This window comes from Spirosoma agri, assembly GCF_010747415.1.
GTDB classification, from domain to species: domain Bacteria; phylum Bacteroidota; class Bacteroidia; order Cytophagales; family Spirosomataceae; genus Spirosoma; species Spirosoma agri.
On the sequence record NZ_JAAGNZ010000001.1, the window covers coordinates 2,191,510 to 2,249,180 of the forward strand.

The window sequence follows — 57,671 nt, forward strand, 5'->3', positions numbered from 1 at the left end:
GCTGAAAATCACCGACGGCATTCGTAGCGAGGTGTCACTCAACCCAAACACTTCCATCCAGAGCCACAGTACGCCATAGTAAGCCGGACTGTTACCGATATCACCCCGAATGTTAGCTTCAATAAAATCGTTGAACGTCTTGGGTTTCCAGAATTCGGCGGGGGTAAAATAGGGTTTACTGAAAACGTCCTGCTGATTGAACCCTTCCAGGCAGACGCCCTGACTGATCAGTAGTGTGGATTTTTCGTCGAAATAGATGCCGTATGTACCCACACGGTATAGACGAAGGCACAGCGCCATGACAAGCAGGGCACTCAATAAAAATAGTGTAGTACGCGACGATGGGGTAAACATTGCGGCAAAGCTAGCGCAAAATAGTAGTTCTTACAGCTTGAGAATCGTGAATTCTACCCTTCGGTTCTGTTTGCGCTTCTCTTCGGTTTCGTTACTGGCGATCGGTTTGCTGGGTCCCCAGGCTTTTGTCTGGATGCGCGACTCGCTGATCCCCTTGCTAAGCAGGTACTCTTTCACCACCCGAACGCGGTCGGCGGAGAGTTTCATGTTCGGCTCCCAGTCGCCCTGATTGTCCGTGTGTCCCTCCACCAGAATTTCCATGGCCGGGTATTGCGTCATCATCTCCGCCATGCGATCCAGTTCACTGTCGGCACCGGCCAGCAACTTGAACTGACTCTGCTCAAACAAGACCTCCCGCATGGTTATCTTCTGACCCGATTCGATCTTAACCAGCAAAAGGTTACGTTTGATGTCACGGAATCGCTTGTCCTTGCTCAGGTCGATCGTTTCCGTTGCCGGGAAGTACCCTTCTTTTATCGCTTTGAGGGTATATACTTTCTGCGTTGGTAAAATCAGTTTGTATTCGCCGGTTTCCGGGTCGTAGTCGGCCTTCGCCATTTCTTTGGCGTCGTCGAGTAACCCCGCAACGACCTCCGAGGCTACAGGCTTTCTGGTTTTCGCGTCCAGTACCTGCCCCGATATGATGGCCACCGGATCAGGCTTGATAGCCGGAAATAATTTGAGCCGAAAGATATCATCTTCCCCCATCGAGCCCGCCCGCGAGCTTAGGTAAGCGAAGTCGCCGGAAGCCGGAATCGTAAAATAACCATCCCACTCGGCAGTGTTGATCGCCGACCCCAGGTTTTCGGGTTCACTCCAGTTTCCCCACGAATCGTCGAGTCGGCGCGATACGAAAATGTCGCCATTACCGTAACCGGGATGGCCACCCGACGTAAAGTAGAGCGTCCGGTTGTCGGCCGCCAGAAAAGGAGAACTTTCGAAATCAGCACTGTTAATGACCGAACCCAGCGAAACCGGTTCCGACCAGTTTTTGTCCGCCTGTTGCAACGATACATACAGGTCGCGATTACCCCGGGTATCTTTTCGCTGTACGGCCAGAATAATCGCTTTCCCATCGGGCGAGACGCAGAATTCCAGCTGGTTTTTCTCGTGCAGATTGTAGTTGTTGGCGATTTTACACTCAACGGGCGGTGACCAGTTCTGCCGGGTCTTTGTCGATTTCGATATGCCGAAAGCCAGCCCACCATCGGGCCGATAGACATTGATGAGGTAGGCCGTACGTCCGTCGGGCGAGAGACCACTGATGGCGTTATCGCCCGTGTTGTTGATGGGTGGACCAATGTTCACGGCTTCGCTCCACCCCGCCGGATTACCCGTAGAGCCGGATTCGAGCGTTGAAAACCAGACGTCCTGCCGATCGGCACCACCCAGATTGGCTTTGTTGAAATTACGGGTAAAGTACAGCGTTCGGCCATCGGGTGCGATAACCGGTGCCACTTCCTGCCCTGGTGAATTAACGTTCTTTCCCAGATTTTCCTTGACAATTTCCTTGGGCGTGGCCTTCGACACGTTGATCTCAAACGGAATCGGTCTCGCATCCTCCGAGATAGCGATGGCGTCGATCTGGTTGAGGCCCGGCACGGCAGCCCCGTTCAGAACGACCTTGACCTGATCACCAACAATGGTCGAATCGTTCAGGATAATGCGTAGGAGTGGGTCCTGCCGTGGGCCCGGCTTCTCGTTGCGATAAACCTGATGTTCTTTCTTATGGCTATCAATGATCAGCACCTGTACAATGGCCCCCGGATTGACATTTTCGCCGATAACCAGCTGCCGGATGGCTATTGATTTGTCGAAGCCAACCTGAATCCACTCATCGGCAGCGCCATCGGCTCCTTTGGGTGCCCATGCTGCCGGACTTTCGCCGAGCTGAGGTAGTTTATTGGGTTTCCCCAGCGCCTGCGATGCTTTGTACTGATCGCCAGTGGGCTCTCCTTTCTTCTCGGATGAAAACCCGATGACACGGCTAGCCCACAGCACCTGACCGGAAGCCTGCCGCTGGGATTCGGCCTGACTGCTGGTAGGTCGCTGTGTTTCGGCCGAACGGGAACTGGTTGGTTGCGCCAGACCGACCCCACTGACCATCACTGCCAACAAGCCTGACAAGATACTCCAAACGCGCATAAACGATGAAATGGTAACAGAACACGGTTCATAGTCCGGAAGCAGTTCCGGCGAACATCAACCCTTAAACTCTAAATTACTAACTCAGATTGTGTGCAATACGTTACAAAACTTAATTGGTCAGCACTTTGTAGTCCCACGGTTTAAGCGTGAGGGACATATCCTGTTTCAATTCCATCGGCTGTCGGCTGAACACTTCCATGTACATCCCTTCGTAGCCCTGCCCCGTTAGGCGGAATGTCTGCGCCTGACCGCTCAGGTTGATCAGTACCGTTACCCGATCATTATCGCGCTGGCGGGAGAAGGCATAAATGGCTTCATCGTGATCCGTCACAATTTTCTCCGCTTTCCCCCCGGCCGTACCGTTCCAGAGGGCCCGGTTGCGGTGTTTGAGTGTAAGCAGCGTTTTAAAGAAATCGCTCTTGGCATACGTCCCCCAGGCTATGGTGTCTTTCTCGAAGAAAGCCAGTCGCTTGTTCAGATTGGATTCCATACCATTATACACAAGTGGCATCCCTTCCAGCGTGCTGCTCAGGACAATAAACGCATCCGCCGATGGACCAAATGATTCCTCCAGGGTGCCATGTTGCGTGTTCTCATCGTGATTCTGCGTGAAAAGCATCTGATAATACCACGGTGGATATAGCTTCTGGTTACTGGCCCGGAGCGTATCGAGGCTGGTGACTGGTAGTTTTCCCTGCGCAATATTTTTCATCATCGCGAAAATGGCCCAGCCGTAATTCATGTTGAAACCGCTCTTGAACTGATTAGGATCGCTCTCCCATTCGGCCAGCATAAACACCGTCTTGATCGAATCCAGCTTGGGGCGCAGTTCAGCCCAGAAGTCATCGGGCACATAGCCCGCCACATCACAGCGGTAGCCATCGATGTCACATTCTTTCACCCAATACTGCATCGCGTCGATCATGCCTTTTCGCATGGCCGGGTTGCCGTAGTCCAGATCCGCTACATCGGTCCAGTCGGTGGGTTTGCCCGTCTTCGGGTCAACGGGTACTGTCATCTTGCCGTTCACCAGCGTGTACCAGTCCGGATGTTCCTTTACCCAGGTATGATCCCAGCCGGTGTGGTTGGGTACCCAGTCCAGAATGACCCGCAGACCAAGCGCATGAGCACGGGTTACCAATGATTTAAATTCGTCCATTGTCCCGAATTCAGGATTCACCGACCTGTAATCGGCCACCGCGTAGGGACTGCCCAGCGAGCCTTTCTTATTTTTTTGACTGATTGGGAAAATAGGCATCATCCAGACAATGTCGACGCCTAGCTCTTTCAGCCGGGGTAATTGTTCCTCAACGGCTTTAAACGTGCCCGCTTTCGAAAATTGACGGGTGTTGACTTCATAAATCGTGGCGTTTTTAGCCCAATCGGGGGCCGATGGGTCAGCAACGCTGATCGAGTCAGTTGGATTGGTCGCTTCCGTTTGCGATTTTTTGGTATCGCGGCAGGCCATTGTCAACAGCAGCGTGCTGAGTGAGATGGCCATATATAATTTCTTCATGGATACAAGTTTGTGCGGTACGTGTCGGTTAAAGTAGGGGAGTACCTCTGGTCAGGCAATAGACGGTTGCTGGCAGTCTTTCAATTGTTGAATGGCCTTCATGGGATCACTCGCGCCAAAAACCGAACTACCCGCCACCAGTATATCGGCACCGGCACCGACCAACGCAGACGCATTCGTAAGGCCGACACCACCGTCGATCTCGATCAGAGCCGATGAACGGCTGGCAACCAGCAGCTGTTTCAATTTAGCCACTTTCTGAAGGGTATGCGGTATGAACGACTGACCACCGAACCCTGGGTTGACGGACATGATCAGCACGACATCGATTTGCTCCAGCACGTCCTCCAAGCCGTCAACGGGCGTATGTGGGTTCAGGGCTACGCCCGCCCGACATCCCATTTCCCGTATACGGGTCAGCGTCCGATGCAGGTGTGTGCAGGCTTCGTAATGAACATGAATGACTGATGCACCCCCATCGGCGAAAGCGTCGATATACCGATCGGGCTGGGCAATCATCAGGTGAACGTCCACCGGTTTCTGGCAGTACTTACGAACGACTTCCAGAATCGGAAAGCCGAAGGAGATATTCGGTACAAATTCGCCGTCCATCACATCGAAATGCAAATAATCGGCTTCGCTACGGTTTATTAAATCCAGATCCCGTTGCAGGTTGGCAAAGTCGGCTGCCAAGAGCGAAGGCGCAATGAAAGGCTGAGTCATAGTCATTCCGGAACAGTCAGAAACCGGTCAAATTGAAAAGAAAGGCTTGTTTCGTGGTTTTTGTAAAACTGCTCACTTTTTTATCCTGTAAAACTAAGTTTTTTTGCTTGAACGAGGAAACATACCCACTCGTGGACCTCAGTTTATTAAGGTTATTCGTTGAGCATCGTAATTTGAAACAGTGATTAACTTACGCTGTTTATCCCATTACCTTCGTGGTTTATTAGCTTGATCCATCTCGTTGACCCTATTATATGACACCTCAGGAGCGTATTAACGAATTGACCGACCGTCTAAACGCCTACAATTACCAGTACTACCAGAAGAGCGTTTCGGAAGTGGACGATTTTACGTTCGATCAGTTACTGGCCGAACTAGCCAGCCTGGAAACGCAACACCCCGACTTTCGTCGGCCCGATTCGCCAACCGCCCGCGTCGGGGGGACCATTAGTAAGGAGTTTACCACTGTCTATCACCGGTTTCCGATGCTGTCGCTGGGAAATACGTACTCGGAGGAAGACCTCGTTGAATTCGACAACCGCGTGCGTAAAGGACTAAACGGACAGGAATACGAGTACGTTTGTGAACTGAAATTCGACGGCGTTGCGCTGAGCATGACCTACGAAAATGGGGTGCTGGTGCAGGGAGCCACGCGGGGCGATGGGGTTCGGGGGGATGATATTACCAACAATATTCGCACGATCCGGACCGTGCCCCTGCGCGTGAGTGGTGACCATATTCCCCCGCTGTTTGAAGTTCGGGGCGAAGGTTTTTTACCGTTGGCCGAATTTGACCGCATTAACAAAGAGCGTGAAGATATTGGCGAACCGTTATTGGCAAATCCCAGAAACGCGGCCTCCGGTACGTTCAAGCAGCAGGACTCGGCGGCTGTCGCGAAACGGCGCCTGGATTGCTACCTTTATTCGTTCCTGTCGAACACCGATGAATTCCAGACGCATGAAGAAAGCCTAATCGCGTTGACAACCTGGGGTTTCAACGTGTCGCAGACGTGGCGTAAATGCGTTGACATCAAAGAGATAATGCTCTTCATCAATGAGTGGGAAACCCGGCGCTTCGAGCTTCCGCTCGGCACCGATGGTATCGTAATTAAAGTCAATCGATACGATCAGCAGCGCGAGTTAGGCTACACGGCTAAAAGTCCGCGCTGGGCGATTGCGTTCAAATACAAAGCTCTGGCCGCCAGTACAGTCCTGAATGACATCCGGTATCAGGTAGGACGGACGGGAGCCGTAACGCCCGTTGCCCTGCTGACCCCTGTATTGCTGGCCGGAACGGTTGTCAAACGGGCGTCACTCCACAACGCCAACGAGATCGAGCGGCTGGGTGTTATGCTACACGATACTGTGTTTGTGGAAAAAGGGGGCGAAATTATTCCGAAGATTACGGGTGTAGACACGTCGAAGCGGACCGACCAGAGCCGCCCGATCAGTTACCCGACCACGTGCCCGGCCTGCGGAACATCATTGGTTCGACGCGAAAGCGAAGCCAATTTTTATTGCCCGAACGAGCGCGGTTGCCCTCCGCAGCGGCAGGCCCGTTTTGAGCACTTCATTCAGCGTCGGGCCATGAATATCGAGAGTCTTGGTGAAGGAAAAATAGAATTGCTCATCGACCGGGGACTGGTGCAAACACCCGCCGATCTGTATCAGCTCACCAGCGAGAATCTGTTGGGGATCGAAAAGGTGTTCGAGGACGAAGAAACCGGCAAGCGTCGCGTTGTCAGTTTCCGGGAAAAGACGGTTGAGAATATTCTGACGGCTATTGAACGCTCCAAAGCGCAACCGTTCCAGAGCGTTCTATTCGCATTGGGAATTCGATACGTGGGTAACACGACCGCCGAAAAGCTGGCCGATTATTTTGGTTCGATGGATGCGATTATAAACGCCAGTCAGGAAGCCCTTCTGGCGGTTCCGGATACAGGGCCCCGTATTGCGGAGAGCGTTGTCATTTGGTTTGCCGACCCCGAAAACCGGGCTTATGTAGCGCAGTTACGGGCGGCTGGTTTACAGTTTGCGGGTGAGAAAAAAGTCGTTGAACGCGAGGGGGATACCCTGGAAGGTAAAACATTTCTCTATAGCGGAACCTTCGCCAACTTCAGCCGGGAAGAACTCGAAGCGCGCATTGCCGCTAATGGGGGTCGCGTTTTGAGCGGTATTTCCAAAAAACTGAATTACCTGATCGTTGGCGAAAATGCGGGGCCATCGAAACTGGAAAAAGCAAAAAAACTCAACGTACCCATGATCACCGAAGATGAGTTTATGGCCATGCTGGTGGTGTAAACGGTATTGATAGTGAAATCGTTACCTTTGTAGCAGGGCAAGCCCACCGAACTGTGGAAGCGACAACCAATTTTGATGATATTCACCAGATTCTGCGCGAAATAGCGAAAAGTCAGCAGGAAACAGATCGAATAACGCGGCAAAACGCCAAAATGCTTGGTGATCTGGGTAATAAATTTGGGTCATTCACGGAGGGCATGGCCTTTCCCTCGATGGAGAAAGTGCTTCGGAAACAGTTCGGACTGACAACCATCACCACAAATTACAAAACTGAATATGGGCCTGATACGTTGGAAGTAGACGTGCTGGGCATTGCCAATGGACAGATTAATACGGTTGTTTTAGTAGAAGTAAAGAGCCATCTCAAGGAGCGCGATATTGAACAGCTATTGAAAAATCTGGATCGCTTCCGGCGTTTTCATCCCGAATATGCCGGTAAGAAATTATACGGTATTCTGGCTAGTGTACAGGGCACTCGGGAAGTCAAACAGAAAGCGATGGATGCCGGCCTGTTCGTTGCGTCTATTCATGATGAGGTATTTGAACTGAAAACCCCTGCTTACTTTGTTCCGACAAACTTCTCCCTCAATTTGGACCAATAAACGCAGGACTGCCAGCCAAATTCCCGTAACTTTGTGGTAATAAACTCCTGTATCCGCTAATGGACACTAAACTTCACGGCGTCGGCGTAGCCATTGTAACACCCTTCAACGCTGACCATTCAATTGACTTCGACGGCTTCGGTCGCATTATTCGGCACATTTCCGATGGGGGCGTCCGCTACATAGTCCTACAGGGCACAACCGGCGAATCGCCAACGGTGACCAAACAGGAGAAGAAACAGTTGTTGCAGTATCTCAAGGAAAATAATCCTAAAAATCTGCCAGTCGTATTTGGGGTGGGTGGTAACGTAACGTCCGAGGTGGTAGCGGGGATGCGTGATATTGATTTCGAGGGTGTCGATGCGATTCTGTCAGTTTGTCCGTATTACAATAAGCCGGGGAAACGGGGTGTGATCGAACACTTCACGCGTATTGCCGATGCCAGCCCAGTACCTGTTATTCTGTACAATATTCCATTCCGGACCGGAATTAATATGACGGCAGAAACGATTTGCGAGCTCGCTCAGCACCCTAACATCATTGGCGTCAAAGAAGCTTCGTGCATCATCGAACAGTGCATGGAGATTGCCCGCGACAAACCCGACGATTTCCTTTTGATCTCCGGCGATGACGTGCAGGCTATCCCCATCATCAGCATCGGTGGCGTGGGTGTCATGTCGGTTATTGCCAATGCACTACCGGCCAAATTTACGGGTATGATTGAAGCCGCCTTGCAGGGTAATTTTGCCTTCGCCCAGAAAGAGCTTGGTCATTTTCTGCGGATTGATCCGCTGTTGTATGAAGAGGGTAATCCGGTTGGCGTAAAAAATATTCTGGAAATCATGGGACTGGCTTCGGCGGAAGTACGGTTGCCGCTGATGAAAGCATCCGACGATTTGAGCGAACGCCAGAAAGCGGTTCTTCAGCGAGACAGCTTACTGGAATTGGTCGCGTAGTTTACCGGGTGAACACCAATCGGTTTCTTGTCTGATTGAAGGTGAAGCTTTTCTTTCGAACGTGAACTGACACCATAGACTAGTACCCTATACCAATAAAGAAGGCCATTGACGAATCTCATCTGTGGAGAGATTCGTCAATGGCCTTCTTTATTGCACCGTTATTTGTTAAAAGAATACCCCGAACGAAAGCATTACGTTGGTATTGCGATTGCTGGTAGCAACGGTTGGCGTATCGGATTCGTTAGGAAGCTGGAACGCGGTAAAACCCGTTTTATACGTTAGGTAAGAACCAGATAGATCGGCGAAGAAACGATCATTCCGAACGCCAAGACCCGCCGACAAGAGCAATTTGTCGCGGTCACCACGAGCCACCCGATCCAGATCGATTTTATACGCGCTCGGTAAATAACCGACGCCAGCACGCAGCCGCAAAAGACCCGCCCGGATTTCAGCACCCGCCCGCAAATTGACTACGTTCTGGTAAGTGGACCGAACAACCTGCTTGACATCGTTTTTAAAATCGGTGTTATCCTGCTGAGCGTCGAAGTAGGATGTGCGTACCCGCATACCATTGTACCCGACGTATTCAGCCGTTGCCGTGATGAACCCGATCTTCCCTTTGCCCAGAAAATACGTAGCACCACCCGACGCCCGCAACGGAGTTTGCAGCGAATAATCGAAGTTATCATAAGGCGAGGTAACATTAACTGTGTTTGGACGCCTTAGCGTTATATTCGAGTTTTGCGCGAGATTGACCGCCAGTGTCTGAGCAAATGCTTCGTGCCCACTGCTGAACGTCGGGGACGTTAAGGTAGCACCAACCTGCAAATCATTGCTAAGTTTGTAGATCAACCCCAAGGTAGCATTGATGCCGTTGCCCGTTACGTCGAACCGGTTGATCTGACTGTAGTTTGCAAAATCTATACCATTTATCGGAGCTTCAAGGAATGTGTACTCCGACGAGTACCGCAACCGGGTTAGGGCGATCGACCCACCGATGTATAATTTGTCATCCAGATTCCCGGCGTAAGAAACGGTCCATTGCGAGTGCGTACCTGAACGATTCAACGTGGCCCGCTGATCTTTCGCCTTTGATGCATCACTGGCAAGGCGGGTATAAGGCGGTCCTGATCCATTGGTACCGAGGTTTGTCGGGTTGATCAGATAGAGTCCATAAGCACCCGCTTCGGTGAAGCTAACCGTATTATTTGACGGATCCCAGTCATCACTTAACGCAGCCTCACTGTAATTGCCGGCTGTCGCATTGTTGGCATACACTTGCGCAATAGACGAGTTTGGGTTCCGGTTTGTGCCGCGCGCATCGATCTTGTCGTAGAAGTTGGTCGACTGCGAATAGGTTACGCCGAAAGCCGTTCGACGCCAGCGCCGTTCGTTGCTGGAACTGCCCGCCAGAACTAGCCCTAGCTGCCCGACGTTCAGCTTGCCGCCGTTGCTGCTCGTTTGGGTTCCCAGAAACGTATTTTGATTATTGACCAGATTGAACGACGGGCTGATGCTCAATTCGGAGCGGTTATAGAACGCCAGACCAGCCGGGTTGCCGAACAGGTTGCTGGCATCACCACCGAGCGCCGTCTGATTACCACCCAAACCCCGAAAACGGGCCGTACCACTTTGCGAGAAATCGGAGAAACGGAAGGCATCATCGGCATAGTCGGCAGCCGGCCCCTGCCCGAAGGCCAGCCCCGCGCAACTCACCAAAAAGGCTGAGAGAAGAAACTTTGTATTCATGTGCATATGCGATTAAACCAGCGAAATCCACTTTTGTTGTTAGAGTGACGTCCCTGTAAAACGTTTAACCAAATTGATCAAAAAGTAGTGGTTAAAACGTAAACATAACAACGAAAAATCCCGCTGATAAGCTATCAGCGGGATCTAAATTTTTTCGATTTAAGACTAGTTTAACGGGGTCCACGACCACCGCCCCCACCACCACGACTGGCACCACCACCGGAGAATCCACCACCGCCACCACTAGGCGCACTGAACGTACGGCTTGGGGCACTGTTGTAGCTTGGCTGTGATTGCTGATAGCTTGGTTGCGACTGCTGATAGCTGCCACGGCTTTGACTTTGGTAAGAAGGCTGTTGGTAGCTCTGCTGCGACTGCGACTGATAACTACTGCGACCTCCACCCGAATTTGAGCCCGAAGGTGTATAGCTGCCCCGGCTGTTGGTGCGGGGACGAGCGTAGTAATCGTTACCACTGCTGTAAGCAGGAGCCGTGTTTGTTGCGTTGCCTGCATTGTTGCTGCCTACACGACCATTACCACTCGCACTATTGTCGTAGTAATAGCTGCCCCGGCTGTTGTTGCTTGGACGTGCATAATAGTTGCCATTACCTGACGACCGGTTCGACGAACTGGCCGATCCGCTGCGAGCACCGTTTGGATTGTAGCTCCGTGGCGAATTGTCGAAACCAGACACGTAGTTACCCGACGAGCGGGCTCCACTCCGAACGTACGTCCGGTTGGTCCGGTATGGATCAGCACCCGTTACAACAACGGCTGGGTACCCCCCGTAATAACCGCCATAGCCACCACCATATCCGTAACCGAATGGCGAGTAGAAGGAATTGTAGCCACCGTACCCATACGGGCTGTAGAACGGATCACCGAAGCCACCGTATCCGCCATAACCAAACGGCGAATAGAATGGGCTGTAAGCAAATGAGCCACCGTACCCACCATAGCCAAACGGCGAGTAGAATGGACTACCGAAGCCATAGCCAAATGAGCCTATGCCCATGCCAAGACCCAAACCGCTATAAAATCCTGTATTGTTGAATCCCCAGCGATTCCAGCTATATGCTGAGGTCGACGCAGCATTGTAGCCGTTGACGAAACCAGAGTTATAACTATTGCTGCTGTTGTCAGTCCAACCCGGATCGGGCGATATGCCCCGATTTAGTTTACGGGTACTCAGATCAGCGTAGTATTCGTCGGTGTTGTTGTTCAACCCCTGCTGTTCGTCGTTATAGTCAGGGTTGGCGTTCCGGAGCGAGCGTTGTTGCTGCCGTTGCTGACGCGAGCTCAGCGGAGCAACCGACGACGCGTCGGATGAGTTGCTGGCGTATACAGCGGCATTGCCGGAGTTGCCATACAAATCGTCCACTTCACCGGCATTTTGGGCGGTCCGTTGGCTGGTTGAGCAGCTCCAGATCCCCAGTAGCGCGGCCAGCGACAGGTATCGGTACATTTGTTGCGTTATCATTTGGCCAGGGAATTAAAAAGTAATAAAGGCTCTTCGGTACATGGTACTAAACCTATAACAAAGGATTGACTCGTTTGATTACAAAAATAGAGCAAAAACCTATCTTTGCAAGTTTTCAATATATTAGATTCCATTTTATTCATCAAGGTTTAATCACGTTGGAAAAAAAGAGTCAAAATGCAGGCTGATCGGCGTAGTAAAAAGAAACGAATGGTAGCTAAATTTCTCATTCACAGGATTTTTGCTGCTCTCCGCTCAGTCGTAAATTATCTTCTTTTTTTTCACAGCTCATCATGGCAAAAGCAATTCCGTCCCGTAGTGAAAACTACTCCGAGTGGTATAATGAGTTAGTTAAGAGGGCCGATCTGGCCGAAAACTCAGCCGTTCGTGGCTGTATGGTTATCAAACCCTATGGTTTTTCGATCTGGGAAAAAATGCAGCGGGCACTGGACGATATGTTCAAGGAAACGGGCCACTCCAATGCGTATTTTCCGCTCTTTATTCCTAAATCGTTCCTGAGCAAAGAAGCCTCACACGTAGAAGGATTCGCCAAAGAATGTGCCGTTGTCACCCATTACCGGCTCAAAAACGCGGAAGACGGTTCGGGCGTGATCGTCGATCCGGAAGCCAAACTCGAAGAAGAACTGATCGTACGGCCAACCTCCGAAACGGTGATCTGGAGCACGTATAAAAACTGGATTCAGTCGTACCGCGATTTGCCGCTGCTGGTGAACCAGTGGGCTAACGTCGTTCGGTGGGAAATGCGGACGCGTATTTTTCTGCGTACATCCGAATTTCTGTGGCAGGAAGGGCACACCGCCCACGCTACGTCCGAGGAAGCACAGGCCGAAACGCGCCAGATGCTCGACGTGTACGCTACGTTTGCCGAAGAGTGGATGGCAATGCCCGTTGTTCGCGGCACTAAAACGGCAAACGAACGTTTCGCCGGCGCTGACGATACGCTGTGTATCGAAGCCATGATGCAGGATGGTAAGGCACTTCAGGCCGGAACGTCGCACTTTTTAGGGCAAAATTTTGCGAAAGCCTTCGAGGTGCAATTTCTTAATAAACAGAACCAACTGGATTACGTGTGGGGTACGTCGTGGGGCGTTTCCACGCGGTTGATGGGCGCGCTGATTATGGCGCACTCCGACGATGACGGCCTGGTGCTACCGCCGAAACTGGCTCCGATACAGGTCGTTATCGTGCCTATTTATCGGACTGATGAACAGCTTGAACAGCTTTCGGCTAAAATTAAACCGCTGGTGCAGGAGTTGCGGAAGGCGGGCGTTTCAGTTAAATACGATGACTCGGATGCGAACAAACCCGGCTGGAAATTTGCGGAATATGAACTTCGGGGCGTTCCGGTTCGGTTGGCGATGGGTGGTCGTGATCTCGAAAACGGTACCGTTGAAATTGCCCGTCGTGATCTGAAAACCAAAGAGACCGTACCGTTCGATGGCCTGACCGAGCGCATCAAAACGTTGCTCGACGACATTCAGCAGACGATCTATAACAAGGCACTTGCGTTCCGTACGGACAACACATTCAAGGTCGATACGTTCGGGCAGTTTCAGGAACAACTCGAAAAAGGGGGATTCCTGCTGGCGCACTGGGACGGGACATCTGAAACCGAAGAAGCGATTAAGGAAGCGACCAAAGCCACGATTCGCTGTATTCCGTTCGATCAGGAGCCAGAAGAGGGTGTTGATATCTTTTCGGGTAAACCGTCGAAAGGGCGGGTTGTGTTTGCCCGCGCTTATTAAGCAATGAACGTCGAAATCATTCCAGCTCCGCCCGGCAACGAAGGGGAGCTGGAATGATTTCGTTTTGACAATCCGTTAACCGTATCGATGCCTGAAACGATAGGTACAAATACGGTTAGTAGTATTCGCTGAAGGGTAAATCGTTTGTCTTTAATGCGGACTGTGATGATCCGTTGCGTCAACGGATCATGCAACATGAATAGGAAGTAGTCGTGTTTCAGGCGTGATTGGTAAGCGTTTTCCGTATCGGTAATGCCTGTTGCCGTTCGTAGTGCGTATACCAGTTGACAACAACGTATGTTACGCCACACAAACCGACCAGCCATACGGCACCCCACGGACTCAGGTAGGACCAGGTCCGGTGACTTAGGCCATCCATGATGGCCATCAGCATCATAAACAGACTGATGGTCATGATGAAGGCATTGCGAAGGGTAGACCGATAGGCGCGTCGAAGATCGTAGGCACCGTAGGACTTGTTGCGAAATTCAAACACGATATCATCCAGACTGGCCTCACGAAGCTGTTCGTCGGTCATGGCCAGCTCGGTTGAATAGGTGTCGCGCAGGTGCCGGACCGCTTTCAGATTCGCCTGTTCCAGAACGGTTTTCAATGCGGTATCGAACGGTAAGCCAATCCACATATAGTGTTCTACTTCGCAGGCAAGGTGGTCGATCAATTCGTTGATCAGAACGTCGGTAGAACCAGTATGGATCAGGTGATTGTGCAACGTTGCCAGTTGTTGCGGGCTGAGTTTTTCCATGACACTGTCTTCGGTTATTGGTTAAATTGATGTAGGCGTTGATCAGTGGCCTGTAGCCAGATTGGGTAACGGAGAAAGCAGGACGCGCATGGCTTCCATAAACCGTTCAAAATCAGATACTTTTTGGGCGGCTGCCTGGGTGCCCGTTGGTGTGAGGGAATAGTACTTACGAAGGCGGCCCTCCACTTCTTCGGTATCCGTTACCAGAAAGCCTTCCTGTTCCAGTTTATGCAATACGGGATAGAGCGCGCCAAACGTCAGCGTTATTTCACCCTTCGTTCGTTCCTTAACGGCCTGCGTAATCTCATAGCCATACATTCTGCCCTGGCCCGCTGGCAATTGTTCAGCCAGTAACTTCAGGACGATTGTTTTAAGCGTACCCCGAAGAAATTCATTGCCTGTTGCATCCATAGTACTAACCCGAAAAACGTGATTTATTTAGCTGTAAATATATGTAAGAAACCAATATATACAAGAAATGCCGAAATTAATTCGCGAAACACTACTTGTTCGCTTACGCGTGGCGAACGAAACGGATTGGGCTACATGTTGCGAGGGTGATACGGAACCATTTACTTATGTCAACACAATCGTCAATCATCACACCGGAGCTACTGGCTTCGGCTTATACGTATGAGCAATATGTTGCTCTTTCCAATGAACTGCTGGCGCAGAGTCGCACAACATCGGAAGCGCCCAGCTACAACACGCCCGAAATTCTGGGCTATGCCAAACTGAATATTCACCGGATGAACCGGTTAGATAAATTGACGGCGCTCACGACGGAATTAAAGGCTGCACTGGCCGGGATAGCTGAACCCTGGACCTGGCTCGTTCTGACTGAATCGTGGTGTGGCGATGCTGCTCAATCGATTCCGGTGCTGCATCATATGGCCGAGCAATCGCCACAGGTGTCGATTCGTTTCCTATTGCGGGACAAAAACCCTGATCTTATCAATGCCTACCTGACAAACGGTGGCAAATCAATTCCCAAGCTTATCTGTGTACGCACGACCGATCTGAAAGAGCTGGGTTCGTGGGGACCGCGCCCGGCCCAGTTGCAGGTGTTATTCACGGAGTGGCAAAACAAGATGCCTTTCCCTGAACTGGCCGAAAAGCTCCAGCGGTGGTATAATGATGACCGCACTCAAGCGATACAGCGCGAATTTCTGGAACTCATAACGGCATGGCGGGCTATCCGGTAAGTGCGCTGATTTGTTCGTCGATGAAACTTCGTTGATCAGCTGGTTTCCCATCAACGTGATCATGAGCAGGAACGAAACGGCAGAACGTATTGTGTGAAGGAGAGGAAGATGACAAAACGGGCAATTACGAAACAACCCTGCCTATTTGTTGTTCTTTTGGGGTATGGAGTGGAGCAGGAAGCGGCTTAGAAAAACTGGGCGGCTTCAGCTACCGGTAGTTAAAACACCGTTCACTCCGATTATACATGTTGACACGAACCGTTCTGTAATGGTTCTGTACTTTTGGATTAGTATTCACTAAACAGTAGTGTAATTATGGCACAGGCAAAATCCGGCGATACCGTTCAGGTGCATTATACCGGCACTCTACCCGATGGAACCGTATTTGATTCATCGGAGGGCCGCACCCCTCTGGAGTTTACCGTTGGTAGTGGTCAGGTCATCAAAGGCTTCGACGAAGGCGTAGCCGGGATGAACCAGGGCGAACGAAAAACCATCAATATTCCGGTGGAAGACGCTTATGGCCCCGCGAACGAAGAGATGATCTTCACCTTGAACCGCTCCGATATTCCAAACGATATTCCGCTTGAAGTAGGCATGACGCTGAACATGCACGAAGATGGTAATCCACGGCCCATTCCGGTGATTGTTCGTGACCTGACAGAAACGAACGTAACACTGGATGCCAACCATCCGTTGGCCGGTCAGGAACTGGTGTTCGATGTCGAACTGGTCGGTGTAAAGTCGCCGTCTGGCTTGATTCTGTAATTGAGTAAGTAGTCGATTGGGTAAACAAGTGATCGCGTAACGGGTGAGTCCACCTTGTAACCAATCACCTGTTTACCCAATTTTAGTTATCCATGCGTCTCTACTCGTTCCCAAGCTGAATCGTCTCAGTCTTCTTTATCCATTGCCAGTAAGTCGCCAAGCTCTCGAAGCGCCGTTTGGATACCCCGCAGATTGGCCCGGGCTACGTAAGCAGCCAGCGCAACGGTTATCGCACCGACGTTGAGCGCTATCGTCAGGTTTCGGATGTGCCGAAGGCCTGATTTTGCATCATCCGTTGCCCGCCGAATGGCCATAGCCATTTCGCTGGCTTGATTAAAGGCTGGACGAACCGCCTGTGTCTGTAAATCCTGCGCCCGGTTAAGCAGGCTATTCTGGTAGGCATTCAGGTCAAGCTGTTGCTCGTGCGTAAACGCTGGCCAATGCATCACCTGAAATTCGTTCAGGGTGCGGGCCATCAATCGATAGCCATTTGCAATGCTGACGATTTGTTCAGGAGTGAAATCTTCCATAAACGGTATCTGTGTGGCTCCGAATTAGTTTGGAGCAAGTTATACGTTCTATTTCAGGTACGCCTTTCCGCTAGTCTATGATGCATCACGAGCGAGCCTGTGACGGTTTGATATAGACCGGGTAACGGGAGTGAGGCTTTTTTTTACGTTTTAGAAGAAGTTAGTGAGCTGACTGGTACTAGGAATGTTAGGTGCAACGCTGGATAGTGGTACTGAATTCACTGGGTGCTAATTGAATGGTGGTAGATCGGGTTTAACGGGGTGACCTGCTGTGCACCCGTTTTCGTTGGATGGGATAAAGCGTGTAGCCTGTTTTCGTGGATTGTCACGTGCTGTAGCGGACTTGGTACTCAAGGATTATCGGTGATCCGTGAAGTGTAACCGAACCGGTTACGAACAGAATCAAAAGGTCAGGTATTGACAGCGTTTTTTCATGCGAGTGAACTAAACTATGTTGTAATTTAAAAAGACGTCAGGGTATTGTCACTATAAACGGCTGACTTTTGTACGAACGGTCGTAATTGAAAACCTGCCAACGGTATTTATGGTTTAAGCGCCATGAATCAGACAACACTCAACGTTGGTTATGCCTGCATTAATCTGAGCCTGCAAGCCGAAAAGGTGACGACCAATCGGGGAATGATCAAAAAGACATTTACCGAAAAAGGTATTGTGTATGCCTCGGAACTGGCTCAGAAAAATGTGCAGGATCTACTGAAAATCGTAGACTGGAACCTTAAGAATGGCTTCCGGCTGTTTCGAATCTCGTCCGATTTATTCCCGTGGGCATCAGAATACCAGATTTCGCAGCTACCCGACTACCCGGAAATCCGCGAAACGCTGGAGGAGATCGGTAGTCGACCCATTCGGCTGACGTTTCATCCGGGCCCGTTTAATCACCTGGCCGGTCAGGGAAACGTGCTCGCCAATACTATTAAAGACCTTGAATACCAGTCGTCAGTGTTCGATCTGATGGGTCTACCGCCATCACACTGGAATAAGATCAACATCCACGCGGGTGGAACGTACGGCGATAAATCAGCTACGCTGGCTCGATTCATCAAAAACTTTGCGTTACTGTCCGAGAATTTGCGCGCCCGCCTGACGGTGGAGAACGATGACCGCGTAAGCCTATATACTGTCACCGATCTGGTTCCGGTTTACGAAGCGATCGGCACGCCCATTGTTTTCGACTATTTTCACCACTCCCTGAATCCCGGCGAGCAAACGGAAGAGGAAGCGTTCCTGACGGCGTATAGCACGTGGGACGTACGACCTGTTTTTCACTACTCTGATTCGCGACAGGAGCGGGAAGACCCAAAAGCCCGGCGCGAAGCCCACGCCGACTGGCTTTATTCGGCGGTGAACACCTACGGAAAAGAGGTTGATATTGTCTATGAATCCAAAATGAAGGAGCTTGCTATCCTTCGACTCAGGGGATTGCTAGCCTAAGTGAGGAAGAACTCCACCACGACTGCCGTGAACGTTTCATACAAAAAAGCCCGCTGCGTTCGTGAGAGCACAGCGGGCCTGTAGAATCGGGTGCAACCGAACTTGTCCGAAAAGTTTGGTCACTTGAGGTATACAAAGCGTACTAACTAAACCGAATGCTAATCGCGCTGCCAGTCAGCCGTTTAGTGTTTGATGGCAACACGTGTCGAAAACTGCTTCTGATTGGGACCAACCACGAATGTGTAGGCACCGTCGGGTAGACCCGATAAGTCGAACCGACGAGCCGTACCTTTGAACGAATCGGTTTGAACCAGCACATTCTGCGCATCGTAGATAGCGACGTTCGCTTCCTCTACGTTCTTCGCCGGCAGATTCACTTCAAACTTGTTCTTTTCGTAAGCCAATACCGTAGGCTCCATAACCTGTTGCAGCTTGCTTTCGTCGATGTTCAGGGCATTGCCTTTGATCGTTAAGCCCTGCGACAACCACCAGGCATTGTTACCCGCCGTCAGGAAATACTGACCATCGGGGAGGCCGTTCAGGTTGAACGAAGTCGATCCCTGTTTATTCCTGGAAATAACTCCACGGTAGAGCATATTGCCGTCGGCGTCTATAATTGCCACGTCAATCGGCGTTGCCGTCTGTGTATAAAAGCGTACTTTCTTTTGTTCGGACTTCTCAATTTTCACCCCATTCGCTCCTGCACCATTGTCGGCTTTAGCATCTCCCATGCCTGCCAGACTCCATACTGAAAGTAGTACAGCAATAGATAAACGGAACTGTTTCATTTGGTTTGAAATTTATGTTTTACCGCAACAAAGGTGTGCGCCTAATGACATCATGTGCAAGAGAAGTAGGGCTGATTACCAGAGATTTAAGAAAACTTCATCTAAAAAGTCAATTCGTTATTGACATAGTCAGGCATTTGTTGGAATAGTACAATAAGTCCCTGTAAATTGCGTATGAGTTGTATTTTTCTAATAATTCTAATTTTTAGGATTCTCTTTTTTTTTACACCTAGTTTTCATGCGCAAAGTGCAATTGGGTCGAAAAACGACCGTCGGGCCTGACACTGGAACCGATAGCTGCTTAGGCTATTCGTAAGCTGTAGTTGACTGGCCAAAGGACGTTTTCGAACTGGGTTTGTCTCATTAGACCACGACTTTGCCGGCAGCGAATCATGGCAAGAGGGTATAAGTTACAGTGAGTGTATCGGCCTGGTATCGATGATTCGCGTTCGGTAGGCTTGTCATCGGTACATAGTCGACAGAATTCCCCAAACGGGTCTCCACTTGTATCGCCCACGGTTTTTATTGTGTTGGCCGTTCGGATTACAAAAGCACGATGAGGAGTTGGTAGGCAGCCAGCAAAGAAAACGGGCAGAAAAGCGTCGAATAGACGATAAATAGAAGAACAGCCCGTCAGGTGAAGGGAAAAACAATGTGGAATGGAACGCGTTTGGTTGTAAACATGAGTCGGTAGGATGAGGTTAAACAAGCGAAGGTTGCTTAATGAGCCCTCTAAACTAGTAGGAAAATGGGCAATAGAATGAAAACAGCCCCCGGCTCAGCATCATCATCTAAACTTTCTAGTTTGCTGATAACAAAATCGATCTATTTCTCATGGAAAGCGTACTTAAAGGACAGATTGCCTTAATTACTGGTGCGAGTAGTGGCATTGGCGCGGGTGTTGCCAAATCACTGGCAGGTGCCGGCGCTACCGTTATAATCAATTATCCCGTTGACGCGACCAAGCCAGCCGCTGAGGCCGTATTGAAAGAAATTACGGATGCAGGTGGTCAGGGTCGTGTTGCGCAATGCGATGTAAGTCAGGAAGATCAGGTAACCAGCATGTTTGCCGATGTGATCGCTCAGTACGGAACCATCGATATTCTGGTCAACAATGCCGGACTCCAGCGTGATGCGAAATTTGAAGACCTGACGCTGGAGCAATGGAACACCGTGATCAATGTCAACCTAACAGGCCAGTTCCTGTGCGCCCGTGCCGCTATCCGTGAATTTCTGCGTCGGGGACCACGTCCGGAGGTGTCGGCTGCCACAGGAAAAATTATCTGCATGAGTTCTGTGCATGAAACGATTCCGTGGGCGGGCCATGCCAACTACGCGGCCTCCAAAGGAGGGGTCAAGCTGCTGATGCAGACGCTGGCCCAGGAATACGGTGATCGTAAGATTCGGGTCAACAGCATTTGTCCGGGTGCTATCCAAACCTCCATCAATAAGGGAGCCTGGGAAACACCACAAGCCCTGAACAGCCTGATGACCTTGATTCCGTACAACCGGATTGGTCAGCCGCAGGACATTGGCAATCTGGCAGTATTCCTCGCATCCGACCTGTCTGATTACATTACGGGAGCCAGTATTTTTATCGATGGCGGTATGACCGTACTGGAAGGATTTTCCGACGGGGGATAAACAATAGGCCTGCATTACCACTCATCCATCCTATAGCTTTCATCCGTTGACCACCGAACAACAACGTTTAGAGGACCCCGCCTGGCGACAGTGGGGTCCCTATATTTCTGACCGCCAGTGGGGTACTGTTCGGGAAGATTACAGTGCCAATGGCGATGCCTGGAACTACACCACCCATGACATGGCCCGCAGCTACACTTATCGGTGGGGTGAAGAGGGCATTGCTGGCTTTTGTGATGACAAACAGCAGCTTTGTCTGGCGCTGGCACTCTGGAACGGAAAAGACCCTATCCTGAAAGAGCGATACTTCGGCCTGACCAACGCCGAAGGGAATCACGGGGAAGATGTCAAAGAACTGTATTACTACCTCGATAATACACCGACGCATTCGTACCAGCGGATGCTGTACAAGTATCCCCAGGTCGCGTATCCCTACGAGCGGCTGCTTGCCGAAAATCGAAATCGCACGCGCCAGGACCCGGAATTTGAACTGCTGGATACGGGTCTGTTTGATGAGGATCGCTACTTCGATGTGGTGGTCGAATACGCCAAAGCGGGTCCGCAGGATGTGCTCATGACCGTAACCATTAACAATCGAGGGCCCGAAGCGGCTGATCTGCACGTTTTGCCCACGCTGTGGTTCCGCAATACATGGATCTGGGGTGACGACTCCGACGGTGTGCCGAGCCTACATCCTCGGCTGTCTCTTCAGCCCGACGGTTCGGTCCTGGCTGAGCAGTCGCAGTTGGGTCGGTACGTGCTCCACGCTGAAGGGCAACCCGATTGGTTGTTTTGCGACAACGAAAGTAACCTGGCTCGGCTCTACAACACCCATACTGGGGCGCGTTATCCAAAAGATGGCATCAATGATCACGTTCTGTACGGATCGGATACCGTCAATCCGGAAAAAGTGGGCACAAAAGCGGCTGCTCACTACACCGTTTCGATTGAAGCGGGCGGGTCAACAACGATTCGGCTCCGCCTGGAAGCGGCTGGCGTGAGCGATCCATTCGCTGAGCATGACGCAACGCTGGCGCAACGCAAAACCGAAGCCGATGCATTTTACGAACAAATCCATCCCGATCAGGCAACGGATGATGAAAAGCTCGTGCAGCGACAGGCATTTGCCGGGATGCTCTGGAGTAAGCAATATTATTACTACGATGTGACGCGGTGGCTGTCCGGCGATCCCAACAGTCCGCCACCGCCCCCCGAACGAGCGAGAGGACGCAATCACACCTGGCTACAACTGATCAACGCGGGTGTTATTTCGATGCCCGACAAATGGGAATATCCGTGGTATGCGGCCTGGGACTGGGCGTTTCACTGCGTTACGTTCGCCATTATCGACCCGGGTTTTGCCAAGCAGCAGCTCATGATGCTCACCAACGAGTGGTACATGCACCCGAACGGCCAGCTTCCTGCTTACGAGTGGTCCTTTAGTGACGTAAATCCACCCGTTCATGCCTGGGCCGCGTGGCGACTCTACCACATAGAGCTGGAACGAAAACCACCCGGTGAAGAAGACATTCGGTTCCTGCGGGGCATTTTCCATAAGCTGATGCTCAATTTTACGTGGTGGGTAAACCGCAAGGACGAATCCGGGAACAACATTTTCGAGGGGGGCTTTCTGGGTCTGGATAACATCGGCGTCTTCGATCGTAATGCCATCCTGCCCGATGGGAGTCATCTGGAGCAGGCCGACGGGACAAGCTGGATGGCGATGTATGCTCTCAATATGATGCGTATTGCGCTCGAACTAGCTCAGCATGACCCGGTTTATGACGAACTGGCGACCAAGTTTTTCGATCACTTTTTGTACATAGCCGGGGCTATGACCAACATCGGTGAAGGAAGTATGGGGCTGTGGGACGAACAGGACGGCTTTTTCTACGACCAGATACGCATGTCGGATGGAAACGTCAAACGAATGCGGGTTCGGACAATGGTGGGGCTGATTCCCATGTTTGCGGTCGAAATCCTGGACGATAAAACCCTGCGGACTCGACCGGCCTTTCTGGAGCGTATGGAGTGGTTTCAGAACCACCGGCCCGATTTATATAGTCAGGTGTCGCGGTATACTGAAACCGGGAAAAGTGAAAAACGGCTGCTGAGCTTACTCCGGGGCTTTCGCCTGAAATCGCTGCTCAGTAAGGTGCTGGACGAAACCGAATTTCTGAGCCCGCACGGTGTCCGGGCCGTGTCCAAGATTTACAAAGATCAGCCGTACGAGTTTACGCTGGAGAATACAATCTTCCGGCTGACGTACACACCCGCCGAAAGTGACAGCGGTATGTTTGGTGGTAATAGTAACTGGCGAGGACCGGTCTGGATGCCCTTGAACTACCTGATGATCGAATCCATCGATCGGTTCTACGATTATTTTGGCGATGACTTTACCGTCGAATATCCCATTGGGTCCGGAAAACAGATTACGATGAAGGCCGTTGCCGATGAACTGACCAATCGGCTCATCAGCCTGTTCACACTGGATGAAGCCGGAAAGCGGGCGACGTTCGGGCAACATCCGAAATACCAGGACCCGCACTTCCGCGACTACGTATTATTCTACGAGTATTTCGATGGTGATAACGGACGGGGGGTAGGGGCCAGTCATCAAACGGGCTGGACGGGACTGGTCGCCGAATTGATCGACCGAAAATATAATAAGTAGCTTATGATGAGTACGCTTTGGTGCGTCTGCTGGTCTTACGATCGTAGGCTACAGAGACCGCTAAAAAGCTAGCGGGCCCCTTGTTGCTCACGAAAAAGAGATTTACGGTTTGTTAGCGAGCCAATAGGACGAACGCAAGCGCGATGATTGCCGGAAGGGCCTGTACAAAAAAGATGGAACGTTGTGCGGTCAATGCGCCATACACCCCCGCCACAATGACGCAGCCCAGGAAGAAACAGGCGACGTTTTGGCTCCAAACCGAATCATCAATCAGTAGTGACCAGCACAGACCGGCGGCCAAAAACCCGTTGTAAAGGCCCTGATTAGCGGCCAAGGCCTTCGTCGGCTCGAACAACTCAGGCGACAGCGATTTGAACGTCTTACGGCCCCGGGTTGTCCAGGCGAACATTTCCAGCCACAAGATATACAGGTGTTCAATGGCGACAAGCGCAATCAAAAGCTGGGAGACTACGTTCATGGCTGGCGAGTTCAGGATGATCGAGCGACGTGTTTGTGCAAATGTGTCGAAAGTAAGGCTAAATCCCAGACGAATGGCTGAGTTGTCCCATAAAAAAAAGCCCTCCGATCAATCGGAGGGCTTTCACTAAACGGGTAGTGTGTCGTTATGCCCGTGCTGGCCTTAATACGGTGAAGCGTTGTTGCAGCAGGTAGTAGCCACCAAACAAAACGGTAGTAAAGAACAGGTCGCCCAGTAAGCCGTTCAGGAAGAAAGACGTACCATTATAAAACGCCATACCCGCTACATAGCAGGTCATCAGCCCCGCTGGTGTCTGCGGATAGTACATGCTACCGTACCACACGGCAAAGTTCGTGATCAGAAAAAACAGTACGGATGATGCAACCGAAGTAGCCGCTACGCGCCACGCCGACGGTTGACGAAGTGCCCACAGGCCCAACAGCCAGATTAGCGTAAAACTCCCATAAACAGCGCCCATCGTACTATGAAAGCCAATCAGCGCATCACTCAGCAGCAGGGCTGCCAGCGGAGCAACCAGGCCAAGCCACTTCCGTTCAAACGTTGCCGCGCCAAATAGCGCCAGAGCCGCAATGGGCGTAACGTTTGGCCAGTGGGGCAACAGGCGAAACAGCGCCGTAACCAGCACAATGACCGTAAGGGTAACCAAACGAATTTGCAGTGATTTCATAAAATTTATCAGCGGTTAATGTATTGAACCGTGTACGAAGAATCCGTGATTGTGAGTTTCGTCACCGCGCCATAGTCGAGATTAAGACGGTAGGCATTCTGCAAAGATAAATCCAGAAACAGACAGAGCAAAGCCCGAATCACGCCACCATGCGAAACAACGAATACGGGCTCAGACGATTGCACCTGCGCCAATGGCTGAATTTTCTCCTGCCAGAAAGCGCTAACCCGTTCGAAAACATCGCTGAAATTCTCACCGTTTGGGGTTCTGACGTTTACGAAATCAGCCATCCACGGGTCCAGCACCTCACGACCAATGTCAGCCCAGGGGGTCATTTCCCAATCGCCGAAAAAGAATTCTTTGAGTCGGTCATCGAACTGCACCGGTAGCGGATGCTCACCGACAACGGCAGTCTGACCCGGTGCGGTTTCGATCTGACTCCCAGGTGAAAACGCAGCCGCCAGATCACTGGCTAATCGCTGACAGCGGCTTAGTGGCGAAGAGAAAATAGCCGATGGACGTTGCCATGCCGGATCGTCACCGGGCAGATGAGCCAGCAGCCGATCCCGCTGTTCTTCATACGTGTCGGCAAGGTCAACGTCCGATTGTCCGTAGGCAACACGTCGCCCAACGGCAACTTCGGTATGACGAATCAGGTAAACGTCCATAAGGTAGAAGAGAATAGGTCAGACTGAGACCCAGAGTAAGGAAACAAACGACAGGTAAATAATAACTTCGGTAATTTGTTGAGTAGCACCGAGGCAATCGCCGGTGTAGCCGCCGAGCCACTTCCCGAAAAACCACACGAGCCGCCACCGAACCAAAGCCAGCGGAATCAGGAAAAGTAAATAGATCCAGAGGGTTGTATACACGACCAGTGCAATCAGGGGTAGTAAACCGAAAATAGCCGCGATGGTTAGCTGACCAGCGGTAATGCCCTGCGCAATGGGCTTTGCCTTAGCGTCGAGGTCTTCGCGGGCGTAGGGCAGAGCCCGAATAACCGTTGTGGCCGTCAACCGACTCAGGCTATGGGCTGAAATGTACTTCAGCGCGACCCCCCACCCAAACGATTCAACGGTCAGCATCGATTGCAGCGCGAAAAATTTGACCGCCAACAGTAACCCCAGACCAATGGTACCGTAGGTTCCCAGACGGCTGTCTTTCATGATGGTCAGAATTTTCTCTTTCGTCCAGCCACCGCCGAAGCCATCGCATACATCAGCGAACCCGTCTTCGTGAAAAGCGCCCGTCACCCAGACCGTAGCAATCATGCTGAACAGAATCGGTAAATAGGTTGGCGGGAACAGTAGCGTACATAGCCAGTACATACCAACCCCAATCCCGCCCACGATCCAGCCGATCAGCGGAAAAAATACCGTCGACCGATTCAAGGCCTCCGCCGAGTGATCGATCGATTTTGGCACCGGTAATCGGGTGTAAAACATGAGGGCGGTAAAGAAGAGTCTCAACTTGATAAGGTTTGTTTATGACGAATGTGGAGCCAATGTAAACGTGGCTGAGTCAAGCTCCCGCTTTGTCTTAGTGACTAAGCTGACGGGCCAAATAGCGCTTGTCCCAGCCACGAACGGGTTAAAACCCGTGATACGATTACATACCGCTTTTATAAACTGTCCATCGTGGCCATTTCATTCAGCATCCCGACGGCAGCCTGCACGATGGGGTAGGCAAGGGCACACCCAGTACCTTCGCCCAGTCGCAGATTAAGCGTGAGCAGGGGCTGCGCATTTAAAAAGTTGAGCATCAACTGATGGCCGGTCTCGTCAGATTGATGGCAGAAAATACAATGCTGTCGTACGGCAGGGTTAAGGGCATGGGCGACCAGCAGAGCCGCCGTGGCAATAAATCCGTCGATTAGGATGAGCATACCGTTTTCGGTGGCCTGTAATAAACCGCCCACAATGGCCGCAATCTCCAGACCGCCCATGGCCGTCAAAATGGCCATGGGGTCGGTTAGCTGAACGTATTGATCAGCGACTTCCCGTAGGATCGACCGTTTATGAGCCAGCCCGGAGTCCGTAAGCCCCGTCCCGCGACCAACGCATTGCTCCAGCGGCAGATTCGTCAGGCGGTGCATCAACAGCGCGGCAGAAGCGGTGTTGCCGATGCCCATTTCGCCGAAACCAATCACGTTGCAATCCCGGTATTGAACCCCATTGACCAGCGTTTTTCCGGCATCAATAGCCGCTTCGCATTCGTCGGGTGTCATGGCAGCCTCGTAGCGCATGTTACGGGTGCCCGGCCGGATCTTATATTTTACAAAGTTATCGGTGTTTTCTTCGAAGGAACCGTTGACGCCTACATCGCACACTAACAGGTTCAGCCCATTCTGCCGGCAAAACACGTTGATGGCCGCACCGCCCGCGATGAAGTTTCTGACCATGCTATAGGTAATGTCGGCTGGGTAAGCGCTGACGCCTTCAGCCGCCAGTCCATGATCGCCCGCAAAAACCAACAGGTGCGGATTGCTGAGAGCGGGTGTCTCCGTCCGTTGGATCAAGGCGATTTGAAGGGCCAGTTCTTCGAGCCGACCCAGTGCACCAAGTGGTTTCGTTTTATGATCGATGCGCTGGCGAACGGTCGTTTCTAACGTAATGAGTGATGAAGTGAGCGTCATCGGTTGATAGGGTAAAAAAAGTCAATTTTCGGTGATGCGTCGTGTACTAGTGCATCACCGAAAATGGTTATTCAGATATTCGTCAATCGACGTTTAGTATGGTTTCTAGATCGGCAGGGGAGTAGTTGATACTCTTGAGCGTTTTCTGGTCGGCGTCGCGGTAGACCAGGAATTTACCGTCTGATTCAACATAGTGGCAATCAACACCTTTCGCCTGGTACTGCGCTACGGTTGCTTCGGCCTCTTCGACGGTCAGGCAAGCTTTGCTCATGTTCGACCGTTGAACTTCTTCGAACAGGGCCTTGAATTTATCGCCCAGGCCAAATTCCAGCACCGCACCAGACAGAACATATTGTAAATCGCAGAGCGCATCGGCCACCGCGACAATGTCACCCGCGACGATGGCTTCTCTAAATTCGTCGAGTTCTTCGGCCAGCAGCGCTACCCGCAGTCCACAACGGGATTCGGATGGAATTTGGGGTGTGTCGAGAACGGGGGCATGAAAGGTGCGGTGAAATTCCGCAACCTGGGTAAGTGAATCAGGTGAATGCATATTGTTTAGAAATCAGCGATCAGGTTGGTTTTGAACAGCTTAATGGCGATTGCCAAGAGGATGATGCCGAAGATTTTACGAAGTACCGCCAGTCCACCTGATCCTAACCGGGTTTCGAGCCAGCCCGATGATTTCAGAACCGCGTAGATCAGGAACAGATTCAGTACAATACCGACGATGATGTTAACGATCTGGTATTCCGCGCGCAGGGAGATAATGGTCGTTAACGTCCCGGCACCCGCAATGAGCGGAAAAGCGATGGGTACGATGTGCGTTGCTCCGCCCGTACTGGTTTCGTCGGGTTTGAAAATGGTGCGGCCCAGAATCATCTCCAGGCCAATCAGAAAGATAATCAGGGCACCGGCTACCGCAAATGAGGCAACATCGACGCCAAATAATTTCAGTAGGCGTTCGCCAACGAACAGGAACGAGACCATAAGCGCACCCGATACCAGCGTTGCCCGTTCGGATTCGATCTTGCCGACTTTTTTGCGCAGATCAATAATAACTGGTAATGAGCCAATTACGTCGATAACGGAGAACAAGATGAGCGTAACTGAAGCAATTTCCTTTATGTTGAACATGGTGATTGTGTACCATTCTACGAGTAGTGCTGCTGGAATGACAAAAGGAATCGCTTTAAGGTTTCAATCTCACTGTCAGTAATGGCCGGGAAATTGGCAATGCGGAAGGTCGTCGTTTTCCAGTCGCCATAGCCATTGCCCAGCGTGATACCCGCCTGTTGAGCAGCCTGTTTGATCGTCTTGACATCTGCTTCGGAACCCTCGATGGCAATCACCGTATCGGATCGCTCGGCCGGATTTTTGACTAACAACCGGAAGGGCGATGATGCCATTTCCTGTTCGAAAAAGGTGTACCAGCTGGCCGCTCGTTTTCTGGTGATCGCATCGACCTCGGCAATGGGCTGTACTTGCTGCATTACGCGCATGAGCAGGTAAATGCCCAGCCCATTGGGTGTGTAAGGCGTCTGGAACTTTGCGAAGTTTTCGTGAATGAACAGCAGACTGTTATAGTGGTCGTTTTCGCCGATGGCCTGCGCCTTGCTGAGTGCCGCCGGTGAATAAATCAATACCGCCAGTCCGGCCGGTAAACCGAAGCACTTCTGCACCGACGCGAACCAGACATCGGCCAAGGTCCAGTCGAAAGCGATACCGGCCATCGATGATACCGCATCTACAGCAATCAGGGCTGAACCGTCTTTTCCGGAAAAGTCCCGTCGAAACTGCGCCAGTGTTTCCATCGTGACCTGCGTACCGTTCGAGGTTTCATTCTGTACGAGACACAGTACATCGGCCTGATTAAGTTCAACCGGTGGTTTGATGCGGTAGGCGTATTCTGCCCATTTTTTGCCAAAAGCACCTCCGTATGGATGTAGACTGGCCTGCCCCGTCAGCGACTGTGCCACAATTTCCCAACACTCCGTTGCCGACGACACGAACGCAATGTGGTAATCGGCGGGGATGGCCAGCTTGTCGTGCAATAACCTGACCGTCTCTTTGACAATAGCCATGAACCCCGCGCTACGGTGGTTCAAACTGACAACGCCTTCGCGAATGGCTTCGGCTGCGTAGTCGGCTACCTGCGGATATACTTTCGATGGACCAGGGTAAAAGGTAATCATGTCGATTAGCGATTAATGGACAATGGCCAGCGGACGTAACCGGCAGTTGATAAGCGTTTGGGGTAATTTGTCATTGAAAATGGCCGTTGATTACTCACTGATCAGGTATCGTACGGCCATCTCGTAGCCTTTGAGACCAAGACCAACGACGACACCCTTGCATTTGGCCGACAGATAACTGTGGTGACGAAACGATTCGCGGGCGTGCACGTTAGAGATATGGACCTCAACCGCCGGGGCCGTAATGGCCGAGAGCGCGTCGGCAATAGCAATGGAGGTGTGGGTATAAGCCCCTGCATTGATCACGATACCATCGATGGTAAAGCCAAGCTCATGGATTTTATCCAGCAGCTCACCCTCGTGATTCGACTGAAAATAGCGAAGTTGCACATCGGGAAACAGATCTTCCAGCGTTTTGAGGTAATCGACGAACGAGCGGTTGCCATAAATACCCGGTTCGCGTTTGCCGAGCAGGTTCAGGTTGGGGCCGTTAATGATGAGGATCTGTTTCATACTATAACCTGGATGTCCACGTCCGGGAGTAAGGGTAATACAATCAATGTTTTTCGTCGGGAGGTGGTCGTCCCGGCTACTCGTATGTGGCAAAGTTATATAAACGCCTTCAAGAACTACCTTAAACTCGAACGGTCGTTGTCCGAAAACTCCGTAGAAGCTTACCTGCACGACGCCGAAAAACTCTATCAGTTCATCCTGCTAACTGAGCCCGAGTTGTCGCCCATGCAAATGACGGAGAAGCAGTTACTGAACTTTTTGGCCTATCTGGGCGAGTTGGGTTTATCGGCGCATAGTCAGGCGCGCATCCTGTCGGGATTAAAATCATTTTTTAGCTATCTGATCCTCGAAAACCTGATCCAGATCGATCCGACGCAATTGGTGGAAGCCCCGAAGCTGGGCCGGAAACTGCCCGACACGCTCAGTTTTCCCGAAATTGAAGGGATGCTGGCTGCTATTGACCTGTCGACACCCGGTGGCACCCGCGACCGGGCTATGCTCGAAGTCCTGTACAGTTCGGGCCTTCGGGTGTCGGAATTGCTCAATTTACGGTTGACAAATTGCTTTTTTGACGCGGGGTTCATCCGTGTCATTGGCAAAGGCGATAAGATGCGACTAGTTCCCATTGGACAGGATGCTATGCACTACACGCGCATCTATATCGAGCACGTTCGTTCGACACTGGATATTCAGAAAGGGGACGAAGATGCCATTTTCCTCAACCTGCGCGGGAAACAATTATCCCGTATTTCAGTCTTTACAACCATCAAAAAATTAGCGGACGAGGTAGGAATTCAAAAAAATATCAGCCCGCACACGTTCCGGCATTCATTTGCCACGCACCTGATCGAAGGCGGGGCCGATCTGCGGGCCGTTCAGCAGATGTTGGGACACGAATCAATTACTACCACCGAGATATACACCCACCTCGACCGCGACTACTTACAGCAAACGCTTCGGGAGTTTCACCCGAGAAGTCAGAAACGGAAGGGTTAGCTAGCTTTCTAACCCGCCCTAACTGAATCCTGAATCCGCTTTACTCTATACCTTGTCCATACAATTGAGATGAAAAAGAAAAACGCTTCGCTGTAACAGGCATGAGCGTGCCGCCGGGAGATTCAAGCAAAAAAAAGTCCCCGCTATCGAAACGATGGCGGGGAACCCCGAACCTACTAACCCAAAACTAATGAACTAATACTATTATTATGTTTTTAAAATCGTTGATTCGGATTGACACCACAGGCTCCGTTGATCGATGCGTGTGCGCCAGCTATAATGTTTATTTATTTACTTAAAAATAAACAAAACTCGTGCCATATTTCATTTGAATGATTTTAAATTAATAAGAATGCTCCTATTTGTATGCAAATAATGGAAAATATTTCTCTAAAAAATCAGCAAACGCAATTTAGTTTACCAGACGGTATCCATTATTTGAATTGCGCCACCCGTGCACCCTTAAGTAAGTTAGCCGAGCAGGCTGGTTACGATGCAGTTAGACGGGATACGAACCCGTTTGGTCTCCGTCCCGACGATTTTTTTCGCGGAGCCGTCCGCGTTCGTGCGTTATTCTCCGAATTGATCAATAATCCTGACCCCGATCGGATTGCAATCGTGCCATCTGTTTCCTACGGTATGGCTGTGGTTGCCCGTAACCTGCCTCATAAGCCCGGTATACAGGCTGGGCAGACGATCGTCCTTCTCGAAAGCGAATTTCCGAGTGATGTGTACGCCTGGGAACGCGTCAGTCAGGAAGTGGGGCTAACGATCAAGACGGTTCGTATGCCCGATCAATTTCCCAAAGGACCCGTCTGGAACGAACGATTACTCGATGCGATCGGACCCGATACCGCCCTGGTACTGGCTCCCCCCGTGCACTGGATGTATGGCGTTCAGTTCGACCTGGAGGCAGTCGGAAAACGGGCGCGGGAGGTAGGGGCGTGGTTTGCCGTAGACGGGACACAGGCCATCGGTGCGCTGCCGTTTGATCTGGCGGCCAGTCAACCTGACGCAGTTGTATGTGCTGGTTATAAATGGCTGATGGGGCCTTATTCGCTGGGGTTAGCGTATTTCGGTCCCGCTTTCGATGAGGGCATTCCGCTAGAAGAGGGCTGGATGAATCGACTGGACAGTAATCAATTTCACCGGTTGATGGATTATCAGCCCGCTTACCGACCCAAGGCGTATCGCTACAACGTCGGCGAACAGTCCCATTTTATCCAGATGCCCATGCTGGAGGCATCGCTGACGCAGCTGCTTGACTGGAAACCCGAACGAATTCAGGCGTATACGGAAGATCTGATGCAACACGCGTGGCCAGCACTGGAGCAACTTGGCTGTTTCATCGAACCCGTACACGGTAAACAGGGACGCAGTCACCATCTGGTTGGGCTTTGGTTGCCCGACTACGCCGACCCAATGGCTGTTCAACAGGCGCTGCTGGCCGAGAAGGTTGCCGTTTCGCCCCGCGCCCGGGCTCTGCGAATCGCACCACATCTGTACAATACACCCGCTGATGTCGATGCACTGGTGGGCGTACTGACAGACGTACTCAAGCGGTAGGCAAGCTAATAACCGCTCACGTCAGCGAATAGATGCGTTACGCTTCGTACAACTCAAGGGGTAAATCGTCCGGGTCAGCAAAAAAGGTAAATCGCCGACCCGTTTGCTCATCGACTCGGATCGGTTCGGTTACTACACCTTGTTGATTCAGTTGAGCGACAGCGGCATCAAGGTCGTGTACGGCAAAGGCCAGATGGCGCAGACCGAGTGCTTCGGGTCGGGAAGGTCGTTTTTGTGGGCTTGGAAACGAAAACAGCTCAATTATGTACTGACCGTTGAGGGCCAGATCTAATTTGTACGACTGTCGTTCGTGGCGATAGACCTCGCCCAGGATCGTTAGACCCAGTATATCGGTGTAAAAATGTTTGGACGTTGGGTAGTCCGAACAGATGATGGCAATGTGGTGTACGGCGGCTAGGTTCAGCATACTTATCTTGGAGCAAGCAGGGTATCGTCGTCGGTTACGGTCGTGTCAATGGCAATGCCGTCGCGTTGGGCTGGGAAGGCCCGCTCTACCTGCCGGTGTTTGTTCCAGGGTGCGGTTGTCCGGCGGGCCATATCAATGGCAAACAGAGCGACAATGGCCGTAAAGGAAATAAAGACGATGATAAAAATTCGACGATTACGGTTCACGGATTACAGGTGGTTTTGCGCGACGAACAGCATTGGTTACGGTTCGTAACGGTATTTTATTGATCGTGCGGTAGCTGTTTGGGAGCGATCTCGAAGGCTACGCTACCCGTTCGTCCGGACACTTCCGGCCAGGAAACATCGGCAAACGTAACGGCAACAACGGCACCCTTGCTCATCGAACCAACCGATTGATGCGTCAGAAATTCGGCGAAGTAAGAAACATCCGGATTATGACCAACGATCATGGCTGAGTCGATATCGTTAGGCAGGGCATTGACCGCAGCCAGATACGCTTTCGGACCCCCTTCAAACAGCGGTTCATTCAGTTGAATCGTTGTTTGATCAAAGCCAAGCTGTTCCGCAATGACTTTTGCTGTGTCGCGGGCGCGGGGCGCGGTACTACTGATAATGACCTGGGGATGAATAGCTTTGTTGTGCAGATAACGACCCATCCGGGCGGCTGCCATAATGCCGTCGGAGGTCAATTCACGACTGTGATCGTTCATGAACGGGGACCGGTCTTCGGCTTTTGCATGCCGAACGATATAAAGTGTAAGGGGCATCGGAAACGTGTATGAGCTACGATCACTAACGGATTACGGGCGCTGAAAGTTAGCGAATAGCGACAAAATATGCGTGATTGTTCGCTGGGCAAGGCAACAGGTGCGCGCTACTCCTCCGCGAAACGGGTGGCCCACCCACATAAATCCCGTAACGATGAACCGGTTCACCGCTCGGTGTTCAGTCAAAACGAGCGGTACAGCTTTGCTGAGGCAAAGCTGTTTTTAGTCAACCAACCGTCACCTTTTTAATTCTAGTGGGCTATTCAGCGTACAATCTGTATTTTTGCGGACCGAACACAATCCGGTTGTCGTTTCAGCATGAGTTATTTACCAATTCAGCACGTATTAAAAACAGTACCCGTTGGCACCGATGTGACCATTAAAGGGTGGGTCCGCACCAAGCGCGAAAGTAAAAACGCCGTATTTATTGCCCTCAACGACGGCTCAACGATCAATAATATCCAGGCCGTTGCTGAAGCCGGGCAACTGTCGGAAGAGACGCTGAAACTCGTCACGACCGGGGCTTGTCTGGCCGTTACCGGGTCGCTGGTCGAGTCGCAGGGAGCTGGCCAGGCGGTGGAGGTTAAGATTGCATCGATCCAGGTTTATGGACCGGCTGACCCCGACAAGTACCCCTTGCAACCAAAGCGGCACTCGCTGGAATTTCTGCGTGAGATTGCCCACCTGCGCCCACGTACTAACACATTCAGTGCCATTTTGCGCGTTCGCCATGCGCTGGCGTTTGCCATTCATAAGTACTTTAACGACAACGGATTTTTCTACCTGAACACGCCCATCATAACCGCTTCTGACGCGGAAGGAGCGGGTGAAATGTTCCGGGTAACGACGCTCGATGCGACGAAGCCACCCCTCACCGAAGAGGGTAAGGTCGACTATAGCCAGGATTTCTTCGGACGGGAAACCAACCTGACCGTATCGGGGCAGCTCGAAGGCGAACTGGGCGCTATGGCTCTGGGCAAGATTTATACTTTTGGACCAACCTTCCGCGCCGAGAACTCAAACACGACGCGGCACCTGGCCGAGTTCTGGATGATTGAGCCGGAGATGGCTTTCTTTGAGCTGGAAGACAACATGAATCTGGCCGAGGATTTCGTGAAGACGGTCATTCGCTACGCGTTGCAACACTGCGCCGACGATCTGGCCTTTCTGGATAATCGGCTGAAAGAAGAAGAGAAGACCAAAAAGAAAGAAGAGCAGAGTGAGCTGAGCCTATTGGAAAAGCTCCAGTTTGTGATCAGCAACGAATTCGTCCGGCTTACCTACACTGATGCCATCGAGATTCTGGTAAATTCCAAACCTGCCAAAAAAGGCCAGTTTCAGTACGAGGTTAGCTGGGGTGTCGATTTGCAGTCAGAGCACGAGCGGTATCTGGTCGAGAAACACTTCAAGAAGCCGGTCATCCTGACAAACTATCCACGGGCGATTAAATCGTTCTACATGAAGCAGGATGAGGAGTCGTCGGCAACGCCGGGGCCAACTGTGCGGGCGATGGACGTTTTGTTTCCCGGCATTGGCGAAATCATTGGCGGCTCACAACGGGAAGATGATTTCGATAAACTCGTCGCCCGGATGCACGAAGTGGGCATCGAGCCTGAAACGATGTGGTGGTATCTGGACACGCGCCGGTTTGGCTCGGCACCTCACGCCGGGTTTGGTCTTGGCTTCGAACGGCTGGTTCTGTTCGTGACGGGCATGAGCAATATCCGCGATGTGATCCCATTCCCACGCGCTCCCAAAACCGCCGAATTTTAAGTACGGTCACGCTGACGAAGGAAGCATCTTCGGTAGCCACTCTTTTGTTACACCCGAAGATGCTTCCTTCCGCACCGGCGGACCGGTCAGCGTGACGAAAAATGCTTGCTCTTCCTATTTTTCTTGCCGTTGCCTCCGGCTTTGTCGTTGTCGGTGTCTACACTGAACGGAAGGTATCCGCGTTCATGCAGGATCGGCTCGGTCCGATGGAAACGGGGAAATGGGGGCTGCTCCAGTTGTTCGCTGATCTGCTGAAACTGCTTCAGAAAGAAGACATTGTACCGACAGCCGCTGACCGGCGACTATTTCTACTTGCTCCGGCGGTCATTTTCGCATCGGTCTTTGCGGGCTTTGCCGTGCTACCCCTCACGCCCGATTTGCAGGGGTCGGGTGCAGCCGTTGGCGTATTTTACCTGATGGCAATCGTTTCCTTCGATGTGGTCGGGATTCTGATGGCCGGTTGGGGATCGAACAACAAATATTCGCTTTTTGGGGCTATGCGGGCGGTGGCTCAGATCATTTCCTACGAGATTCCGCTGGGTCTGACAATCCTTTGCGTGGTGATGATTTGCCAGACACTGAACCTACAGGAAATCAGTTTTCAGCAGGGATTATTCGCGGTCGAACCAAATTACCTGTTTGGCCTGAAGGCGCTGGGCGTCGACGTGACGGGGTGGGGGGGTATTTTCGCCTGGAATATCTTCCGCAATCCGTTTCTGCTGATCGCCTACGTTATCTTTTTTATCTGCACGCTGGCGGAGTCCAATCGCGCTCCGTTCGACCTGCCCGAAGGCGAATCGGAAATCGTGGGGGGCTTCCATACCGAATATTCGGGAATGCGGTTTGCGTTGCTCTACTTGTCGGAGTATGCTATGATGTTGCTGGTGTCGTTTCTGGGCGCGGTGCTGTTTCTGGGAAGCTGGAATACACCCCTGCCCAATATCGGCCCGGTTCGTCTGGCCGACTGGACCAGTGGCGCACCCGGCACGATCTGGGGCAACGTGACGGGCGTTTTCTGGCTGCTTTCCAAAGTGTTTCTGGCCGTGCTGGTACAGATGTGGGTACGCTGGACCTTCCCGCGTATCCGCGTCGATCAGATGATGTTTCTGTGCTGGAAAGTCCTGACGCCCATCGGTCTAATCCTACTTTTGATCTCCGGCATCTGGCGATTGCTGATGATATAGTCGATCCCGCTGACGGATTTTCGGGAAACTGATCCAATGCTATTGTGGTGGTTACCGGATAACGATGACTGAAAATAGCCTACAGGTCGCCATAAAGTCGATAAATTAGTAAACGTAGCCCCGGATTTACGTATTAGAACGAGATTGTGTTTGTAACTTTGCGCCCTTTTACGGCAAAAATGTCTCTATTTTCACCCAATCCGACTGGCGATCTGACGTGGCAGACGGCCTGGCAATCATCAGTATTTCGTCGAAAACTTATCATTGGACTGGTCTGTACCTTTGCGCTACTATTGACCTTTCCTTCCTTTTTTCAGACAATCGAGCGGCATACGGGCCCCGTTCTGCACGACTGGGTACTGAATCAGCTCCCCCCGCAGGATGTGTCGCTCTGGATTTTTCTGATCATCTGGGCTACGGCATTGCTCCTGCTCATCCGGGCCCGGTATAGCCCGGCGGTGTTCATGATGTACGTGTATGGCTACATCTTCATCAGTCTGTCGCGGATGCTGAGCATCAACCTGTTTCCACTCGATCCGCCCGTTGGTTTAATTCCGCTTGTTGACCCGCTCAGCAATGCCTTTTACGGAAAGACGTACATCACCAAAGACCTGTTCTATTCCGGCCACACATCGTCGATTTTTCTGATGTTCTTGTGCCTGCGTCGTCGGTGGGATCGTATAATCGCCTTCGTTGGATCGCTGATCGTCGGCTTTTTGTTGCTCGTTCAGCATGTGCACTACACGATCGACGTGATCGGCGCCTTTGTGTTCAGCTATCCGCTCTACGTGTTGGCGAAACGGGTGGCACTGGGCGGCTGGAACAAGGTTGACAATCCCGTCGATCAGAAGGCTTCACCCAACTGAAAATAGAGACCGTGGGAGGTGCTCTCCCCAAATCCCCAGCCATAATCGACTCGTAAGTTAAGCCGTTCTTTGCGGTTCAGCGCAACGCGAAGGCCACCGCCATACGCGTATTTAAGCGCCTGAAAATTCAGGTCGCGGAGATGATCCCCAACGTTACCCAGGCCGAAAAAACCGACAGCACCAACGCGGCCAATAATTGGCACACGGTATTCAGCTTGCAGAACGAGCTGATTTTTGCTCCGAAAACGACCGTCGTAATACCCTCGCATGCTGTTGGAGCCGCCAAAACTAGCCAGACTGCGTAAGGGCACCGCGCCGTTGTTGAACTGCCCATAGGCCTGTACGGCCAGTACCTGATTGCGATACAGGCGCATAAACCGGCGCAGGTCGATCGCATAGGCGGTATACCGAAAGTCGGAACCGAGCCAGGGCGTAAAGTGGCTAACGAACACCTGCATCAGTGCGCCCTGATCAGGCGAGAACGCATTGTTACGGGAGTCATACGTCAGGCTAAGACCGGCTCCGGAAATATGGTACGGGTCACGACCGGTAACGTGCTGCTGGTCGAAGAGTCCGCCGGCTACCCGATCGACATCCAGCAGGCGTTGGTACTCGTACAGGAGACCCCCAAAAAAGCGTTCTTTCAGCTTACGCTGTCCATGCAGGTAGACATAATACTGCCGGAACGTATAGGCTTCTTCATTCAGGTCGGGAGCAACTTTACCCAATCCCCAGAACTTGTCGGGGAAGTAACTATAGGAGAACTGATGGTTCAGGATGTACCGTTCGCCCGGAAAATACGTTGTTCCGTTCAGGGCCGCAATAAATTGTCGGCGCAGGGAGTATAAAACCAGCGCTTGCGTGTTAGAAGTCCGAGTGAGCGTATCAAGTTGATTGAATCGAAAGGTGAATGAGCTGGCTACACCGATGGACCAATCGGTCTCGATCGATCGGGCCACTAATGGTAAAATTAAGGTATGACGCGTTTTTGGGTCTTTGGTTACCAGAGACTGTATAGGTAAATTAAGGCTGTCTGACTGAGCGCAAACGGTGCTTGTTGGAGCGCTTAATAGGCTGATTAACAAGGCAATCAGTAGCCTGCCATTGAATGAAGACACAATAATTGAACGAACTGTTAATTAAAGTCAGATTAATTAAATGCTGGCAAAGTAATCTGAAAATTGTAAATTTAGTAGATTTGGGGATTAATAAACCATTATGGTTATTCCTGCCCGACAGGATATAGCCACCGGTTGGCACCTAAAGCGGAGACCCCGAGTTGTAAACCACCGATATGAGCAAAATCGATTTACCGCCCTTTACGCTGGGCGAAACCATTACCCCAGAGCAACGTCAGTTTTTTAACAAAAACGGCGTAATTGTTTTTCGTAATTTTATTCATCCCGAAACGGTCAAATTATTCATTAGTGAAGTTGAGCGCATCGAGAAGTTATGGCTGGACGAAGGCCGTGACAAGGTCAACGGAGTGCCGTTGAAGTTTGGTCAAGACGAAGCCGGCAATCCGATGATACAGCGGATGTGCTTTCTGTCGCAGCACAGCAATGCCCTGCATGAGTTTTTGCAGGACCCCCGCCTGCAGGCGGCTGTCGATCTGCTTCAGCCTTACGAAGGGCGTATTGCCGAAATTGAAAAAGACGGCCTTATTCTAAATCACTACATTCGTAACGCCAACAGTAAGTTTTCGCAGATGGGCTGGCACACTGATAGCCCCCGCGACATTTTTCTGGGCCAGCGTATCATGCCGATGCTGAACGTGGGTATTCACCTGAATCCTACGCCGTACGAAAATGGTGGCTTGCGTGTCATTCCCGGAACGCACAAACAAGGCTTGTTCAAAATGCTGTTCCGCAAGCGGTACTTCGTCGATAACGACCCCGATAAACACGAAATCGGATTCGATATTAATGCCGGCGACCTCAGCGTTCATGATGGCCGTCTTTGGCACCGGGCGCAGCAATCACCGCACACGGGTGAAGCCAGCCGTCGTCGCGTGATGTATGTACCGGTCGTAACCGGCAAGTACATGCCCAAGAATGAAAACAGCAAGACGCCGTTTTACCACCGGTTCATCTCGAAAGTAAACATCTAAGGTTTATCAGAACGGGGTCGCGATTCACAGTGTCACTGGCGAATCGCGACCCCGTTTTGGTAAGTGACCATTTCATGTATGGCCTACGCCCTCATTACGGGAGCCAGTAAAGGGATCGGGTTAGCGATTGCCGAAGAGCTGGCCCGCCGGAAGTTTGATCTGCTGTTGGTAGCCCGTTCAGAAGCACTGTTGACGGAGGTTGCCCAACGACTGGCCACTACCTATGGCGTAAAGACCGACGCTCTGTCCGTCGATCTGGCCCAGGTTGGCGCTGCCCAACGCGTCTTTGACTGGTGCCAGTCCAGAAACTATACCGTTTGTTTCCTGGTCAATAACGCAGGCTACGGGCTAAGTGGTCCGTTTGAGAAGCGGCCCTTGGCCGAACACCTCGACATGATGCAGGTCAACATGACAACGCTTGTCGAACTGACCTACCTGTTCTTACCCCGGTTACGGCAATATGCCACCCCGGCCACCCCAGCCTATATCCTGAATATCGGTAGTTCAGCCGCTTATCAGGCTGTGCCGGGACTTAGTCTGTACTCGGCGTCAAAAGGATTCGTGCTCCAGTTCAGCCGGGGACTTAGACAGGAGCTGAAGCGTTCACTTGTTTCAGTCACCTGCGTTTGTCCGGGCTCAACCGATACCGCGTTCATCGACCGGGCGCAAGTTGGCGACAAGGGCCGGAAAGCGGCCGAACGGGTCAACATGACCCCGCAGGAAGTAGGTCGTCAGGCAGTTGAGGCCACGCTGTCCGGCAAGGCTGAAGTGGTGACGGGTGCCCTCAACAAACTGGGCAAACTGATGGCCTGGCTGCTACCCAAAGGGCTTGTCGAGCAAACCGCCGGCAGTATATACGACTAATTGATACGACAATAGGGGTGCCTTGACGGCTTACGTCCCGTACCGGTCAAGAATAAAAAAGGGTTACTATACGGATGCCATCACGACCTGATGAACGGCATTCGGGTAGTAACCCTTTTACAATAGGGCACTTTATTTGGCCTATAGCGGTTGTACCCGTATAACTTTCATTTAGACGTTGGCCGTTGGAAGCGGGACTATCGTATAGACCCCCTGACTCACCATCAAAAACATCCGGCATTCGACGTCAAGCCAACACATGCAATTTTCCGATTTATCATTGATTGACCCTATCCTGAAGGCCCTCGCCGAAGAAGGATATACGACACCTACACCCATTCAGGAGCAAGCTATACCCACCTTATTGAGTCGCCGTGATTTGCTGGGATGTGCCCAGACCGGCACTGGTAAAACGGCTGCGTTTGCCATCCCCATTCTGCAACTGCTCAACGAAGACCGGAGTAAAAACCCGACCGCTCCCCGGCGTATCAAAACGCTGGTATTGACCCCAACCCGCGAATTAGCCATTCAGATCGACGAAAGCTTTGCCTCGTATGGTCGCCATTTAAACCTGCGTCACACCGTTATTTTCGGGGGCGTATCGCAGCACTCGCAGGTAAACACGCTACGGGGTGGTATCGATATTCTGATCGCTACGCCTGGTCGTTTGCTCGATCTGATGAACCAGAACATCATCTCGCTTCGTGACGTACAATTCTTTGTCCTTGACGAAGCCGACCGGATGCTCGATATGGGCTTTATCCATGATGTTAAAAAAGTGATCGCTCGCTTGCCCGAACGTCGGCAGTCACTGTTTTTCTCGGCAACGATGCCGCCCGACGTGGCTAAACTGGCCGATACGATCCTGAATAAGCCCGCTAAAATTGAGGTTACGCCCGTGTCATCTACGGCTGACACGATCCAGCAGGCCGTCTATTTTGTTGGAAAAGAAGACAAGCGGAAGTTGCTTGTTCATATTCTGAACGACAAAGGCATTGAGTCGGCCCTCGTTTTTTCCCGTACCAAACACGGTGCCGATAAAGTTGCCAAAGACCTCCTGAAAGCCGGTATTCAGGCCGAAGCCATCCACGGTAATAAATCGCAAAATGCCCGTCAGCGGGCGCTGTCGAACTTCAAGAGCCGCCAGACGCGGGTGTTGGTGGCTACCGACATCGCAGCGCGGGGGATCGATGTGGACGAACTGTCGCACGTGATCAACTACGAACTACCGAACATTCCGGAAACCTATGTTCACCGGATTGGGCGGACAGGCCGGGCGGGTAACGACGGTATTGCGTTGTCCTTCTGCGACGATGAAGAAACTGAGTATCTGCGCGACATTCATAAACTGATTGGTAAACGCGTTCCGGTTATCGAAGATCATCCGTACGTACTCAACATATCGGCCGCTTCTGTTGCGCCCGCCCAACCCCGTCAGGGTGGTGGTAATCGCAGCGGGGGTCAGGGGCGCTCAAACGGCTCATCGAACAATGGATCGTTTCGGCGGGGTGCGACCAGTGGAAGCACTGGTACCAACACCGCTAACAGTCGGGGTGGAAATACCTCGAACCGGCGGTATGGCAACACCCGTTCTGATCGGACGTAGTCTGTACGCGTAGCTTTTTTGGCTAGCGACTCCAACGACGCCCACCACGAAGCACAGGCTCCGTGGTGGGCGTTTTTAATTTGTTCCCCTCGTCGCATCGTGACTCGATACCCAGTCGAGAGACGAAATGGCACCCGCCAGTGAGAGTTCGCCAGCGGCAATGACCCCGACTACGATCTCGGCGAATTTGTTTACCTTCCCGGTTCCGTAGCAATCCATTAGTTCCAGGCATTCGCGCTGTGTGGGCAGCCCGGTTCCGCCCCCAACGGTGCCGACAATGAGGGAAGGTAACGTGATCGACCCGTAAAAATCACCAGTCGACGTAACTTCAGAATAAGTGATCGCTGCCGATGATTCGGCTAGACACGCAACATCCTGGCCGGTGGCGATGAACAGCGCGGCCAGCCCGTTGACGGAATGAAGTCCGTTGTTGTTGGTGCCCGCCAGACGAGCGCCCACATCACCGATGCGCGCGTGACGGATAAGCTGTTCCGGTTCGACCTGCAACTCCCGGATGAGCAGCTCACGCGGAATACGCACTTCGGCGGTCACCCGCTTACCACGCGTACGCAGGATGTTCAGTTGCGACGGTTTCTTATCGGTGGCCATGTTCGATTCCAGAAAAAAATGGGCGATACTACCCGGCGCAGCAAGGCCGTATTCGTCCAGAATGTAATTACAGGCCGCCAGGGTCGCTTTACTGACCATGTTCTGTCCGGCTGCATCACCGGTTTCGAATCCGAACCGGAGAAAGGCCAGCTTGCCATTCAGGTATGAGTCGATGTAGCGAAGTTTGGCAAAGCGGGAGGTGGCTTCGGCTTCGGTCGCTAACTCACGCTGATGACTGTCAATCCACCGAACGAAATCACGCGCCTGCCGGGCATCGGTGAACTCGAAAACCGGAGCCCGCTGCATGGCGTCGTCCTGCACCGTACACAGAACTCCACCGCTCAGATTGATCAATTTAATCCCCCGGTTATAACTGGCAACGAGCGTTCCCTCCGTGGTGGCCAGCGGAATCAGAAAGTCGCCCTGTGCGTGTTCGCCATTGACGCGCAACGGACCGGCCAGACCGATTGGTACCTGCGCTACCCCCACAAAATGCTCGCATTTGCCCGCGACGACGGACGGGTTGAACGAGTTTTGAAAAAGATGCTCCGGCGTTGTCTGGGTGAAATCGTTCAGGAACTGGCGTCGTTTGGCGATCGCATCGGCACTGTAATCATCGATTGAATCGCGCGGAATGGCGGGCTGTGTTTGCGGAAGTACGGTTGAGGCATCGGGTTGCAGCTCATCCTCCACGATCAGCGTGATCGTGCCAAACGGCTGCGTGTGCAGCGTGATTTCAAGAGTGTGTTTACCCGGTGCCAGCGGCTGCGCCACGGCACTGACCTGTACTGACCGGCGCAGCGGAAACGCCAGTGGCTGCTGCGCCGAAATGGCCGATACGGCAATTGCTTCTCCGCCATCGGGCGTCAGCGTGAAAGCCTCGGCGGGATAATCGCGACCGTCGATGCGCGCGCGCTGTAAGCCCGTGAAGCGAGCGTCCGACAGCCGGTTCTTAAGTGAGAAGGCAAAGCCATCGGGCGTATTTCGAAGGCTGTTACGGGTGAATAGCTGCTTGAGCAGGACGTTGGGAATGAATCGGAACACGATGGTGACGGATAAACGATGATGGAGAACTAACCGGCGGACTGGCTACTGATCGTATGATACGGCTTTTTGCGGAAATCCGGTCTGTAATCTCCACAAGTCGATAAACTGTATCCTGCCGGATTGGTTTACTAAGCCTATGCCCAGCGTTTCCATCATCATTCCAACCCTTAATGAAGAACAGGCTTTGCCACGCACCCTGCGGTTGTTACAGCGCCTTCACCCCGAACCGCTCGAAATTATCATTGTCGACGGGGGCAGCACCGATCGGACCATCCAGTTCGCGGAAGCCACCAATCCCTGCTTTCGGGCCCTGCACATCGTCCGGGCTCCGCAGGAAGGGCGAGCGCACCAGATGAATACGGGAGCCGCCAAAGCATCTGGCGATATTCTCTGTTTCCTCCACGCGGATACCACTCTGCCCGACGATGCACTACGGGTGATCCGGCACGCGCTGGCTGATTCGGGAACGGTAGCGGGGGGCTTTATTTCGATTATGCGTGGACCCCATACGACCCGCTGGCTAACGTCGTTTCACAACTACATCAAGACCTATTACGCACCCCTGTTTTTTCGCCCATACCTCTTTTTTTTCAAAGGAGCACGGCTGCTCTTTGGCGATCAGGTGATCTTTTGCCGACGCGACCAGTTCATAAACGTGGGCGGCTACACCGATACGCTGTCGATCATGGAAGAAGCCGATCTGCTGCTGAAACTGATCCCGTTCGGGCGAATCCGGCAGGTGAATCGCATCGTTGAATCGTCGGATCGACGGGTGGCTAAACTGGGTTTCTGGAAAGCGAACGGTCTCTTTCTGATGATTGGCTTTCTGTGGGGTATCGGTTATTCGCCTGACCGGCTAAAACGATGGTTCAGCGACATCCGGTAACGTTGTGTTTTCGTGTAAATTTGTTGAGTTATTCCTATTCCTCCATGAAACGACTGCTCTTACCACTTGGTGCGCTGGCTCTGCTCACGTTCGGTTGGTCCCGTTTTCAACAGAACCCCGCCGACGATAAACCCAACGACAACACAAACTGGGGTGAATACCTGGGCGGCCCTGATCGCAACCACTACTCGGCGTTGAGCCAGATTACGCCCGATAATGTCAACACACTAAAAGTGGCCTGGACCTATGCCGCCCGTGATAGCGGTCAGATTCAGGCTAACCCAATCATTGTGGATGGGGTATTATATGGCGTCACGCCCACCGTTCAGGTGTTTGCCCTCGATGCGGCCACGGGTAAAGAAATCTGGAAAGTGGGCGATCCGCTCAAAGCGTGGCACAGTACCAGTCGGGGTGTCACCTACTGGCAGTCGGGCGATGAGTCGCGAATTCTGTACACGGTTGGCCCGTTACTCTACGCGATCGACGCAAAAAACGGGAAGCCGATCCTGAGCTTTGGTGAAAACGGTCATGCCGATCTGCACGAAGGGTTAGGGCAGGCGGCCAGCGATAAATTCATCATCTCGAACACACCCGGCACCCTGTTTGACGATCTGATCGTTATGCCCGTTCGGGTATCCGAAGATGTTGGCGGAGCGCCGGGCTACATCCGGGCATTCAACGTTCGGACGGGCAAACTGGCCTGGACATTCCGCACCATCCCATACCCGAACGAATATGGCTACAACACCTGGCCGAAAGAAGCGTACCGAGATCCCGCTATTGGCGCGGCTAATAACTGGTCGGGTATGGCCGTCGATAGACGGCGGGGCATCCTTTATGTGCCGACCGGTTCGGCTGCCTATGACTTTTACGGTGGAAATCGAATAGGGCAAAACCTGTTCGCGAACTGTTTGCTGGCGCTTGACGTCCGGACGGGTAAGCGACTCTGGCATTTTCAGGCGGTTCACCACGATGTCTGGGATCGGGACTTTCCGGCTCCGCCCAACCTGATCACGGTGACGCAGAACGGGAAGAAAATCGATGCCGTTGCGCAGGTCACCAAGGCAGGATTCGTGTACGTGTTTGATCGCGTCACGGGAAAGCCACTTTTCCCGATCAAGGAGGTGCCGGTGCCCAAGTCGGACATACCGGGTGAAGTGACCTGGCCAACGCAGCCTGTTCCGCAGAAACCCGCACCATTCGCGCGGCAGACCATGACCGAAGCCGACATCAATCCGCATTCCGATGATCGCGATTCGTTAAAAACGGTACTTCGTTCGGTGGGCAAACGATTTTTTGAGCCGATCAGTAAGCGGGGCAGCCTGATGTTTCCCGGCACCGACGGCGGGGCTGAGTGGGGTGGGGCAGCGGCTGACCCGGATGGTATTCTGTACGTCAATGCCAACGATGTCCCCTGGATCTTTACGATGATCGATGCGCCCAAAAATGACGAGCTAGCCCATTTGAGCCCAGGTCAGCGGGTGTATACCCAAAACTGTATCGGCTGCCACGGCCCCGAACGAAAAGGCAATGCCCGTAGCGGTTACCCGTCCCTGGTCGATATCGGGCAACGACGCGACCGGCCCTATGTCACGCAGATCGTCAGCAACGGGAAAGGGATGATGCCCGGCTTTACAACGCTATCGGCTGAACAAAAGCAGGCATTGATCGCCTTTTTGTTTGGCGAAGAGAAGCAGGAAGTTGGCCGCTCGGCTGCTGTAGCGAACGTAAAGCAGCCGTATCTGCCGTATAAAGTTACGGGCTACAACAAGTTTCAGGACAGCAAAGGCTACCCGGCCATTGCGCCACCGTGGGGAACGCTGAATGCTATTGATCTCAACACGGGCGAGTATCTGTGGAAAATCCCGCTTGGGGAAGATAAGGCCTTAAAGGCCAAAGGGATTCGCAATACGGGAACCGAGAACTACGGTGGTCCGGTCATTACGGCCAGTGGGGTATTGTTTATTGCTGCCACGAAAGACGAGAAATTCCGGGCTTTTGATAAGAAAACTGGAAAACTCCTCTGGGAAACGGATCTACCAGCGGCTGGCTTCGCGACGCCAGCCACATATCAAGCTGGTGGGAAACAGTATGTGGTCATCGCCTGTGGAGGGGCCAAGCTCGGGGCAAAAAAAGGAAATCAATACGTTGCGTTTGCCTTGCCTTAACAACACAGACTCGCCAGAAAGAGAGCGCAAGTATATTTCGTAATGGTTGCAGTGTGGTATCCGAGAGGCCGTATCTTAAGATACGGCCTCTCGGATACCACACTGCAACCGTCCGCTGGACATAAGGTCGTACTGTCTGGTGAAAGAAGTAATAAAAGAGGTTTTTCCGCTCATACCTTTATATATCCGTTCATCCTGCCTATTCGCCAATTGCATATAATTAGATAGTTGTCTAAATGATTAATTAGATATTTGTCTAAGTATTTAACCGAGCGCTAATGAACAATCTATTTAAAGCGTTGAATGACCCAACCCGACGACAGATACTGGATCTGTTGCGGGAAGGCGATCTAAACGCTGGTGATATTGCGGAACGGTTTGACATGACAAAACCCAGCATCTCGCACCACCTCGACCTGCTTCGTCAGGCTGGGCTGGTCGAGTCCGTCAAGCAGGGTCAGTTCATTACTTACTCGCTGAACACGACCGTACTCGACGAGCTGCTGGCGTGGCTCATGAGTTTCCAGAAAAGCGAATCGACCGTTGCCACTACCCAAAACGAATCCCAACCAAATCCGTAAACACCTTTGTCAATTATGAAAACAACGTCGACAACCACCGAAATTCTGATGACCATACCCTGGCTGATTGCTATCGTGTATGTCACGTCAATCTGGCCGGAACTTCCTGCCACCATGCCGAGTCATTATGATCTATCGGGCACCGTGAACGGCTGGAGCCCGAAAGTTGAACTGGCCTGGCTAAGTCTTGGTATGGGCGTTTTCCTGTATTTGCTGTTTCGGTTTCTCCCTAAAATCGATCCAAAAGGACGGCTTCAGTCGGCCAATTTTCAAAAGCTCAGGTTTGTTATGATGCTGTTTCTGGCTGCCCTGCAAGCCAGCCTTTTCTATCTGGCTGTCCACCAATCGACCAGTCAGGCGTTGCTAGGTCCTGAACTGGCGCTTGTCAGTTTGATGCTGGCTGGCATCGGTAATTACATCACAACGGTCAAACCTAACTGGTTCATCGGTATTCGTACCCCCTGGACGCTTAGTAGTGAAAACGTCTGGCGCCGAACGCATCAGTTGGGCGGACGATGGATGGTTGCGGGTGGGCTACTGGCTGCCCTGCTGGCGATCGTGGTGCCAGCGCCTTACACGGTAGGCGTTGTGGTTGGGATCATTCTGACGGCGTCGTTTATCCCGATCGTGTATTCCTACATTTATTACCGTCAGGAAAAAGCGCGTCAATTCAGCTAATCCACTTCTAGTGCCACCGACAATATGAATCGTATACTACTCGCCGTTTTTTCCCTTCTCAGCGCTGGTTCGACCGTATTTGCGCAGACGGAGGAACCAATCCATACCAAAATAACCGTTCCGGAAAGCGTTGACCTAACGCTGGATGGTACGCTAACCTTACCGGCTACCCGCAAAGGCCCCATTCCCGTTGTCCTGTTGATTGCTGGCTCCGGTTCGACGGATCGGGATGGAAACAGTCCTTCACCCATCGGTACGTTTGGTACACTGAAACCCGGTTCGTATCGAATGCTGGCTGATAGCCTAGTGCGACAGGGTATTGCTGTAGCCCGTTATGACAAACGGGGCTCTGGTACAAATATCGTGGCGACGATGAAGGCACTAAAGCCACAGGATCATCGATTTGAGTATTATGTAAGCGATGCCGTCGGTTTCGTGCGGCAATTACAGGCCGATAACCGGTTTTCGAAGGTGATTGTCGCGGGGCACAGTGAAGGGTCACTGGTCGGCATGTTGGCTACGATCCAGACAAAAGCCAGCGGGTTAATCTCGATAGCGGGTGCCGGGCAGAACATTGCCGATGTACTGAAAAAGCAATTTCAGGCATTACCCGAGTCGCAGCGGCAGCTCGTTTACCGCGATCTGGATTCGCTACGCGCCGGCCAAACGGTCAGTAAACCGGCACCTTCCGCCCTGATGGTGCTGCATCCACTCCTACAGGGGTCTATGATGTCCTGGATGAAATACGACCCCGCTCAGGAAATAAAGCAGATCAAAGGCCCAATCCTGATCATAAACGGTAAGCATGACCTCCAGGTTGCGACGGGCGAAGCCGAGTTGTTGAAAGCGGCCCGGCCCGATGCGACACTGAGTTTATTCGATCAGATGAATCACGTACTCAAAAATGCCCCGATGGATCGACTGGAAAATTTCAAAACCTACACCGATCCGTCGCTACCGCTAACGCCGGGACTGACCACAACGATTGCGCAGTTCGTGAAGCAATGACCAGTCTATGCCCCTTTCGTGGATTGCCTTAATTGGCGGAGTAGTGTTGCAGATAAGCAATCAGCCGTTCGAATTGAAGCTGCTCGTACGGATTTTGCGTCTGGCGGATAAGCAGATGACGGTAGCTGTCGATCAGCCCGTCGAAGTGGGGATTGTGATTGAGTCGGGCTACGATCAGCCCCTTGTAGCATCGGTGGGTCTGATTATAGACATACTGGCAGGGCTGGCCTGGGTGTTCATTCAGAAGCCGGTCGAGGGTAGGTAGCGTAGACGCATCATCCAGAAAGGCAAACCCCTTCGTAATGAAAAACTGCTCGATCTGATCACAAATAACAACAAGTTCGTCTTCGGAGTGGACTTTGTAGCGGTGATACTGGAAGCCGTTGAATTTACCGATCGAGATGATCAGCGTATTGGCGTCAGGGCGGTAATCGGGCAGATTATTTAGGAACTGCTGGGCTATCTGCTCCACCTGATCATTCCGGCATCCGAAATTCACCTCCAGCATCGTTTCGTCACCGTAAAACGACGGTGACAGGATGACGTTCTGAAACCCGATGGCTGTTGTTCGACGGTACTGCTTCTTTTCAGGCAGCAACGTAAACGCCTGTTTCGAAAAAAACGGGGTGAGTTGTTGGTACAGGTTTGTTTCGAACGGCGTAGAAGTCATCGGGATCAGCTAATCATAAACGCATGGTATATTGGATACCGTCATAACAGGCTGAGGACAAATTAGTTTGATAAATTTAGTGTGAAGGGCCTACGGGAACTGCGTGGTTCCTCGAACTAAATCACGGCCATGCTGGTTTAACCAACACACGCCCGCAGCGGGAGTCATTTGGGGACGACCGGAATTGACAGCTTGCAGAGGTCGCGTGTAAGCATGCCGGGAGTTGTCGATGTTTCCCGACCCGAACAAATCGTCAAAACAATAACTGGCGAATATAACTACGCCATGGCTGCCTAATCCGGAGGATTAAGCAATAGCCATTGTCTCCCCGGCTTACGTGCTGCTGGCTGGATCAGGAGGCATCGACTCGCAGCGCTGGCTCAGTTTATGGTGTTAACGGCTGAGTGAGACACAGGCACCTACGGATGAAGCTTGGTCTGGTATACACCGGGCCGATTCCCGACAATCCCAAGTGTACCTAAGCATGTAGAAAGCGCGTCGGTTTCCTTGACTGGACGAGAGTTCGAATCTCTCCGTCTCCACAACGTAAAGCCTTGAGATTCAATGAATTTCAAGGCTTTTTCGTGTCTAAATATCTGCAAAGCCAGTTTCAAGCCACTTCAAAGCCAGCTGCGCGTCAATTCTAAGTCAATTTCAAGTCAGTTCCGATTAATGGGTTCTACCAAAAAAAGCAGTTCTACGTACAAATTAGCCCGTTTATACGATGCGGGTGGTGATCTTTCGAAACAGTGGTACGTTTCTTATTATCTATTTTCTCCTAAACAGCAGAAGTTACTCCGGAAACGACTTAATGTGAGCGGTAATACCGTCGAGGCTCGACAAAAAGATGCTGCTGAGCTAATCAAAGAAGTAAACAGTCTGTTGAAGGCAGGAGCCATCATAGACGATGAGCCAACAGACGAGCCAGTAGCAAAACCAGTTGCCCCACTGATAGTAACCCCTTCCAATTTATTCGAGGCTATTGACTACTTTATGGCGATCAAGAAGGTTAGTATGAAACCTAACTCCCATAAAACCTATCGCTCGTCGATTAAGCTGTTTCATACCTACCTAGCTGCTCATGGCTTGGGTCGGCTCCGGCTGCATCAATTCAAACCAGCCTATGCCTTTGCGTATATGGACTACGTGTTGACGGAATTAGGGTTATCTAACAAGTCCCATAACAAACACTTAGGCGTACTCGAAACCCTGTTCAATTTCTACATCGCACGCCAGCAGCTGAAAGCGAATCCTTTCGTCGCTATTAAGCCACTGGCGGAACGTCCCGGTCGTCATACCGCTTTTACCCCTGAACAGGTGGCCAAGGTGCGTGAAGTTTGCGCATTATCTCAAAATACGCAACTGTGGCTCTTCCTGAACTTTATCTACTATACACTGGCTCGGCCACAATCTGAACTACGACTACTACGAGTGTGCGATATCCTACAGAAAACTATTCGCATCGATGCAGACAACGCCAAGAACAATCGAACGGCTCACGTCCAGATACCACCCCCGTTAGAAAAGCTGATTGAGCAACATAAACTCCGTTCTTATCCAGGCAATCATTACGTATTTACGCTAGAAGGTACACCTGGCCCGAAACCAGTTTATGAAAAATACTTTTACAACCAGCATCGACAAATCCTGACGCTGCTAAAAATGACGGATCAATCGTATGATCTCTACGGCTGGAAACATACGGGCGTTATTGCGCTCTACAAGGCGACAAAAGACGTGAAGCTGATACAGCGTCAGTGCCGGCACAGTAGTCTTGACCAAACTGACAAGTATCTGCGCGATTTGGGCCTGTTTTTATACGAGGATCAGTTTGATATGTTGGAGAGTATTTGACCTGAAGTCTGCCTAACCAAAAGACTATTCGCGAGACTTACGTCTAATCAATTGTCGCATATATTCATCATTCCCACGAATTTTGAAACATGAAATATTGTTGTAAAATGACGTTTAACCTTTTATGAAAATAGCTCATGGCCGAGTCACAAAAAGTTCCTAATTACGCGGTAGTAGTAGAACTGGAAAACGATGAAGAATATTACCGCTTAGATCAGCATATGGAAAAACTGAATTTCTCTACGACGGTAGAGGACACACATGGCGAGAAGTATAAACTACCGAAGGGGGTGTACTATATAGAAACTGCCATAACTCCTCCTGGTTTATTAAGACAGATTAGGAATGAACCAAATCAACTTACAAAAGATGTTAAAATTTTTCTAGTAAAGTCTGACGGAGGTAGACTTGGTATGTTGGATAAGATAAGTACAGTAGTTATGTAAGTGGCCCAGTGTGATTTTTTAGAGAATAGGATTTTTAGCAAATAGCTAAGAATCCTATTCTTATTATTACAATATAAGGCATTTCTAAAAATGTTATACGTTTTTGGCTTATTCCAGTCCTGCACCTTTCGTTGTACTTCTCCGCGATTTTCCCTTATTTTTTCCACAACATGCACTCAGTTAGAATAGTATTCTGGTTGTTGCTCAGAACGGCTTTCATTTGCCCGACTACGTAGTTTACCCCTTTGATGTGGACTTTCTTCCGGAACGAGAAAAACGCCAGATCGGCGGGGGTTAGGTAAACCAGTTTCGTAACCGAAAACGTGTCACCTTTGAAGGCTTCAAATTGGTTATAGCCTTTTTCGGCTAGGTTGTTCACGCCATGCCAGGCAAGACTGCGGTTACCATGGGCGCTGGTGGCTCTCGGTTCACCACCTACGAAGCCATTCCAGAATAAGAACTTCGGGGTCGAGTCGCTTTTGCTATCCTTGTTACTTGGCGATATCCCCGGCTGCTGGGTCGTTGCCCGGCCCGTCACGGGGTCGGTGGCCAGTGTCGATACTCGGGACTGGATAGGGACCAGGTTGCCCCCTTCGTTCAGGGTCGTTTCCTGCGTGGTGTACTTATCCAGCTGGGCGGGGATGGGCTTCATCAGCGCATCATTGCTGTCGAGCGCGTAGGAAAGCTCCAGACGGTTGTTGAGTTCGGGAGCCTTCGTATGATCCGGATGCGCTTTTTCTGTCCAGTCCACCACGTCGCCACTGTCCAGTACGTCATCGGCAAAATCCATTGTGCAGATTTTACGACGAACATCAAACTCCAGATAGAGATTAAACAGCTTGCGCAGGTCGATCAGCAAGTGTGGTACGGTGAGGTTTGGTAGGTGGTTATTGGCGTTGATTACGGTTTGACCGTCCAATGAAAACAGGTTATAGACGATTAGCCTGGCTAAATCGGGATCTTGCCAGAACTGACCCGAAAAGCTCCAGCCCGTCAGGGCACTGAACTGATTGAACACCCAACGCAAAAATGGCATGGGAACCTGCGCACGGATGTTATACGTCCCACTCGTGTACTCATTCATCAGCCCGTTAAAGCCTGTAATGGTTTGATTCCCGTAGAAACCACCATTTTGAATGGTCGGGAAGCAATAGCGATCAGTCAGGTGGTTGGCAGTTGCCACAGGAGCTACAGGCACCGGGTCAGTGCCTAAGTCTAACTGCGATAAAAGCACGTTCTGACTATCGCCAAAAATCTCGCCCAGGTTCTGGGTAAAGAATAAACTGAAGCCGGATGAATTTACCTCGTGAATCATCACAACGCCCTGCTCGATGAGCTGACCATGCTTGTACTTCTCACAGCGATACTTTCGGGATTGGTAGCCCACCTGCGGCTGATAAAAATAGCCCAATAGACGGCGATTGGTCGGGGTGTCGGGTAGGTTGAAGCCATAGACTCGGCTCCCTTGAATGGAATCAAAGGAAAGCAGGGGGTTAAATCGCTCCAGGGTTAATTGGGTAGCCGGCGTCAGATCAGCCGACTCCCCATCAATGCGAATGTCAATCATGTTATTTTAAATCAGATTTATCGGCGACTACATTAATTTGATTGCTGACGTTAACGAACGTCTGCACGCTGACCGACAGGTCTTTGCTGGCAATTCGACCCAGTAGGCCAGACTGATAACCCTGTTCGGATTTGGTGGCGTTGAGAACCCCCTGAATGCTTTGCAGTTCCGCCTTATTGGATTCGGTCAGGTTGCTGAGATCACTGTGCGTAGCATTCTGAAGGTTATCGAGTTCGGTTTCCAGCGTGGCTTGCAGGTTGGAAAAGTTTGTATTCGTGTCGGTGCGCAGGGTACTGGCCTGTTGTGCCTGCGCCAGTTTGAGACTGTTCAGGTCGTCGTGAATAGCCTTCGCCAGTGCCAGCAGATTCTGGTCTACGTTGGTGTCGAGCAAGCCCAGATCGTCGTGCAGGGTACTGCCCAAAAACTCAACATCATCGTGCAGCAGCTTTTGCAAACTGGTCATATCATCATGAATGCCTTTTTGCAAAGTGGTCAGGTCCGTTTTTTGGGCCGTCTGCAACTTAGTCAGATCATCGTGGCTGGTTTTTATCAGCTGGTCCAGCCCGGTCTTAGTCGTTAATTCTAGCTTGGTTACGTCCTGCGTAATGCCAAATTTCAGGGCCAATAGATTCAGACCAATACTCGTGCGAAGATTAATAATTTCGTTGACCAGCTCAGTGCCCAGGCTTGGCAGTTCTACCTTCATGGTGCCCTGCAAGGCCGTAAGCCCCTCCTTGATCGTATTTTTGAGGTCGAAAAACTGCTCGTTCAGGTCAGTCCGCAGGCCCGTAATGTTGGTTGCCAGTGCGGCTTTTTGCCCATCCGATTCCGATCGCATTTGTTGCTGCACGTAGCCCAGTGTGTAGTTGACCTTATCCAGCGCTTCGACCGTCGCCAGCGTGTTTTTCTGGATGTTGTCCATCGTGGCCTGTGACTTTTCAATCTGGGCCTGGGTGGTCGCATCGATGTCCGAGGCTGAACCATAGTCGCTCGAACCGCTACCACCGCTGTCGTAGGTGTTGCCCGTATCGCCCGATGAGCCGCTACCCGCTCCGTTGTCCATCTCGTTGATGTCGTTCATCCAGCCCCCGTCCAGGAACTGCCGTAAGCCACCCTTCCGAAGCGAGTCCGCGTAGCTACCGCCATCGGAGCCGAACAGACCACCCTGTTTCATGATTGGTGCACCATTCCGGTGAAGACTGGAGTGCAACAACGAATCGACCACCTGCCGGTTGTTGGCGTAGGTATTGCGGCTCAGGACCATGATCGGTTCGCCCCCTTCCATTTCGGCAACTTCCTGACCCGTGTCCCGACGGGTAATGCTCAAGCCCGAATCGCCATAGCTCCGACCGTGGCCTGGGCCATCCGGAACGCCAGCATTCCGGATTTTACCCCCTTTAGCCAGCGATGGCGGTTGCTGGTTTTTGATCATGGCAATCTGAATGCCGGTCGTAATGGCGGCACCGGCCACGGCAATCAGACCCAGTGGCCAGCCAAGCGTGGCTAAGGATTTCAAGGCGGCCTGAGCCCCATTGATCACGGCCATCGCAATGTCTAATTTTTGCTGCCGTTTGAAGGCTTCCAGTTGAGCGACCTTTATCTTCCCGTCGGCTTCTTTGTTGATACGCTCAACATTTTTTTCGTACTCGTCCTTACTAATAACACCCTTATCATACTTCTCTTTCCAGGCAGCCAGTTGACTATCTTTCTCCTTTTTGATGTTGGCTAGTTCTTTATCCAGCTTCACTTGAGAGAGTTTTTGGAGTGCCTGAACGGCTAGAACGGTATACTGACCAACTTCATCAATCGTATTGATCTGCTGTTGCTGACTTTCGGTGAGCTGCTTCTTTTCATCAGACAGCTTTTTGGTCAGAATGTCGGTGAAGACTTTAAAATCACCATCCATCAGGGCTTTGATCGCCGTGAAGTATTCCTGCTGATTTTGCCGACGAGCTTCGGTTTTTTCTTTCGTCAGCTGGGTTTTATCATTCTCGTACTTCTGATCATTCGCGCTCAGATCAGACTTGAGCTTGTCATCAGTCGCTTTATTGGCAGCGGCCCGACGATCCGTATCCGCAATATTGGCGTCGTTATGCGCTTTCTGCTCGGCGGCTTCCCGCGCCAGCTTAGCCTTATTGTACTCATATTCGGCATCGAGCCGCATTTTCTTGGCATCGTAGATGGCCTGCGCGTTGTTACCCGCCAGTGTCAGCCGGTTGCCGGCATCGGCTACGGTTGCCTGATACAGTTGGTCCTGTAGGGTATTTTCTTCCTGCTGTTTCTTCCGACGATACTCCTGTTCAACCAGTTCTTTGCCTTTGATCAGGTTATCACTGATCTGTTTGAGCATGGTTGCCTTCTGAGTCTCGTCGGTAATATCCTTCTGAATCTGGATGCGCTGAGCCGAGGCTACGTCTTCCAGTTTTTGCAGCTTGGCCGCTTTTTCATCCCCCGACAGCTTGATCTTGAGGTCATAGATGCGTTTGCTGGTTTCGGCATCCTCTTTCTCCTTTTTCTTATTGTGCTCCGTATTGGCTTTTTCAATATCGCGGAGCATCTGCTCATTCAAGGCCGTTTCCCAAACTGCCTTAATGGATTGACTGGCTTTGCTGGCCATTATCGCTTCGGCTTCGGCATCACGCTTCGAGCGAATCTTGGCTACTTCACGTTCCAGGTCATCTTTAATGGCCGCAATACGCAGCTCCTCCATTTTTTTGAGCCCTTCATTGGTGGCTTTAACCGCTTCTTCGGCCTCTTTTTTGGCAGCTTCAGCGGTCTTTTTCGCTTCACTTTCCCGGTGCTTATCGTTCTGAGCAGCCTTCTTATCGATTTTATTTTGTTCTTCGTCCGAAATCAGGCTCGTCAGTTCTTTAGCCGTTTTGACTTCAGCGGTTTTCTTTTTATCCAGCGTTTGCTGGTGATTAGCGACCTGTTTGGGCTGATCTTCAGCTAGTTTGTCGCCGTAGCCTTTATTGAAGGCATCTCCGATCTGGCTTGCTACGGATTTAACTTTACTGACCAGTTCATCGACGTGGAGAAACGACGAAATGGCTGAACCAACACTTTTGATCTTGGTGACCGTGCTATCAATTACGTGGCCGAAACTGGTTAGCGCCGAGCGAACCGGCTCCAGGGCACTGCTTATTTTGACGAGACTCGTATTGATAAATCCACTAACGGCGCTGGTTAACTCATCCCACTTATCAATGCCGTAATCAATGACGCTCCAGACCGACGATAGCGTATTTTTAACGGTCTCCAGGATCGGTCGAAGTGGTTCCAGCCCCTTTTGAATCCAGTTCAGGAACTTGTCGAGCAAATCAACCATGATCCCATTGCCTGTTTTGAACATTTCCCACAGGCCACTCAGCATCCCCCGAACGGTTGTACTGTTGTTGTAGATAGCCGTTAATCCAGCCACTAACAGCGCGATCACTGCCACAACAGCACCAATCGGATTGGCTGTCATGGCGGTATTCAACAGCCACTGAGCAGCGGTAGCCGAATTGGTCCAGACCAGCCGGGCTTTCTCAGCGGCTGCATGGCCGATACTGGTAGCGGTCGCCACAACCAGGTGGCCATTGAAGGCCAGTATAGCAAGACCCAATGCAGCAAAACTGGTTTTGTTGTCTGACAAAAATTCGGGTACTGCCCGAATGATGTTGACAAAGGCAACTAAGCCCTGCGCTCCCTTCGTGATGGCTGGTAGGAGCGCCTGCCCAATTTCAGTAGCGATGAGCGCCAGTGCTTTCTGGGATTTAGCGTACTCAGCTGCGGCATTCGAGTTGACCGTACTGAATTCCTTATGCAGACTAATGGCCTGTTTGATTGTAGGGCTTGCCAATAGCTGTTCCTGTTGCTGGCGGTTGGTGGCTTTCGATAGCTCCGTAACAAACTGGGTAGCTTCTTTCGATTCGAAGCCCAGTTTCTTCATCTCTTCCGCAATTTGGGTTTCGCTTAATCCCTTGAAACTATTGGCTAGTCTGATAAAAAATTCATTGGGATTGGACTGAATCATCTTAGTGAGTTCGTCCTGAGAGATGCCCAGCTTTCTAGCAAACAGGT

General features: G+C 51.6%; 52 protein-coding genes and 1 other RNA gene (2 of these 53 only partly in view). 25 read left to right on the forward strand and 28 right to left on the reverse strand.

The window, feature by feature from the left end; all coding sequences use genetic code 11:
• The 4 genes from GK091_RS08950 to rpe all read right to left on the reverse strand — a co-directional run.
• Positions 1-354, reverse strand: the 5' portion of a protein-coding gene (locus GK091_RS08950) for a glycosyltransferase family 39 protein (RefSeq protein WP_164036488.1). It extends 1,473 nt beyond the left edge of the window; only the first 354 of its 1,827 coding nucleotides appear in the window; its start codon is at positions 352-354; its stop codon lies off the left edge, out of view.
• 30 nt (positions 355-384) lie between these two features.
• Complete coding sequence (locus tag GK091_RS08955) at positions 385-2,499, reverse strand: OmpA family protein (RefSeq protein WP_164036491.1); 2,115 nt, start codon at positions 2,497-2,499, stop codon at positions 385-387.
• 112 nt (positions 2,500-2,611) lie between these two features.
• Positions 2,612-4,018, reverse strand: a complete 1,407-nt coding sequence (locus GK091_RS08960; protein ID WP_164036494.1) for an alpha-amylase family glycosyl hydrolase — start codon at positions 4,016-4,018, stop codon at positions 2,612-2,614.
• A 51-nt stretch (positions 4,019-4,069) separates the two neighbouring features.
• Complete coding sequence (rpe, locus tag GK091_RS08965; protein ID WP_164036495.1) at positions 4,070-4,741, reverse strand: ribulose-phosphate 3-epimerase; 672 nt, start codon at positions 4,739-4,741, stop codon at positions 4,070-4,072.
• 254 nt (positions 4,742-4,995) lie between these two features.
• On the opposite strand from rpe, the gene ligA reads away from it, so the two are divergent.
• The 3 genes from ligA to dapA are packed head-to-tail and all read left to right on the forward strand — an operon-like array spanning position 4,996 to position 8,599.
• Positions 4,996-7,041 carry an NAD-dependent DNA ligase LigA gene (gene ligA / locus GK091_RS08970; protein WP_164036498.1) on the forward strand — a complete coding sequence of 682 codons (2,046 nt, stop codon included), beginning with the start codon at positions 4,996-4,998 and terminating at the stop codon, positions 7,039-7,041.
• Positions 7,042-7,094: 53 nt separating this feature from the next.
• On the forward strand, positions 7,095-7,643 hold the full coding sequence (locus tag GK091_RS08975) for a DUF3782 domain-containing protein (RefSeq protein ID WP_164036500.1): 549 nt from the start codon (positions 7,095-7,097) through the stop codon (positions 7,641-7,643).
• Between the two features lie 59 nt (positions 7,644-7,702).
• On the forward strand, positions 7,703-8,599 hold the full coding sequence (gene dapA / locus GK091_RS08980) for a 4-hydroxy-tetrahydrodipicolinate synthase (protein WP_164036503.1): 897 nt from the start codon (positions 7,703-7,705) through the stop codon (positions 8,597-8,599).
• Positions 8,600-8,767: 168 nt separating this feature from the next.
• Here the strand turns inward: dapA and GK091_RS08985 are convergent, their stop codons facing one another.
• Positions 8,768-10,351, reverse strand: a complete 1,584-nt coding sequence (locus tag GK091_RS08985; protein ID WP_164036505.1) for a porin family protein — start codon at positions 10,349-10,351, stop codon at positions 8,768-8,770.
• Positions 10,352-10,521: 170 nt separating this feature from the next.
• Positions 10,522-11,832, reverse strand: a complete 1,311-nt coding sequence (locus GK091_RS08990; RefSeq protein ID WP_164036506.1) for a hypothetical protein — start codon at positions 11,830-11,832, stop codon at positions 10,522-10,524.
• Between the two features lie 293 nt (positions 11,833-12,125).
• On the opposite strand from GK091_RS08990, the gene proS reads away from it, so the two are divergent.
• Complete coding sequence (proS, locus tag GK091_RS08995; protein WP_164036508.1) at positions 12,126-13,598, forward strand: proline--tRNA ligase; 1,473 nt, start codon at positions 12,126-12,128, stop codon at positions 13,596-13,598.
• Here proS and GK091_RS09000 read toward each other — a convergent pair.
• The 3 genes from GK091_RS09000 to GK091_RS09010 are packed head-to-tail and all read right to left on the reverse strand — an operon-like array spanning position 13,595 to position 14,772.
• Entirely contained in the window at positions 13,595-13,795 is a 201-nt protein-coding gene (locus GK091_RS09000; protein WP_164036510.1) for a hypothetical protein, read from the reverse strand. The two genes, proS and GK091_RS09000, sit on opposite strands and share 4 nt — an antisense overlap.
• A 20-nt stretch (positions 13,796-13,815) precedes the next feature.
• Complete coding sequence (locus GK091_RS09005; RefSeq protein ID WP_164036512.1) at positions 13,816-14,361, reverse strand: hypothetical protein; 546 nt, start codon at positions 14,359-14,361, stop codon at positions 13,816-13,818.
• A 42-nt stretch (positions 14,362-14,403) separates the two neighbouring features.
• Positions 14,404-14,772 carry a PadR family transcriptional regulator gene (locus tag GK091_RS09010; protein ID WP_164036514.1) on the reverse strand — a complete coding sequence of 123 codons (369 nt, stop codon included), beginning with the start codon at positions 14,770-14,772 and terminating at the stop codon, positions 14,404-14,406.
• 167 nt (positions 14,773-14,939) lie between these two features.
• On the opposite strand from GK091_RS09010, the gene GK091_RS09015 reads away from it, so the two are divergent.
• On the forward strand, positions 14,940-15,566 hold the full coding sequence (locus GK091_RS09015; RefSeq protein ID WP_164036516.1) for a thioredoxin family protein: 627 nt from the start codon (positions 14,940-14,942) through the stop codon (positions 15,564-15,566).
• A gap of 315 nt (positions 15,567-15,881) precedes the next feature.
• Positions 15,882-16,334 carry an FKBP-type peptidyl-prolyl cis-trans isomerase gene (locus GK091_RS09020; protein WP_164036518.1) on the forward strand — a complete coding sequence of 151 codons (453 nt, stop codon included), beginning with the start codon at positions 15,882-15,884 and terminating at the stop codon, positions 16,332-16,334.
• Positions 16,335-16,459: 125 nt separating this feature from the next.
• On the opposite strand, the gene GK091_RS09025 is transcribed toward GK091_RS09020, so the two are convergent.
• Positions 16,460-16,864, reverse strand: a complete 405-nt coding sequence (locus GK091_RS09025) for a hypothetical protein (protein ID WP_164036520.1) — start codon at positions 16,862-16,864, stop codon at positions 16,460-16,462.
• A gap of 558 nt (positions 16,865-17,422) precedes the next feature.
• Between GK091_RS09025 and uvsE the strand changes: the two genes are divergently transcribed.
• Positions 17,423-18,316 (forward strand): UV DNA damage repair endonuclease UvsE, encoded by an 894-nt coding sequence (gene uvsE, locus GK091_RS09030; RefSeq protein WP_164036522.1) that lies wholly within the window; start codon positions 17,423-17,425, stop codon positions 18,314-18,316.
• Positions 18,317-18,498: 182 nt separating this feature from the next.
• On the opposite strand, the gene GK091_RS09035 is transcribed toward uvsE, so the two are convergent.
• Positions 18,499-19,104: a T9SS type A sorting domain-containing protein gene (locus GK091_RS09035; RefSeq protein ID WP_164036523.1), complete on the reverse strand. Its 606-nt coding sequence runs from the start codon at positions 19,102-19,104 to the stop codon at positions 18,499-18,501.
• An 834-nt stretch (positions 19,105-19,938) separates the two neighbouring features.
• Between GK091_RS09035 and GK091_RS09040 the strand changes: the two genes are divergently transcribed.
• Together GK091_RS09040 and GK091_RS09045 are read left to right on the forward strand one after the other, a co-directional pair.
• A complete protein-coding gene (locus tag GK091_RS09040) occupies positions 19,939-20,748 on the forward strand; it encodes an SDR family oxidoreductase (protein WP_164036525.1) in 810 nt (269 codons plus the stop codon).
• Positions 20,749-20,794: 46 nt separating this feature from the next.
• On the forward strand, positions 20,795-23,422 hold the full coding sequence (locus GK091_RS09045) for an MGH1-like glycoside hydrolase domain-containing protein (RefSeq protein WP_164036527.1): 2,628 nt from the start codon (positions 20,795-20,797) through the stop codon (positions 23,420-23,422).
• A 112-nt stretch (positions 23,423-23,534) separates the two neighbouring features.
• Here GK091_RS09045 and GK091_RS09050 read toward each other — a convergent pair whose 3' ends face one another.
• The 9 genes from GK091_RS09050 to aroQ form a co-directional block, all read right to left on the reverse strand.
• Positions 23,535-23,900 (reverse strand): DUF1304 domain-containing protein, encoded by a 366-nt coding sequence (locus GK091_RS09050; protein WP_164036529.1) that lies wholly within the window; start codon positions 23,898-23,900, stop codon positions 23,535-23,537.
• A 145-nt stretch (positions 23,901-24,045) separates the two neighbouring features.
• Complete coding sequence (locus GK091_RS09055; RefSeq protein ID WP_164036531.1) at positions 24,046-24,588, reverse strand: DUF6580 family putative transport protein; 543 nt, start codon at positions 24,586-24,588, stop codon at positions 24,046-24,048.
• An 8-nt stretch (positions 24,589-24,596) separates the two neighbouring features.
• Complete coding sequence (gene cobC, locus GK091_RS09060; RefSeq protein WP_164036532.1) at positions 24,597-25,256, reverse strand: alpha-ribazole phosphatase family protein; 660 nt, start codon at positions 25,254-25,256, stop codon at positions 24,597-24,599.
• 18 nt (positions 25,257-25,274) lie between these two features.
• A complete protein-coding gene (locus tag GK091_RS09065; protein WP_262889177.1) occupies positions 25,275-26,057 on the reverse strand; it encodes an adenosylcobinamide-GDP ribazoletransferase in 783 nt (260 codons plus the stop codon).
• 152 nt (positions 26,058-26,209) lie between these two features.
• The gene (gene cobT, locus GK091_RS09070) at positions 26,210-27,223 is read right to left on the reverse strand and encodes a nicotinate-nucleotide--dimethylbenzimidazole phosphoribosyltransferase (protein ID WP_164036536.1); all 1,014 of its coding nucleotides are present in this window, start codon (positions 27,221-27,223) and stop codon (positions 26,210-26,212) included.
• An 82-nt stretch (positions 27,224-27,305) separates the two neighbouring features.
• Entirely contained in the window at positions 27,306-27,776 is a 471-nt protein-coding gene (locus tag GK091_RS09075) for a pyrophosphohydrolase domain-containing protein (RefSeq protein ID WP_164036538.1), read from the reverse strand.
• 5 nt (positions 27,777-27,781) lie between these two features.
• On the reverse strand, positions 27,782-28,360 hold the full coding sequence (locus tag GK091_RS09080; protein WP_164036542.1) for a MarC family protein: 579 nt from the start codon (positions 28,358-28,360) through the stop codon (positions 27,782-27,784).
• Positions 28,361-28,377: 17 nt separating this feature from the next.
• Positions 28,378-29,418: an aminotransferase class V-fold PLP-dependent enzyme gene (locus GK091_RS09085; RefSeq protein ID WP_164036544.1), complete on the reverse strand. Its 1,041-nt coding sequence runs from the start codon at positions 29,416-29,418 to the stop codon at positions 28,378-28,380.
• A gap of 90 nt (positions 29,419-29,508) precedes the next feature.
• The gene (gene aroQ / locus GK091_RS09090) at positions 29,509-29,931 is read right to left on the reverse strand and encodes a type II 3-dehydroquinate dehydratase (RefSeq protein ID WP_164036546.1); all 423 of its coding nucleotides are present in this window, start codon (positions 29,929-29,931) and stop codon (positions 29,509-29,511) included.
• An 84-nt stretch (positions 29,932-30,015) separates the two neighbouring features.
• On the opposite strand from aroQ, the gene xerD reads away from it, so the two are divergent.
• Together xerD and GK091_RS09100 are read left to right on the forward strand one after the other, a co-directional pair.
• Positions 30,016-30,927 carry a site-specific tyrosine recombinase XerD gene (gene xerD / locus GK091_RS09095; RefSeq protein WP_164036548.1) on the forward strand — a complete coding sequence of 304 codons (912 nt, stop codon included), beginning with the start codon at positions 30,016-30,018 and terminating at the stop codon, positions 30,925-30,927.
• 375 nt (positions 30,928-31,302) lie between these two features.
• On the forward strand, positions 31,303-32,493 hold the full coding sequence (locus GK091_RS09100; protein WP_164036549.1) for an aminotransferase class V-fold PLP-dependent enzyme: 1,191 nt from the start codon (positions 31,303-31,305) through the stop codon (positions 32,491-32,493).
• A 37-nt stretch (positions 32,494-32,530) separates the two neighbouring features.
• On the opposite strand, the gene gloA2 is transcribed toward GK091_RS09100, so the two are convergent.
• Genes gloA2 through GK091_RS09115 form a run of 3 tightly spaced genes read right to left on the reverse strand, consistent with a single transcriptional unit; the run spans position 32,531 to position 33,689 of the window.
• Entirely contained in the window at positions 32,531-32,920 is a 390-nt protein-coding gene (gene gloA2, locus GK091_RS09105) for an SMU1112c/YaeR family gloxylase I-like metalloprotein (RefSeq protein WP_164036552.1), read from the reverse strand.
• Between the two features lie 2 nt (positions 32,921-32,922).
• On the reverse strand, positions 32,923-33,126 hold the full coding sequence (locus GK091_RS09110) for a hypothetical protein (RefSeq protein WP_164036554.1): 204 nt from the start codon (positions 33,124-33,126) through the stop codon (positions 32,923-32,925).
• 56 nt (positions 33,127-33,182) lie between these two features.
• On the reverse strand, positions 33,183-33,689 hold the full coding sequence (locus tag GK091_RS09115) for a SixA phosphatase family protein (protein WP_164036557.1): 507 nt from the start codon (positions 33,687-33,689) through the stop codon (positions 33,183-33,185).
• 318 nt (positions 33,690-34,007) lie between these two features.
• Here GK091_RS09115 and asnS point away from each other — a divergent pair, with 318 nt between their 5' ends.
• From asnS to GK091_RS09130, 3 genes are all read left to right on the forward strand, one after another.
• Complete coding sequence (gene asnS, locus GK091_RS09120; protein ID WP_164036559.1) at positions 34,008-35,462, forward strand: asparagine--tRNA ligase; 1,455 nt, start codon at positions 34,008-34,010, stop codon at positions 35,460-35,462.
• Between the two features lie 101 nt (positions 35,463-35,563).
• Complete coding sequence (locus tag GK091_RS09125) at positions 35,564-36,646, forward strand: complex I subunit 1/NuoH family protein (protein ID WP_164036561.1); 1,083 nt, start codon at positions 35,564-35,566, stop codon at positions 36,644-36,646.
• A gap of 179 nt (positions 36,647-36,825) precedes the next feature.
• Positions 36,826-37,512: a phosphatase PAP2-related protein gene (locus GK091_RS09130; protein WP_164036563.1), complete on the forward strand. Its 687-nt coding sequence runs from the start codon at positions 36,826-36,828 to the stop codon at positions 37,510-37,512.
• On the opposite strand, the gene GK091_RS09135 is transcribed toward GK091_RS09130, so the two are convergent.
• Positions 37,491-38,471 (reverse strand): BamA/TamA family outer membrane protein, encoded by a 981-nt coding sequence (locus tag GK091_RS09135; protein ID WP_317166287.1) that lies wholly within the window; start codon positions 38,469-38,471, stop codon positions 37,491-37,493. The two genes, GK091_RS09130 and GK091_RS09135, sit on opposite strands and share 22 nt — an antisense overlap.
• 335 nt (positions 38,472-38,806) lie before the next feature.
• Here GK091_RS09135 and GK091_RS09140 point away from each other — a divergent pair, with 335 nt between their 5' ends.
• The 3 genes from GK091_RS09140 (at position 38,807) to GK091_RS09150 (ending at position 42,092) form a co-directional block, all read left to right on the forward strand.
• Positions 38,807-39,622, forward strand: coding sequence for a phytanoyl-CoA dioxygenase family protein (locus tag GK091_RS09140; protein WP_164036565.1), 816 nt, complete (start codon positions 38,807-38,809; stop codon positions 39,620-39,622).
• Between the two features lie 78 nt (positions 39,623-39,700).
• Positions 39,701-40,486 (forward strand): SDR family NAD(P)-dependent oxidoreductase, encoded by a 786-nt coding sequence (locus GK091_RS09145; RefSeq protein ID WP_164036567.1) that lies wholly within the window; start codon positions 39,701-39,703, stop codon positions 40,484-40,486.
• Positions 40,487-40,745: 259 nt separating this feature from the next.
• Positions 40,746-42,092: a DEAD/DEAH box helicase gene (locus GK091_RS09150; RefSeq protein ID WP_164036569.1), complete on the forward strand. Its 1,347-nt coding sequence runs from the start codon at positions 40,746-40,748 to the stop codon at positions 42,090-42,092.
• A gap of 75 nt (positions 42,093-42,167) precedes the next feature.
• Here the strand turns inward: GK091_RS09150 and GK091_RS09155 are convergent, their stop codons facing one another.
• Positions 42,168-43,745: a hydroxymethylglutaryl-CoA reductase gene (locus tag GK091_RS09155; RefSeq protein WP_164036571.1), complete on the reverse strand. Its 1,578-nt coding sequence runs from the start codon at positions 43,743-43,745 to the stop codon at positions 42,168-42,170.
• A gap of 139 nt (positions 43,746-43,884) precedes the next feature.
• Between GK091_RS09155 and GK091_RS09160 the strand changes: the two genes are divergently transcribed.
• The 5 genes from GK091_RS09160 (at position 43,885) to GK091_RS09180 (ending at position 49,069) form a co-directional block, all read left to right on the forward strand.
• A complete protein-coding gene (locus GK091_RS09160) occupies positions 43,885-44,634 on the forward strand; it encodes a TIGR04283 family arsenosugar biosynthesis glycosyltransferase (RefSeq protein WP_164036573.1) in 750 nt (249 codons plus the stop codon).
• Between the two features lie 44 nt (positions 44,635-44,678).
• Entirely contained in the window at positions 44,679-46,802 is a 2,124-nt protein-coding gene (locus GK091_RS09165; protein WP_164036574.1) for an outer membrane protein assembly factor BamB family protein, read from the forward strand.
• A gap of 278 nt (positions 46,803-47,080) precedes the next feature.
• Positions 47,081-47,383 carry an autorepressor SdpR family transcription factor gene (locus GK091_RS09170; RefSeq protein WP_164036576.1) on the forward strand — a complete coding sequence of 101 codons (303 nt, stop codon included), beginning with the start codon at positions 47,081-47,083 and terminating at the stop codon, positions 47,381-47,383.
• Between the two features lie 15 nt (positions 47,384-47,398).
• On the forward strand, positions 47,399-48,061 hold the full coding sequence (locus GK091_RS09175; protein ID WP_164036579.1) for an SdpI family protein: 663 nt from the start codon (positions 47,399-47,401) through the stop codon (positions 48,059-48,061).
• A 24-nt stretch (positions 48,062-48,085) separates the two neighbouring features.
• On the forward strand, positions 48,086-49,069 hold the full coding sequence (locus GK091_RS09180; RefSeq protein WP_164036581.1) for an alpha/beta hydrolase: 984 nt from the start codon (positions 48,086-48,088) through the stop codon (positions 49,067-49,069).
• Positions 49,070-49,097: 28 nt separating this feature from the next.
• On the opposite strand, the gene GK091_RS09185 is transcribed toward GK091_RS09180, so the two are convergent.
• Entirely contained in the window at positions 49,098-49,739 is a 642-nt protein-coding gene (locus GK091_RS09185; protein WP_164036584.1) for a hypothetical protein, read from the reverse strand.
• Positions 49,740-49,909: 170 nt separating this feature from the next.
• Between GK091_RS09185 and ssrA the strand changes: the two genes are divergently transcribed.
• From ssrA to GK091_RS09200, 3 genes are all read left to right on the forward strand, one after another.
• Positions 49,910-50,284, forward strand: a transfer-messenger RNA (tmRNA) gene (gene ssrA, locus GK091_RS09190).
• A gap of 127 nt (positions 50,285-50,411) precedes the next feature.
• Positions 50,412-51,593, forward strand: coding sequence for a tyrosine-type recombinase/integrase (locus tag GK091_RS09195; RefSeq protein WP_164036586.1), 1,182 nt, complete (start codon positions 50,412-50,414; stop codon positions 51,591-51,593).
• A 137-nt stretch (positions 51,594-51,730) separates the two neighbouring features.
• Positions 51,731-52,039, forward strand: a complete 309-nt coding sequence (locus tag GK091_RS09200) for a type V toxin-antitoxin system endoribonuclease antitoxin GhoS (RefSeq protein ID WP_164036588.1) — start codon at positions 51,731-51,733, stop codon at positions 52,037-52,039.
• A gap of 154 nt (positions 52,040-52,193) precedes the next feature.
• Here GK091_RS09200 and GK091_RS09205 read toward each other — a convergent pair whose 3' ends face one another.
• Positions 52,194-53,606 (reverse strand): hypothetical protein, encoded by a 1,413-nt coding sequence (locus GK091_RS09205; protein WP_164036590.1) that lies wholly within the window; start codon positions 53,604-53,606, stop codon positions 52,194-52,196.
• Position 53,607: 1 nt separating this feature from the next.
• Positions 53,608-57,671, reverse strand: the 3' portion of a protein-coding gene (locus tag GK091_RS09210) for a phage tail tape measure protein (RefSeq protein ID WP_164036592.1). It continues 1,321 nt past the right edge of the window; only the last 4,064 of its 5,385 coding nucleotides appear in the window; its start codon lies beyond the right edge, outside the window; its stop codon occupies positions 53,608-53,610.

What these genes read in the sequence shown, in the direction of transcription:
- GK091_RS09005 (WP_164036512.1), bottom strand. Translation starts at nt 14,361, where the DNA reads ATGGAAAAACTCAGCCCGCAACAACTGGCAACGTTGCACAATCACCTG.
- GK091_RS09050 (WP_164036529.1), bottom strand. Translation starts at nt 23,900, where the DNA reads ATGAACGTAGTCTCCCAGCTTTTGATTGCGCTTGTCGCCATTGAACAC.
- GK091_RS09010 (WP_164036514.1), bottom strand. Translation starts at nt 14,772, where the DNA reads ATGGATGCAACAGGCAATGAATTTCTTCGGGGTACGCTTAAAACAATC.
- GK091_RS09085 (WP_164036544.1), bottom strand. Translation starts at nt 29,418, where the DNA reads ATGATTACCTTTTACCCTGGTCCATCGAAAGTATATCCGCAGGTAGCC.
- GK091_RS09150 (WP_164036569.1), top strand. Translation starts at nt 40,746, where the DNA reads ATGCAATTTTCCGATTTATCATTGATTGACCCTATCCTGAAGGCCCTC.
- GK091_RS09145 (WP_164036567.1), top strand. Translation starts at nt 39,701, where the DNA reads ATGGCCTACGCCCTCATTACGGGAGCCAGTAAAGGGATCGGGTTAGCG.
- GK091_RS09115 (WP_164036557.1), bottom strand. Translation starts at nt 33,689, where the DNA reads ATGCCCCTTACACTTTATATCGTTCGGCATGCAAAAGCCGAAGACCGG.
- GK091_RS09055 (WP_164036531.1), bottom strand. Translation starts at nt 24,588, where the DNA reads ATGAAATCACTGCAAATTCGTTTGGTTACCCTTACGGTCATTGTGCTG.
- GK091_RS09165 (WP_164036574.1), top strand. Translation starts at nt 44,679, where the DNA reads ATGAAACGACTGCTCTTACCACTTGGTGCGCTGGCTCTGCTCACGTTC.
- GK091_RS09130 (WP_164036563.1), top strand. Translation starts at nt 36,826, where the DNA reads ATGTCTCTATTTTCACCCAATCCGACTGGCGATCTGACGTGGCAGACG.
- GK091_RS09180 (WP_164036581.1), top strand. Translation starts at nt 48,086, where the DNA reads ATGAATCGTATACTACTCGCCGTTTTTTCCCTTCTCAGCGCTGGTTCG.
- GK091_RS09080 (WP_164036542.1), bottom strand. Translation starts at nt 28,360, where the DNA reads ATGTTCAACATAAAGGAAATTGCTTCAGTTACGCTCATCTTGTTCTCC.
- GK091_RS09160 (WP_164036573.1), top strand. Translation starts at nt 43,885, where the DNA reads ATGCCCAGCGTTTCCATCATCATTCCAACCCTTAATGAAGAACAGGCT.
- aroQ (WP_164036546.1), bottom strand. Translation starts at nt 29,931, where the DNA reads ATGAAACAGATCCTCATCATTAACGGCCCCAACCTGAACCTGCTCGGC.
- xerD (WP_164036548.1), top strand. Translation starts at nt 30,016, where the DNA reads ATGTGGCAAAGTTATATAAACGCCTTCAAGAACTACCTTAAACTCGAA.
- GK091_RS08960 (WP_164036494.1), bottom strand. Translation starts at nt 4,018, where the DNA reads ATGAAGAAATTATATATGGCCATCTCACTCAGCACGCTGCTGTTGACA.
- proS (WP_164036508.1), top strand. Translation starts at nt 12,126, where the DNA reads ATGGCAAAAGCAATTCCGTCCCGTAGTGAAAACTACTCCGAGTGGTAT.
- dapA (WP_164036503.1), top strand. Translation starts at nt 7,703, where the DNA reads ATGGACACTAAACTTCACGGCGTCGGCGTAGCCATTGTAACACCCTTC.
- GK091_RS09125 (WP_164036561.1), top strand. Translation starts at nt 35,564, where the DNA reads ATGCTTGCTCTTCCTATTTTTCTTGCCGTTGCCTCCGGCTTTGTCGTT.
- gloA2 (WP_164036552.1), bottom strand. Translation starts at nt 32,920, where the DNA reads ATGCTGAACCTAGCCGCCGTACACCACATTGCCATCATCTGTTCGGAC.
- GK091_RS09140 (WP_164036565.1), top strand. Translation starts at nt 38,807, where the DNA reads ATGAGCAAAATCGATTTACCGCCCTTTACGCTGGGCGAAACCATTACC.
- rpe (WP_164036495.1), bottom strand. Translation starts at nt 4,741, where the DNA reads ATGACTCAGCCTTTCATTGCGCCTTCGCTCTTGGCAGCCGACTTTGCC.
- cobT (WP_164036536.1), bottom strand. Translation starts at nt 27,223, where the DNA reads ATGACGCTCACTTCATCACTCATTACGTTAGAAACGACCGTTCGCCAG.
- GK091_RS08990 (WP_164036506.1), bottom strand. Translation starts at nt 11,832, where the DNA reads ATGATAACGCAACAAATGTACCGATACCTGTCGCTGGCCGCGCTACTG.
- GK091_RS09170 (WP_164036576.1), top strand. Translation starts at nt 47,081, where the DNA reads ATGAACAATCTATTTAAAGCGTTGAATGACCCAACCCGACGACAGATA.
- GK091_RS09205 (WP_164036590.1), bottom strand. Translation starts at nt 53,606, where the DNA reads ATGATTGACATTCGCATTGATGGGGAGTCGGCTGATCTGACGCCGGCT.
- GK091_RS09015 (WP_164036516.1), top strand. Translation starts at nt 14,940, where the DNA reads ATGTCAACACAATCGTCAATCATCACACCGGAGCTACTGGCTTCGGCT.
- GK091_RS09025 (WP_164036520.1), bottom strand. Translation starts at nt 16,864, where the DNA reads ATGGAAGATTTCACTCCTGAACAAATCGTCAGCATTGCAAATGGCTAT.
- GK091_RS08955 (WP_164036491.1), bottom strand. Translation starts at nt 2,499, where the DNA reads ATGCGCGTTTGGAGTATCTTGTCAGGCTTGTTGGCAGTGATGGTCAGT.
- GK091_RS09185 (WP_164036584.1), bottom strand. Translation starts at nt 49,739, where the DNA reads ATGACTTCTACGCCGTTCGAAACAAACCTGTACCAACAACTCACCCCG.
- ligA (WP_164036498.1), top strand. Translation starts at nt 4,996, where the DNA reads ATGACACCTCAGGAGCGTATTAACGAATTGACCGACCGTCTAAACGCC.
- GK091_RS09020 (WP_164036518.1), top strand. Translation starts at nt 15,882, where the DNA reads ATGGCACAGGCAAAATCCGGCGATACCGTTCAGGTGCATTATACCGGC.
- GK091_RS09035 (WP_164036523.1), bottom strand. Translation starts at nt 19,104, where the DNA reads ATGAAACAGTTCCGTTTATCTATTGCTGTACTACTTTCAGTATGGAGT.
- GK091_RS09200 (WP_164036588.1), top strand. Translation starts at nt 51,731, where the DNA reads ATGGCCGAGTCACAAAAAGTTCCTAATTACGCGGTAGTAGTAGAACTG.
- GK091_RS08985 (WP_164036505.1), bottom strand. Translation starts at nt 10,351, where the DNA reads ATGAATACAAAGTTTCTTCTCTCAGCCTTTTTGGTGAGTTGCGCGGGG.
- uvsE (WP_164036522.1), top strand. Translation starts at nt 17,423, where the DNA reads ATGAATCAGACAACACTCAACGTTGGTTATGCCTGCATTAATCTGAGC.
- GK091_RS09040 (WP_164036525.1), top strand. Translation starts at nt 19,939, where the DNA reads ATGGAAAGCGTACTTAAAGGACAGATTGCCTTAATTACTGGTGCGAGT.
- GK091_RS09195 (WP_164036586.1), top strand. Translation starts at nt 50,412, where the DNA reads ATGGGTTCTACCAAAAAAAGCAGTTCTACGTACAAATTAGCCCGTTTA.
- GK091_RS09000 (WP_164036510.1), bottom strand. Translation starts at nt 13,795, where the DNA reads ATGTTGCATGATCCGTTGACGCAACGGATCATCACAGTCCGCATTAAA.
- asnS (WP_164036559.1), top strand. Translation starts at nt 34,008, where the DNA reads ATGAGTTATTTACCAATTCAGCACGTATTAAAAACAGTACCCGTTGGC.
- cobC (WP_164036532.1), bottom strand. Translation starts at nt 25,256, where the DNA reads ATGGACGTTTACCTGATTCGTCATACCGAAGTTGCCGTTGGGCGACGT.
- GK091_RS09075 (WP_164036538.1), bottom strand. Translation starts at nt 27,776, where the DNA reads ATGCATTCACCTGATTCACTTACCCAGGTTGCGGAATTTCACCGCACC.
- GK091_RS09100 (WP_164036549.1), top strand. Translation starts at nt 31,303, where the DNA reads ATGGAAAATATTTCTCTAAAAAATCAGCAAACGCAATTTAGTTTACCA.
- GK091_RS09175 (WP_164036579.1), top strand. Translation starts at nt 47,399, where the DNA reads ATGAAAACAACGTCGACAACCACCGAAATTCTGATGACCATACCCTGG.